Genomic DNA, 57,169 nt, shown 5'->3' with positions numbered 1-57,169 from the left:
AAGGGTCAGGAAGAAGCCAAGAGCAAACTTGGAGATCAGGTCAACGGCAGCGTCGTTGATCTTGAACCAACCGAACTTGTCGTTCACGTTACGGAAAATCACCGCAACGATCATCGCCCCAACGTAGGCCGGAAGCGTCAGACCGGTCAGCTCCGAAAGCCAATCACCAAGCACCGTGCCAAGCACCATGAGCGTTGCCAGGAGCACCACAACGGTCAGCAGGGAGCCGTAGTTAGCTGAAGGATTCTCCGTGGTATCTTCCTCGCTGCGGGTTACCGTGGCAACCGAACCCTTGGGGCTATCCCCTACGGCCATTTCCTTGATGACGGCACCGGCGGTGGCGATCTTGCCCATCACGCCGGCCTTGTGGGGGATCTCGATATTGTGGCGTGCCACCAGGTAGTTGGCGCTCATGCCACCAAGCATGGATCCGGCGACCAGGCCGAAGGTGGCGGCCGCGATGGCAACCGTTGTTGCACCCTCAAAGCCCATGGCTTCCGCGGTGGGTCCAAAGGCTGCGGCGTTTCCGTGTCCACCTTCAAGGGCCACGGCACCGGCCATGATGCCAAGCATCGGGTCAACACCAACAACCTTGGCCATGCCCATGCCGATAACGTTCTGCATGATGGCAAGGGACCAGCAAGCGATCAAGTACATGAGCAGCAGCTTGCCGCCCTTTTTGATCATCGCCAACGAACCGGCCAGGCCGATGGTTGTAAAGAACGCGACCATGGCGGGGGTCTGCAATGTTGTATCAAGCTGAATCTGCGCCACATTGGTTTGGCGTAGCAACAGTACCAGCAAGGCAAACATGAAGCCGCCAACTACCGGGGCCGGGATACAGAAGCGATGCAGGAAGCCAATCCGGCGTCGGGCGTACTCGCCACCGGCCAGCAGGAGCATTGCCAGCGCAGAACTCTGCACTAGATCAAGTTGAATATCCATCTAGTTATTAGCCTTTGTTCATAATGAGATCGTTGATCAGCCGGGCGCCGGTGCGGGCCGTGCGCTGGTCAAGGTCAAAGTCGGGATTTAGTTCTGCAATGTCCGCGTGCATGAGCTTGCCACTGCGTGCCGCGGCCACCACGATGGCTCGCACCACCTCAAGTCCGATGCCAAAGCCGGCCGGCGCGCTGACGCCCGGTGCCACGGATGCTGGAAGCGCATCAAGATCGATGGTCAAATACAGGTGGTCGACGGATTCGGCGAAGTCTGCAACGAATTTCTGTACACCATCGAGGTTGCCCAGGTGGCATTCGGTATCCAGCAATACCTGAACCCCTAGCTCGGCCGCGCGATCAAAGAGCACCTTGGTGTTCGAGGCCTCGGCAATGCCCACGGCCGCGTAGCGGAAGCTGCGCCCGGCCGCGGCCTCGGCTGCTGCAATCTGCGCAAAACCGGTGCCGGAGCTGGCCTGATCGGCGACGCGCAAATCAAAGTGGGCATCGATGTTTACACAGCCCAGGGTCCAGTCCCCGGCGCTTCCCAGCGCCTTGGCGATGCCGGAATAAGAAGCGAAGGTGATTTCGTGTCCCCCGCCCAGTCCCACGGTGAACTGCCCGTCGACAAGCAGTGCGGCAAGCACGTTGGCGAATTCTTTCTGGCCCGCCTCAAGATCGGTGCCCGCAACGCTCACATCTCCGGCGTCGCTGAGTTTCACGGGTTCCTGAAGTGCGATGTTGGCCAGTGCTGCACGCAGCGCACCGGGTCCGGTCCTGGCTCCGGTGCGACCCTTATTGCGGCGCACCCCCTCGTCACTGGCAAAGCCAAGGAGCGTGCTACCTGCACCGCCGCCGGTCTGCCATGCTTCGATGGTGTTGTGCCAGCGCGCATTTGGTGCGCCGGGGCCATCATCACGGCCACCCCACGGGCCAGGTTTATTCCAGCTCATCGCATTCCTTCGCTCAGTGAGTCCGCCGCGCGGCGGACAAGTTTTATGAGTTCTTCTTCTCTGTTGTTGCTTCGTTCGATGGGCACCATCAGCGTGATGGTGCCGGCTAGGTGCTGCTGCCCGTCAAGCACCGGTGCGCTGATGCCCCAAATTCCTGGGTCAAGTTCCCCGGCGCTCAGCGCAAATCCGGCGGCCTTCGCCTCGGCGCAGGCCACCTCGATCTGCGTGCGATGGGCGCTTCCCACGCCATAATGTTCAAAAATCTCTTCGCGCTGCAGCACCGGCATGCGGGAGAGCAACGCGATCGCGGTAGCTCCGCGTAGCAGTGGCACGGCTACGCCCACCGAGTAGGCGGCACGCAGCGTGTGACTGGATTCGACCTCTTCAACGCAGACGGCCTCGGTACCGCGTACCACCATGAAGGCGGCAAGTTCGCCCGAGGCTTCGGCAAGCGTGCTCAGCACATCGAGTATTTCCCCGTTTCCGGGTTCGGAATCGTGGTAGCGCTCGGCCAACTGCACGGCGACAGGTCCTGCACAGTAGTGCCGGTTGGAGGTCTTCCGCGCAAACCCGGAGGCCACTAGGGGAGCCAGCAAACGATACAAAGTACTCGGTGGAATCTTTGTCGATTCGGCAAGTTGTTTCACGCTTGCATGTGGCGTTTTTGCCAGCGCACCGAGCACCTGAAGCACTCTGGAACTTTGTACATCGGTCCCATTGTTTGCACCCACTTCTCTCCCCTTTCATGTGTGTTTTCTGCAGCACGCAGCGCCGCACGGTCTGTGACACGTTTTGTTTGGGCAGATTCTCGCCCAGTGAGAATTGTAGGGAACGATTTCGGACCCACTTTTCACCCACATTTCCTCACTCCGTCATACGACGTTCACGTAAAGTAGCGAAACATAGGGGTCAAATGGGTGATCGGCACTACAATGTACAGCGATTCAGCTCTCATTCGCGGAGGGCAAACGTGCGCAGTATCACCACTTTGTGCGCGATTCTGGCGAACCTGCGCGCCCATACTGCCTTAACCGTCAACAAAAGAGATCTAGATCTATAGATCATTCGGCGTTCTATTCATGCTCAAAGACGCACTCTTTCGCGCGATATTTCAGCGAAGACCCGATTGCCTAAAGATTGTTCAACAATAATTCATTGTTTGATGGAGAAAGTCGTCGTAACAATTGAGGTTTTCGATCCATCTCCGGGGCTCCCGCCCCTAGCTCAACCAAGAACGTCAGTCTGCCACCAATTTGTCAAGCACACGGCAAACTTCTCATGGCGCTCCTAGGATGAGATCATGCGCATTGCCATCCTCGATGATTACCTCGACACAGCCCAAAATCTTGCCACCTGGGACACGCTTCCCTACACCCCTACCTTTTTCACAGAGTTTTTGGGGCACGACGATGCAACCGTCACCGATGCACTACAAGATTTTGAGATCATCGTCGCCATGCGCGAACGCACCCCCTTCACCAAGGCCCGGCTTGCCAAGCTCCCCCAGCTCAAACTCCTTGTTACTACCGGTATGCGCAATGCGGCCATCGACCTGGATGCTGCCCGGGAGCTGGGCATTACCGTTTGCGGCACCGCGGGAAGCGCGCCGGCCGCCGTTGAGCATACTTGGGCGCTCATCCTGGCGGCCGCGCGCAGACTTGATGTTGAACTGTTCTCCGTAGCCCGCCCACGCACGGCAAACCAGGCTTGGCAACAGGCCATGGGATGTGAGCTTTCCGGCAAGGCCTTGGGCATCTTCGGGCTGGGCAAGCTGGGCTCCAAGGTGGCAAGAATCGGCCAAGCCTTTGGCATGCGGGTGATTGCCTATAGCCAGAACCTCACCGACGAACGCGCCACAGAGGTTGGCGTACAACGCGTCAACAAGCAAGATCTCTTTGCAACCAGCGACGTGCTGAGCATCCATCTAAAACTCTCGGAACGCACCACGGGCGTGGTTGGCGCCGAAGACCTAGCCCTCATGAAACCCTCCGCGGTGCTGGTCAACACCTCGCGCAGTCCCATCATCGATGAGGATGCGCTCATTGCGGCGCTCTCCACGGGCGCACCAAAACTTGCCGCCCTTGATGTGTTCGATGTTGAACCGCTTCCGGCCGATCATCGGTTGCTGAGCACACCCGGGATCATCGCTACCCCGCACCTTGGGTATGTCACCGAGGACCAGTTCAAGATCTTCTACACCGGCGCGGTGGCCGATATTGCGGCGTGGGCGGCCGGTGCCCCGATCAATGTGCTGAACTGAACCGGCCGCGTCCGCCGCCATAGGCCGCGTGCCGGGAAGATACTCAACGACGCAGGCATGGTGGACGTGTCGACTTAAATTGCTTTTGTGTAACCGGGAGTGTCGGGAAGAAGGCTCAATGACTTCCGGAATCAGTGTTTATGACCGGGTTAGTTCCATCGAACCGCACCATGGCGCACAGGTGGTGGGCTACAGCTTGCTATCCACGAAGAGTTGCCGAACCGTTTGCCACCCAAACGGCCTAGCCGCGGGCATCCGTGGATTGGGTGATCCGGCGGTGCCTTGCGGCGGCTGGTGGCGCACCACCGAGTCGCCGAATGCCCCGGCAAGGACGCGCCTGTGTCCGGTCGAGGCAACCACATCACTCAGTTGTTGGGCAGACCGATCTGCCCAAAAAGCGACAACCTGATCCTGCGCGCCTCGCTCATGTGCCGCCGCATAGTTTCCTGCGCGGCAGCACCGTCCCGGATTCGAATGGCCCGCACTATTTCGGCATGTTCATCCAATGAGTCCGCCCATCTGGAACCGATCGACAGCGTCGAGGATGGGGCATGGATCTGGTGGGTTGCCAAACGGTCGAGCAGGTCCTTCAGGATCGGGTTGTGTGCCGCAGTCCAGAGGGCGGAATGAAAATCGATGTTGGTGCGCAGGCGTGTCTGATCATCCGGATCCGTCAAGCTCCGGTCTCGTTCGACCAAGCCCTCGAGCCGGATCAGGTCCATTTCAGTCCGGGCGGATGCCGCTTCCAGCGCCGCCTGTCCTTCCAACAGCACCCGCAGATCGTAGACCTGCATGAGCTGCTCCGGGGTGATATCACGGACCTGGAGCCCCCGAGTACCGCGTTCAAGCAACCCCTCCTGCGCCAGCCGACCCAGCGCCTCTCGCACGGGGGTGCGGGAGACGCCAAATCGCCCGGCCAGGGCGACTTCCTTGAATGCGGTGCCAGGCCGGTGGGAGCCGTGCAGTATTTCGGCGCGCAGTTCGGCATGGATCGTCTCCGAGTCCATTTTTGCCGTCATCTCAATCCACCCTCCGCTCCCAGTCTGGGAGCTGCTTCGCATAATCCTTACTAAGCCAGCGTACCGGCACGGCGACCGAACACGACGCCAGCCGCAAGCCCGGAACCGCCCGGGTAGTTGGCAGAGAAGAGCCCGCCGAGCATTTCGCCGCAGACATACAGCCCGTCGATGTGCTCGGCGTTCTCGTCCAAGACGCGGCCGTGGGTATCGGACTTCAAGCCACCGAAGGTGAAGGTGATGCCGCAGGTGACCGGGTAGGCATAGAACGGGCCGGCTTCCAATGGGTTGGCCCAGTTGCTCTTGGGTGGAGTGACCTTTGCGGCGCGGCCATCAAGCACATTCGGATCGTAGGTGATGGAGGTGTCGATGGAAGCATTAAATTCTGAGACGGTCTTGGCTAGTGATGCTGGATCCACGCCAATTTTCTGCGCCAGTTCCTCAACGGTGTCGGCGATGACCTCGGAAATTTCAGGCATTTCGTACTCTTCGGCGCGCAGCATTGGACGCAGTGAAGCGTCGAAAACCTGGTAGGCGATGGAGTCCGGCTGCTGCAAGATGACCTTGCCGTACTTGGCGTAGGTCAGGTTGCGGAAGTCAGCGCCCTCATCCAGGAAGCGCTCGCCGCGGTTATTCACGATGATGCCCAGTGGGTAGGACTGGCGGGTCAGACGGTTGGTCAGTTCGCGGTTGGACTCGTTCTTAGGGGTGAGTGCATCCCACTGCACCGAGTGGCAGGTTCCCCAGTCCCCGCCCTTGACCGCGCCGGCGGCCAGGCCGGCGCTGATCATCTCGCCGTTGTTGAAGGCGGTGCCGCGCACCTTGGCGTTCTCCCAGCCCTCGCCGAGGTGCTCGCGGCGCATTTCCGGGTTCGATTCGAAGCCACCTGCCGCGAGGATCACCGATTCCGCGCGCAATTCCTGCACACTGCCGTCCGTGCCGCGGACCTTGACGCCCTTGACTGAGCCATCTTCAAGAATGAGTTCAAAGACATCCTGTTCGTAGCGGACCTCGGTGCCGAGCTTCTTGGCGACCGCGACGTGGTCGGCCATCAGGCCCTCGCCGCCGCCAACGTTGCCCACATGCAGGCCGCCCCAGAAAAGGTAGCTGCCGTCTTCGCGTGCATAGGCCTGGCGCTCGTACATCAGGCGGTACTTTAGGCCCAGCTCATTGAGCCAGCGCAAACCCGGGGCTGCCTCGTTGACCAGGACCTCGGTCAGTTCCGGATCGTTGCGCCCTTCGGTGACCTTTACCAGGTCTGCTGCATAGTCGGCGGCGGAGTACGGTGGGACCTCGGATACCGCGTGGCGGTCGTCGGCTTCAATGAAGTCGCGCAGGTCATCGATCCCGTTGTGGGCGATGCGGGTGGCTCCGGCGGTGTAGTAGCTGTTTCCGCCGAAGAGCTCACGTGGTGCCTTTTCCAGCAGCAGTACCTTGCGGCCACGCTCGGCGGCGGCGTGTGCTGCGGTGAAGGCCGCGTTGCCGCCACCCACGACGATCACGTCGGCTACGTTGGCCGTTCCTGCTTCGTTCACTGTGCTGCCCATCGTGCATCTCCCTGTCCGGGGTCCCGCTCGGAACCTTCTGGATGCGAGTGTATACACAAATATACAAAGAGCGCTAGTGCACCTGCGTTCCGATACACCAAATGTCCGGCGGAGCCGCTACTCCCCGATCCAGCGGTAGCGGTGCTCCGGGCGTCCCGGAGCACCGTACTTGGGTCGCAATTCGGCCAGCCCGCGGCCCGACATCATCTCCAGGTACCTGCGGGCACTCACCCGCGAGATTCCACAACTTTCCGAGACCTCGCTGGCCGACAGGTCCCCCGGCCCGCCGGGCCGCGCGGCTTCGCGCAGCGCGTGCGACACCAGCTCGACCGTCGGTAAGGAGAACCCCTTGGGCAGCGGCGCATCCACCGCGGCGGCAGGAGCCTGACCCCCGGCTCCGGCGCGGCTGCCCGGTTCCCCGGCCCGGAACATGGAGTCAATGTCCCCCTGATCCAAGGTCGGCACCGAACCGGCCACCGACCGAATCCGCGAGACGCGGAAGGCTTCAAGCCTGTGGTTGAAATCCGTCACGCTAAAGGGCTTAACCAGATAGTCGTCAACACCGCGGCCAACAGCAAAATGGACCGTATCGCGCTCGCTGCTAGCGGTGATCATGATGACCCCGGTGTCATATCCGCTGCCGCGCAGGTCTTCGAGCACCTGTAGCCCGTCCATGTCCGGCAGATGCACGTCAAGCAGGATCAGGTCGACGTCCCCCTCTTCAAGGAAGGCCAAGACCGGCCCGCCACGCTGCAGTACTCCAGCCACTTCAAACCCGGCCAACGCGTCCACATAGCGTGCGTGAAGGCGCGCAATGTCCGGATCGTCGTCGACTATCAATGTCCTAATCATGCAATCCGCTCCGCTTCATTTCCCGGCATTGTCCATTCCGCACGAACCCTGGCCCCGCCCAGCTTCCCGGTGTCCACGGACACCGAGCCAGCACGGCGCCTGATCACGCGGTCCACCAGCGCCAGCCCAATCCCGTGGTTGGTCCCGAGGCCGACCTTGCTGCTCACTCCCCGGCGAAAGATTTCTTCCACCTCGTCCGGGGATATGCCTGGCCCACTGTCTTCAACACAAATACTCACCTGATCCATCCCCGCATTTACCAGCAACCGCACCGTTCCCCCGTCGCCTGCCGCCTCGATCGCGTTGCTCAGCAGGTTCCCCACCACGGTCAAGGTGTCTTCATCCGCGCGCCACCTTGGCGCAGTGCCCGATTCCGGGTCCACCAGCAACCGCACCCCGGCCTCGCGGGCACTTGCCGCATTGGCACCCACAAGCCCGGTCAACGCGGGATCCTTCAGGACACCCGCATCGACGCCCCGGGCCGCGCCGCTGATCCGTTCAAGATACTCCGCGGCCTCCCCGGGCACACCAAAGGACAGGTATCCCGAGAGCACGTGCAACCTGTTCGCGAACTCGTGGGCCTGCGAGCTCAAGGCATCGGCAAGGCTTCGCTGGCCCTTCAATTCACGCAACGTGGCCTCCAGCTCGGTCCGATCCTGCAATGTCAAGGTCCTGCCCAACGATTTACCATTGGCCAGCGCCTCACGACGGGTAGCCAGCAGGATGCGCTCCCCCGAAAGGACATATTGCGTTTCTTCGGCTCCCGCGGCCTCGCTGCCGAGTTGAGCATGAAGGCTCGGGTCCAGCACGTCGGCGGCCCTAGCTCCCACGACGTCACCCTCCAACCCCAGCAGGCGCCGGGCCTCGTCGTTGACCAGGGTCAGCCGCCCCGCTAAATCAACACCAACAACTCCGTCATGCACGCTGAACAGCAACGCCTGCTGGGACTGCAGCAGGCCAGCGACGGCCTCCGGTTCCACCCCATAGATCCGTCGACGGACCATGTACGCCATCAGCGCCGAGGCAACCGTGCCCAGCGCCGCAGCACCTAAGATCCAGGGGGCGACATCCCCGACGATTTCCAGCAATTCCCCGCGGATCTCGCTCTGGAGGATGCCCACGGAGACGGTCCCAACAACTTTGCCGTTGAACCACACCGGCTCCTTGGCCCGCAGCGTCACACCTTGCGGCCCGATTTCCGTGCCGCGGAAGGACTCCCCCTCCCGCACTTGGTCGTGATCCGATGACACCTGCTCCCCGATACGTGCCGGGTCCGGGTACGCCACCCGGATGCCGTTTATATCCGCCACCGTCACATAGTGCACCCCGGAAACCGACGTCGCCAAGTCTGCGATCGGAGTAATGACCTCAGTGGCCCCGGGAGTACCCAGATTCATGCGCACGGCCTCTTGCGACGCCATTTGGACCGCGACGGTATGCACTCGCTCAAAGGCCACTTCTTGGGTCCGATGGTCTTCAAAGACCAGGATAACGACGGAAACTGCGCTGAGCAGGCCCAGTACGATCCCCAATTGCAAGGCCAACAATTGAGCGCGCCGGCGACGTTTTGACAGGGAAGGCACTTCGCTTGCCACCCCTTCCATTTCTTGTTGACTTTGTTTTCCTTACTGTTCTTATGAACTAAAGCACATTTCAACTGTGCTTTACGTCACTTCTCTGGCACCTTGGTCATCGAGGGACCTGCCAATGACACCCGGTCCACCACCCATGAGATTACGGATGATGATGAGCAAGAGCATAATCAAGAAGACCCTGTACGGCGCCGTCGTCGCCGTCGTGGCAGGTCTGGCACTGGTCAATGCGGCCGCAAGCGGGGGTGAAGCGACCGCACGGTCGAAGCTCGTCCTCATGGCGCCTGCTGCACCCGGCGGCGGTTGGGACGGATTCGCCCGCGAGTCGCAGCAGGCCCTCAAGTCCGGCGGCGTGGTCAACAACGCCCAAGTGGTCAACGTACCCGGTGCCGGCGGAACCATCGGATTGAGCCAATTCGTCCAGATGGAAGGCCGCCACGACATGTTAATGGTCACCGGCGGCGTCATGATCGGCGCCATCGAGCTCGCCGACTCCGACACCAGCCTCAACGATGTGGTGCCCATTGCACGGCTGGCCGATGACTTCGCGGTGCTCGTAGTTCCGGTGAAGTCCGAATTCCAGACCTTGGATGATTTCACCGCACGCTGGAAGGAAAATCCCGGCGGGACATCGATCTCCGGCGGCTCGCTGGGATCCATCGACCACCTGCTGACCGGACTGGTGGCACAAAAGATCGGCATCGATCCGATCAAGACGAACTACATCGCCTACTCCGGCGGCGGCGAGGCGCTGACCTCGATGCTCTCCGGAACCACCGTCGGAGGCATGTCCGGCTACAACGAAGTGGCCGACCAGATCGAAGCCGGCACCCTGCGTGCCTTGGCAATCTCCTCCGAAGAGCGTCTGCCCGGAGTCGACATCCCCACCTTCAAGGAACAGGGTGTCGATGCAGCGATGGCCAACTGGCGAGGCTTCGCCGGAGCACCGGGTATCACCGAGGAGCAAAAGCAGGAGTTCGTCGACATCATCACCGAGTTCCGCCAGACCGAACACTGGCAGGGAGCCTTGGAACGCAACAGCTGGACCGATAGCTTCATGACCGGCGAGGAATTCGACGATTTCATTGACTCCGAGGTCGCCGTGACCAAGGACATCGTGGAAGGACTGGGACTGTGAAAACAACCGACAACGCCTCCGCATCCCTTGCGGAACAATCGAACGACGAATACTCGGTGCGCATCACCGGCTTCTGGTCCGGACGCAGCGAGCTGATCGTCCCGGCACTGGTCTTCATCCTGGCTGGCTTCCTGACTTACGGGACGGCCACCATGAAGGTGATGGGCACCAGCGTGCCCGGACCGCAGTTCTTCCCCACCATCGTCTGCGTGCTGTTGTTCCTCATGGCGATCATCCACACGATCCAGATCCTGCGCACCCGTCGCTTCCCACATGAGGACAGCGAGGGGCAGAACGCCGACTTCTCCACGGACTTGCTCAGCGACCTCGCTGACACAGAGAACGAGGCCATCTACGTCCCCACCGCACGACCTTCTGTCACCGGCAAGCGCAAGGCCTACTCGGACTGGAAGACCCTGGGCATGGTTGCCGGAGCAGTGGCAGCATTCATCCTGGCATTGCCCGTTCTGGGCTGGATCTTGAGTGCCGCGGGCCTGTTCTGGGTAGTGTGCCGCGCGTTGGGCAGCAAACGCCCACTATTTGACCTCAGCGTCGCCATCCTGTTTTCCTCGGCCATCCAGCTGGCCTTCAATGCGGGGCTCGGCCTCAACTTGCCCTCAGGCTTCCTGGAAGGACTGATCTGACATGGAATCCTTATCCCTGCTTATGGAGGGCTTTTCACAGGCCCTGACTCCCATGAACCTGTTGTGGGTGGTAATCGGCGCGGTCCTTGGAACCGCCGTGGGCGTGCTGCCCGGACTCGGTTCGGCCATGGCCGTGGCGCTGCTGCTTCCCATTACCTTTTCGCTTGAGCCGACCGCGGCATTCATCATGTTCGCCGGGGTCTACTTCGGCGGCCTCTTCGGGGATTCGACCTCCGGGATCCTGCTTAATACCCCCGGTAACTCTTCTGCCATTGCCTCCACCTTCGAGGGCCACCGCATGGCACTTGACGGCAGGGCGGCGAAGGCGCTGGCCACGGCGGCCATGGGTGCCTTCATCGGCGGTCTCATCGCGACGACGGTGGTCGTCTTCTTCGCCCCGGTGCTCGTGAAGATGGCAACGGCGTTCGGCCCCGCCGAATACTTCGCTCTGGCGGTCTTCGCCTTCCTCGCGATTTCCTCGGTGGTCTCCGATTCCGTGGTCAAGGGCCTAATGTCCTTGGGACTGGGTTTGGTCCTGGCCCTGGTGGGCGTCGATGGCCCGTCCGGAACGGCCCGCTACACGCTGGGCATGCCGGAACTTTTCGACGGCATGTCGATTGTCGTGATCACCGTCGGGCTGCTCGCACTCGGAGAAGTTCTGCACATCGCCTCGCGCATCCACCGCGACGAGACGGCTGTCCGCGTGGAGTCCAAGGGCCGGCCACGTTTGGACCTGAGCGACATCCGCCGGGCCATGCCGGCCTGGTTGCGCGGCACCGCGTTCGGCGTTCCGTTCGGGGTCATTCCGGCCGGTGGTTCCGAGGTCCCCACGTTCATGGCCTACGGCCTGGAAAAGAAGCTCGCCGCCCGCAACGGCGACACCGATTTCGGCACCACCGGATCGATCCGCGGCGTTGCTGCCCCCGAAGCCGCTGCGAATGCCACGGCCGGCACGGCCATGGGCGCCCTGTTGGCCCTCGGCCTGCCCACCTCGGCAACCGCAGCCATCATGTTGGCGGCCTTCCAGCAGTACGGCATGCAGCCAGGTCCGCTCTTGTTCGAACGCAGCGGTCCGATGGTGTGGACCTTGCTCGCCTCGCTATTCATCGGCTTGGTCATCCTGTTGGTCCTGAATATGCAGTTCGCCGTGCTTTGGGCCAAGCTGCTGCTCATCCCCCGGCACTACCTGTATGCCGGAATCACCGTGCTTTCGGTGCTCGGCGTGTACGCGATCAGTTCCTCGATCGTTGACTTGTGGATCCTGCTGGGCGTAGGCCTCTTAGGATTCATGATGCGCCGTTACAAGTTCCCGCTCGCACCGGTGCTAATCGCGGTGATCCTGGGCCCGCTGGCCGAGACGGAACTGCGCCGCGCGCTGACCGTCTCCCAAGGCGACCTGTCGATCCTCATCGACAGCCCGGTCACCATAGTGCTGTACGGACTGTTGGCCATTACCTTGGTGATCACCGGTATCCAGCACCTGCGCCACAGCAAGACGGCACGGAGCCAAGCCCTGAAATTCGACACCGATAAGCTCGGCGTCTAGGCACGCGGATCCGGAACTAGGAAACATCATCAAAAGGGGGAGAGCGTCACATTTGACCCGCGGGGCACCCCCACTGCTGGTGTCTCTCGCACCGCTTGCGGGCCAGGGACTTCAAGGAGCTCAGCGGCGACCGTGCAACAGTTATACGCAAACCCTGCGAGCGGGAAAACCGCTACTTGCCGCATCCAAGCTCATCCGCCCCGTGGACGAGGTCCAGGTGCGGAGCATCATCTGCATCGTGGTGCGCAGCGGTCAACGAGGCGCGCCCGGTGGACCCGGCCGGGCGCATGGACAGCACGATGGCGTTCGTCGGCACCCGGGCCATGTTCGAGCGCGCAGGATTCCGCGTCATCGGCACCCCCGACGCGGTGGCCAACCGGATGCCGCGGCTAATCATGCGCCGCGACCTTTAGGTCAGCGACCAGGAGCGCTTGGAGAGCCCGAACCAGAAACCATCGATCGCGGTCTTGGCCTCTATGCCACCAAAGGCATATGCCGCGCCGAGTGCCACATAGAGCGGAGCCCAATGCTCGGAGCGCGGGTGCGCCTCCCGCGCGGCCGGTGCCTTGTGCAGGAAATCGAGGATGGAATCCACATCTCCGCGCGCCATGGCCTCTTCGGCCCAGTGGTCAAATTCGCTCGAAGCGGTCAAGGAAGGCTCCCCCTGCGGCCTGAAGGCAACGCCCCCCATGCCGGGCCTTGGCCTAGAACGGGTAATCGGCGATCTGCGGGCGCATGGTCAACCACTGGGTTTCGGTAAACGCCTCAATGTTGGCCTGCGCACCGCCAAAGCGCGATCCGGTCCCGGAGGCACCCACCCCACCAAATGGTGCGTTTGCCTCATCGGTGACCGTCTGCTCATTGATGTGCACCTTGCCCGAATGCACGCGATCGGCAATACCCATGGCCAGCCCTACGTCACCTAGGATGCCCACCGAGAGCCCGTACTCGTTGGCATTGACCAGCTCGATGAGCTCATCAATCTCGCTGAACTTCATCACCGGGGCCACCGGGCCAAAGATCTCCTGGGCGAATGCCGGGTTTTTCGGGTCCAGGTCCGCGAGCACCGTTGGCGAGTAGAACAGGCCCTCGCTGCTTCCGCCAGCAACTAGGCGACCGCCCGCGGCAACCGATTCCTTCACGATCGCATCGATGTTTGCCAGCTGACGTTCGTCGATAATGGGTCCCAGTGCTACCTGCCCGGTATTCGGGTCTCCCACCGGCAAGTTTGTCGCCTTAGCGGCGAGCGCTGCCACGTAATCGTCATAGAGCGATTCATGAACAAAGTGCCGTCCGGTGGTCATACAGATCTGTCCCTGGTGCATAAAGGAGCCAAATGCACCGGCCGATGCGGCCTTCGCCAGATCAGCTCCCGGCAACACGACTAGCGCGTTGTTGCCACCGAGTTCAAGGTGTACGCGCTTCAGATTCCGGGCGCCTGCCTCGCCGACCTTTCGCCCAGCTGCTGTGGATCCGGTGAAGGAGACCACACGCACCTCGGGCGCTTCAACTACTGCAACTCCGGTTTCTACACCGCCGGGCAACAGCGAGAGCAGTCCGTCGGGAAGCCCCGCCTCTTCAAAGATGCGCATCAAGGCCACGCCGCCGCAGACCGCCGTGCGCGGATCGGGCTTGAGCAGCACCGCATTACCCAGAGCCAGTGCCGGGGCCACCGAGCGGATCGAAAGAATTAGGGGGAAGTTAAACGGCGCAATCACAGACACAACGCCCGCGGCACGACGCCGCGCAAATGACCAGCGAGCCTCGTTTGAGGTGAGCACATCCCCCTGTGGGTGGGAGGGAAGCGCCGCGGCCTCGAAACATTCCTGTGCTGCGACGTGGGTTTCGAGTCCGGCTTTGGGCCCGATGCCGCCAGATTCTCGGATGATCCAGGATTGGATCTCCGCTGCGTGTTGTTCCCAGAGGTCTCCTGCTCGGCGCAACACGGCAGCTCGTTCCTCGGGTTTGGTTGCTGCCCAAGCTACCTGCGCCTTGGCGGCAATCGTCGCTGCGCGGTACACGTCCTTGGTGCTGGCAACGCCGATGCTTCCCAGCACCGCACCGGTTGCCGGCTCAATCACGTCTTGGGTTCCGCCCTCGGCATCCACCCAGCCGGCAATATTGATCTTGGAGTTCCAGATTGATTCATCAAGCAATGGCACGGGGTGCACTTTCCTTCACAAACGACGGGTCGGGCGCATCAGCGCACCTCAAAAACCTTGAGGTTTCTGGGCAACTGGCACCCGCTCTCATGTGTAACGCTAGGCCAGAACCGATGTTCAGTCCATAAAGTTTCACGCACCAGCAACATAGAAGACTTCGATATGGTGTACCCATGAGCATCGACCTGAACCTATTGCGGACATTTCTGGAAATTTACGAGGCTCGCAGCGTAACCCGAGCGGCACAAGAGCTCTCACTGACCCAACCAACCGTCTCGCATTCGCTTTCCCGGCTAAGGTCCCAACTGAGTGACCCGCTCTTTGTCCGCGGTCCGGGCGGGCTCGAGCCGACGGCCCGCGCCAACGAGCTTTATCAGGTTTTCCGCTCCTCGGTCGATGGAATCGATGGCGCCGTTGATTCCACCGCGGCTTTTGATCCGGCCACCACCACACGCACCTTCCGCATCTGCCTCTCGGACATTGGCGAGGTCATTTTCCTCCCCTCGATCATGCGCCACCTGGGCAAACTAGCACCGCACGCAATCCTAGAATCGGTGCCCATGAACGTTGAGCACATCCCCCAGTGGCTGGCCCACGGCCGGATCGATGCGGCACTGACCTCGCTGGTGCTTGGCGGCAGCGCCAGACGCGAGGGCGTGATCCAAGATCGCTACGTCGCCCTGCTGCCGCGCGCGATGGCCCCCGCCGAACCAAAACTCACAAGCAGCCAATTCGACTCGCTGAACTTCGTGACCATCGACCAAACCGCCGGCCACGGGCAAATCGAGGCTCGCTTGGCCGAATCCGGAATTAGTTTGCGCACCACGCTGCGCGTCCACCACTTCTCGGTCCTTCCCTCGGTGCAGCTCGAAGGCTCCCTGGCCTCGGTGGTTCCGCTTGAAATTGCCGAACGCTTCTGCCGCCAATGGCCGCTGGTCTACCGCGAGCTTCCGGTCGATAGCCCCGCGTTCTCGGTGGACATCTATACGGATCAGAAGATCGCCGCAAGCGGTCCCACCTACTGGTTCCGCAAGCTGGTGCGTGAATCCCTACGCGATATGCCCTCGGCGCTCGGCCAACCAATAAACTAGTTTTTCTTTTAGGCTCACCGGCGCTATAGCTCATGGGCATTAAAAGACTCTGCCATCGCAGATTCCAGAATTGGACTCTGCGATGGCAGATGCGCACGCCCCGAACGGGGAATGCCGCTTAGAAAGCTAGGCCGAAGCCTTCTGAGCCTCACGCTCTACGACATCATCCTGCGACTTTGGCTTGGGGATGACCGCAATGGCCAGCATGCCAAAGAGCGCGGCACCAGCAAAGAGGTAGAAGCCCCATGGATAGGCGTGGCCGCTGGCAACCAGCAGGCCGGTAATGCCCGGTCCGGCAATGGCGCCCAGGCGTCCGACGCCTGCAACCATGCCCATACCGGTGCCCACCACGTGCTTGGGGTAGATGTAGCCGACGAAGCCGTAGACCAGTACCTGCGCACAGAAGACGAAGAACCCGGTCACCAGCACCACGCCGTTGAGCAGCAGCGAGCTTTCCATACGGATGGATAGCAGTGCCAGCAGCACGGCCGCGGAGGCAAACCAGAACATCGTGGTGCCCTTGACGCCGCGCTTGTCGGCGATGCGTCCACCCACCAGCAAACCGGCGATGGCGCCGACGTTGAGCACCAGCAATAGCACCAGGGAATCGGAAACGTTGTAACCGGCGCCGCGCATCAGCTGCGGCAACCAGGTATTCAGACCGTAAACCAGCAGCAGCCCCATGAACGCGGCAATCCACAGGCCAACGGTCGAGCGGGTCAAACCATTGGAGAATAGCTCAACCATGCTGGACTTTGGCGCCTTGGTGCCGATGTCCTTGAGGCCTGCGGCGTGGGTTTCGGGCAGCTTCGCATACATGAATGGAAGAACGACTAGGCCCAGCGCGCCACCGATGTAGAAGAGCAGGTGCCAATCGGCATGGGCGAGGATCGCAAAGAGCGAGGCGGCCACGGCGCCGACGTGGTAGCCGGTCATGGTGATGGTCGAGGAGTGCGCCCGGGCGTTCGACGCCGAGGCTTCTTGCATCATGGTGATGGCAACCGGCATACAGGCGCCCATGCCCAACCCGGCAATGAAACGCACGGTGGCCAGCAAGGCAACGGTGGGCATTAGCGGGAAAAGGATGGTAAAGATCGAGAAGACCAGCACGCAGAGCATCAGCGGAGTGCGGCGGCCAAAGCGGTCGGAGATGGGGCCAATCAGCACCGCACCGGCACCCACACCTACCAGCGAGACGGTGGCGATGAAGGTTGCGTCAATCGCGGTAATTCCCGCATAGGCGGTGTCGATCAATTGTGGAATGGAGGCCGAGAGCGCGACGATGTCGAACCCTTCGAAGACGACCGTTAGCCAGCACAGGGCAACGACCCATTTATTGCGAGTGGATTTCATGAAGAATGCGGAACCTTAGCGACGAAAGTTTGACACCAACCGGTACATGGCGCCCATCACTACCCAGTGTGCCTAAGGTCGCATTATCTTGTCCAATAGATGCGGCGTGCGCCACACATAGAAAAAATCTATGATCGCATGCGAATTCGCGCACTCCCTCAAGGGCCGGCGGGGAAGGCGCCCCGCACGATGCTCTCGGCACACAAGCCCCGCCCCAGCACAAATGAGACGACACTCACTTCTCTCGCACCTCAACCCTTAGGTCAGCGTCCAACACCGGGCGGACCCCCCTAGCAAAATCCTTCGATGACGCTCTTGGTTTCCAGGCCAAGACCAACGACCTCGCAATAAAGTACGGCTCCTCTAGAATTAGGCTGAATCCCGCATACTTACCGTGCAACACACTAATTCCGCCAAGGTCAGAGCCCGCGGCACGGATGCTACCGCCCCACACCACCACTCGAACGGAAGCCAGCAACCCCCATGTCATCACCGACCACACCGACACCCGAGGAACGCCAATCGGTGCTGCGCACGCTGCGCTCCCCCAAATTGCTGGGCATCGAAATTCTTGGTGGGCTGGTGGTGGCGCTCGCGCTCATTCCCGAGGCCATCGCGTTCTCCATCATTGCGGGTGTCGATCCGCGCGTGGGCCTGTTCTCCGCATTCACCATGGCCGTGACCATCGCCTTTGTCGGCGGGCGCCCGGCCATGATTTCCGCGGCCACCGGCGCCGTTGCCCTGGTGATTGCGCCTTTGGTGGCAAGTCACGGGGTGAATTACCTGGTCGCGGCAATCCTGCTCGCCGGCCTCTTCCAGATCCTGTTGGCAGCACTGGGCGTTGCCAAGCTCATGCGCTTTATCCCGCGCCAGGTCATGGTCGGATTCGTCAACGCACTGGCAATCTTGGTCTTCATCGCCCAGCTGCCCGAGCTCATGAACGTGCCCTGGCTGGTCTACCCGCTACTCGGGCTGGCGCTACTTATCGTTTTCGGGTTGCCACGGATCACCACCCGAGTTCCGGCACCGCTGGTGGCCATCGTGGTACTCACCCTGATCACGGTCTTTGCCTCCCTGACGGTACCCACGGTGGGCGACAAGGGCGAGCTACCCTCATCCCTGCCCGAATTACTTTTCCCGCAACTCCCGCTGACCTTCGAGACGTTCAAGATCCTCGCGCCTTATGCACTGGCCGTGGCATGTGTGGGCCTCCTCGAATCTCTCATGACAGCCAAACTTGTGGACGATATAACCGATACGCGCTCCAATAAGACCCGTGAGGCCTGGGGTCAGGGCGTGGCAAACCTGGTCACCGGGTTCTTCGGTGGCATGGGCGGTTGCGCGATGATCGGCCAGACCATGATCAACGTCAAGGCCTCCGGCGCCCGCACCCGGATCTCCACCTTCCTGGCCGGAGTATTCCTGCTGGTGTTGGTGGTGGTCTTTGGAGACGTGGTTGCGCTGATCCCCATGGTCGCGCTGGTGGCCGTGATGGTCTTCGTATCGTGGGCGACGTTCGACTGGCATTCCATCCGTCCATCGACGCTGCGCCGCATGCCCAAGAGCGAAACCGCGGTCATGCTCATCACCGTGGCAGCCACGGTTTTCTCGCACAACCTCGCGATCGGCGTGGGCGCCGGGGTACTGACGGCGATGGTGCTCTTCGCCCGACGCGTGGCACACTTCGTCACGGTCACCCGCACGCTCGATGCCACCGGAGAAACAGCAATCTACACCGTCAACGGCGAGCTATTCTTCGCCTCTTCCAATGACCTCTACACGCAGTTCGAGTACGCGCTGGACCCGGCCCGTATCGTGATCGACATGCATGCTTCGCACCTCTGGGATGTCTCGACGCTTGCCGCACTCGAGGCCATTAGTGCCAAGTATGCAGCGGCCGGAAAACACGTGGAAATCACCGGGCTGAACGAGGCAAGCGCCGCCATGCATCAACGCATGGCCGGGCACCTGGGCTAGCGAAATGCTGCACTCTTAGTCCGATAAGAGCGACCCGCCAAGATCAATGCGGTGCCCGTTAGCTTACGATGCTGCGGGCGAACTTCCGCAGGTCATTGGCAAACAACTCCGGCTGCTCCATGGCGCCAAAGTGGCCTCCGGCCGCGTGCTCGGTCCAATGCACCAGCGGGAATCGTCGCTCCATCCAAGCCCTAGGTGACTTGAGAATTTCCTGCGGAAATATTCCTGCACCGGTTGGAACCACGACCTTCCCCGCGGCCCCCTGACCCGATCTGATCGCCAGGTATTGTTCCCGGTAAAAATGCATGGCGGACGAGATGGTGTCGGTGAACCAGTACAACGACAGGTTCGTCAGGAACAGGTCCCAACTCACCGCATGACGGATGTCCCTGTCCCAGTCCCGTTCACAATCGGTCCACTGGTAGAACTTGTCCAAGACCCAGGCACACCACCCCACCGGAGAATCGGTGAGTGCAAAACCCAGGGTTTCCGGACGGGTCTTTTGTATTTCAAAATACCCCCGGCCGTCAATGGCCTTAAACTCGTTCTCTTCCAGCCATTTTCGCTCGTGCTCACGCACCAAAGTCATCGGATCAGCCACATCGCTTGGCGGGATCGGATGTGTCAGTGTCACGTGCAACCCCAGGACGCGTTCGGGGTAAAGCGAAGCAATATGGGTGGCAAGGAGGGTGCCCCAGTCTCCCCCATGCACCATGAATCGCTCGTAGCCCAGTTCCTTCATCAGCGCGGCCATCCGATGTGCGATGCGAACCGGTGACATCCCTGCTTCATCGATCCCCGGGGAAGCACCAAACCCCTGCAGTGAGGGTGCGACGACGTGGAAAGCTTCTTCCCCAGCACCGTTAGGCTCTACAAGCCGCGGAATGACCTCAAGAAATTCGACCACCGACCCCGGCCACCCATGTAAGAGCAAGATTGGTGTCGCATCTTCACGAGCCGCCCGAGCATGCAAATGGTGAAGGGGCAACCCATCGATGTCGCTCAGGAAGTTTGGAATCGCATTGATCCGCTGTGCCGCGGCCCCAAAATCAAAGCCATCGCGCCAGTACTCGACAAGCTCGCGCAGATATCCAGAATCAACACCAAAGTCCCAATCGGCCACCTCGAATCGCCGCGGCCACCGGGTCATGGCAATACGAGACTTCAGCTGCGTAACTGCCTCGGCGTCAAAACTGACTTCATACCGACCTGTCGACATTAAACGTGCCTCTCGTGTGCCAGATGATGATCCGTCCAACCCTGTGTTGGGCCCCCCTGAGCAACCCAAAAACAAGCTACCACGGCTCAAACCGGTTTCATCCGAAAATCAGCTATCACTGTGCAAACCCACGTTGACGAGGCCTTCGGCGGTCCCCTCCGCTGCGAAGCGTGCCATCTAATCCGCTGGCTGCTGAGGTCCGGCAGGTTCCCACCCTGACCACAATTTCACCCGAATCAATCGGCTACGTAGAGGTACGGTGCGGATGTGCAAGCCATCGCTAGATCGCGGCTTCATGTCTCAAGCGACCTCACCACGCTGCGCCATTCGGGAATTCAGAGCGCGCCAGTCAACTTAGTGGTTCCACCGATGGACGCAACACTAGCGGTATGGCCTGGAAACTAGACTAGCGAGCGTTCTGCGCAGCGATACTTAGCCTAGGGCCACGGCGCTGGTGCGGTAAGCGGTCAACCCACCATCAACGCGTATATCCGTGCCATTAATCCAACGGGAAGACTCGGAGAGCAGGAACAACACCACCTCAGCAATGTCTTCTGGTTCACCGAATCGACCAAGCAGTGCCGCGGCGCCTTCGACCTTTGCCGCGCCGTGGTCTGCCTTGAAGTCCTTGAGGATCGGAGTCTGTACCGGACCAGGGCTCACGGAGTTGACCCTGATTCCGGCGCTTAAGTTCTCCGCCGCGAATTCACCGGTCAGCAGCATCACACACTGTTTTGAAAATAGGTAGGACTCCCCCGATGACTCAATGGCGGTACTTACCAAAGCCAATGCTTTTTCACGGTCCGCAGCTAGCGCAAACGCACCAAGTTCTGGCGCGTTCCCACGCCAATCCCAAGCAACAGAGGATGCCAAGTTCACAACCGCGGCACCGGGCACCAACAACGGGGCCAACCCACGGGTTAGATCGCGTACAGCAAAAACATTGACGTTTAAGACGGTGCGCCATGGTGCGGTTCCCGGAACGCCAGCGATATTCGCCAGACCGGAGATTCCATTCGGGGCCAACGTGCTGACTTCTTCGACTACCTGCTCGATTCCGGCGCTCGTGCCGAGATCTCCCCGCACAAAAGCACCATCGAATTCCTCGGGCACGGTTCTATCGACGCCGATCACGGAAATTCCTTTAACGCGCAACGAGGCTACGGTCGCTGCACCGATTCCGGAAACTGCTCCCGTGACTACGACTGGTGAATTGAGCTGATTCATATTGCATCCCTCGGCATGCTAGGTCTGGAGGTAAAAAATCTAGGTGCGGGCTTCAACCGTGCATCTTCATGGGTGTGCCCGTCTCCAGTCTGCGGCGTTTGCGGACCAGTAACCCGGATAGTTTTCATCCAATGGAAACATTATGTGGCTTTGCACCCCGGTTCGGGAATGCTTGCATCAGCAACACCTGCGAATTCGCTTTTCGAAAGGCCAGCCCGATGACCATACCCACCTACGACGTCTTCGATCCCGCGACCCTCGAACGCGTTGGTTCGGCTCCCGAGCATACACAAGCCGATGTGGAACGCGCCATCGCCTCAGCCACCTCGGCATCCCGGGCTTGGGCTGCAGATCGCACAGCCCGCAAGGCAAATCTCAAACAAACCGCGGGGCTCATCAGGACCCGAGCCGCCGAACTGGGCAGCATCCTCAGCCGCGAACAAGGTAAGCCATTGCGCGAGGCCGTCACCGAGTTCCTCGTCGCAGCAGACCTCTTCGATTACTACGCGAACCTGGCTTGGGACGAAACAGAATCACTGCCAGACCGGGCCGGCCGACAAGTGCAGGTGCACCACCGACCCGTGGGTCTGGTTGGAACCATCACCCCATGGAATTTCCCCATTTCCCTACTCGCCGTGAAGCTGGCGCCCGCCTTGGCCGCGGGTTGCACGGTGATTGCTAAGCCTTCACCCACCACCCCGCTATCCACCATCGCGCTCATTGAATTACTCAACGAGGTATTGCCGGCAAACGTGGCACAGGTCCGCACCAGCTCACGGCGCACCGTCAACGTTGCGCTCAGCTCCCTTCCCGGAGTCCGTAAAATTTCCTTTACCGGATCCACCGATGTCGGCATCTCGGTAGCTACTCAGGCGCTCCAAGGCGTCAAACGAGTCACCTTGGAATTGGGTGGAAATGATCCGGCCATCGTGCTCCCGGACGCAGATATCCGCACCACCGCCCGTGGCATCGTTGCCAGTGCCTTCCGCAATGCGGGGCAGGTCTGCATGGCGGTCAAACGCGTCTACGTTCCACGAGAATTAGCCGGCGAGCTCACCGAAGCCATCAGCGCCGAGGTTTCCGCCCACGTGATAGGTCATGGAATTAACGATTCAACCACGATGGGTCCGATGCACAACGCCGCACAGCTGGCCACCGTACAAGCCATGATCGCCCAAGCCACAGCGGCCGGCGCCACGATTGCCCACGGTAACGAGCGCGGCACCAAGTTGCCAGGTCATTTCTTGGCTCCCACGGTGATCGCCAATGCCACCGACGGCATGAGCATTGTCGATGAGGAACAATTCGGCAACGCGCTACCAATCGTTTCTTACTCCGATGAAAACGCCTTGATCCAGATGCTCAACGGTCAAGAGTTCGGCCTCGGGTCCTCACTTTGGACTCCAGATGAGGACCGGGCCCAGCAACTTGCCGCAACCCTGGAAACCGGCACCGTCTGGATCAACCAACACACCGTCGTTGAGCTGGATGCGCCCTTCGGGGGCTGGAAGGCCTCCGGAGTTGGCCGCGAACGCGGACGCTACGGCCTTGACGAATACCTAGAAACCCGCACCATCAATGCCCGTGCCCATGCATAACGGCACCTACGAAAGGCACTCGGACATGGATTCCCCGTTTGAGCTCATCACCCTCGGCACCGCCGCTGGCCCGGCCATTCGCGGCCGTGAAGACGGTATTGCCAGCGCCCTGCGCGTGGAAGATGCTTTCTATATGATCGACTTTGGGCTCGGCGCCACCCGCGCCGCCCATGAGGCCGGGCTCCGTGGAAAGAATTTCCGCGCAGGATTCATCACCCACCTGCACTCGGATCACGTTGTTGAGCTGCCCGCATTCCTGCTCTGGAACTGGGGGGCGCCCGTTGATGGGTTCACATCCCCAGTCCAGATCCTGGGTCCGGGTCAAGACCCAACGCACCCGCGTGGTGCCCAGCTGGCCGGTACCGCGTCCATGGTCGAGCACACACTTGCAGCTTATTCCTATGACACAGATATCCGTGCCACGGATGAGGCCCGCCCCGTGCTTCGCGATTTGGTACAGGCACGCGAGATTGAGGTTCCAGCACCCGGCAGTAGCGACATCTTCGTGGTTTACGAGGACGAATTGGTGAAGGTCACCGCGGTATTGGTCAAGCACCCGCCGATCTTCCCTGCGCTGGCGTTCCGTTTCGACACAGCTTACGGATCGGTTACGTTCTCCGGCGATACTGCCGAATGCGAGGCACTGGCGGTCCTGGCACAAGATACCGATATCTTGGTCCATGAGGCGGTCAACCTCGAGTTCTTCAAGGCCGGAAACTTCAGCCCCACTTTCCTTGATCACCAGCGACTCTCGCACACCCCTGCCGAAGGTGCTGGTCGCATCGCCACCCAGGCAGGTGCCCGTTCACTGGTGCTTTCACACTTCGCGGGCATCGCTTCAGCCGAGGAATGGGAAAGCGCGGCAGCGACTACCTACACCGGGGACATCACCGTGGCGACCAGCGGCCAACGCTTCGTTGTACGGCCCACATCGGTGCAGTCTCTGGCCTAAATATTCTCTCGCTGGTGTCTCACCGCCGGCGCAAAAGCCCGTCTTCTAGCTTCGCCTTTCTCAAGGTCGATGCCAGGAGACGGGCTTCTTCGCTGCATAAAATCCGAAGCCCCAGAATGAAAACAAAGCTGTTGCAAGAAGAATGCTTCTGGCCAATTCTAAAGTTCAGATAAAAGCTGTACCAGATCGTCTGGTTTATTTGGAACGAGCGTTCGCATCCGAGCCGGAAGCTTCGATCTGATAAGGCAATCCCTGACCGCTGCATCTGTAAATACAATGTCACAGTATGGAATTGCCAATGACATGGCGTGAATGTCACGAATATCGTTTACTGTCCATTTTCTGGCTGCGTTCCGGTGATAGTTCGTTTTGAGTTCGACCGCAACACAACTACTTGGCATACTATGCACAAGCCTTCTTGCATCATGAATGTTCTTAGTAAGAAGAGCGAACGTTATCTTGCGGACCGACAATTCTCTTGCAAGCATTTCATTCAACTCATGAAAAAGTTCACGCGCTGTGAGGACATCCTTTAATCGACCGCGACGCATGCGATCGTCTAGTTGTTCATTGGCGAAGGATTGCTCAATTTGGGCATTATCCTGCAACGAATCTTGAACGATTTCAGGAGCATATCCAGATCGTCGCAGTTCTGGAATGTCGTCGTCTTTAGGGCCAGCAAGGAGCTGTCGTTCGGCCTCACGATCTATTACTTTGAGCTTGCGTTGTTCCTCTTCAGACAATAATGTCCGGTCTATCGGCTTACCATCAGCATCGGTAAGGAGTAGCCCTCCGACCTTCCCAAATGCGTGCAGGAGACTGCCTCCTACCAACGGAATCTGCGAGTAATTCAGTCCTCTAGTTCCAGTCATTTCGTCTAATGTGGCTTGCAGTTCCAGCTTCTTAACATCTGCGAGTCCAGCTAAGTACTCATAATCAGTCAACTCATCAATGACAGATACTATGTCGTTCCGCTGCCGAGGGTCTCGAATCTTGAATATTTCTTCTGCCAACGCATCTGACAAGACGATACGGACTTTCTTATTTTTAACTGCCAGCTGGCATGCTTCCAAGAGCTGCCAGTATCGAGTAGCACCGCCCTTCCCCAGCTTGACTTTCGCAAGATTTATCCAGTGATTCAGATCCAAATAGAGCAATTTTGCGCTGTCAATTGGCGGTATCAGAGTTTTAGGCCAGATGAGGTCAATCAATTCAACGTCTCGATTAACCACTGAATAATCTCCGATCTACACCGAACTCTTTGAACTGCTTGCGCCTACCAAGCTAACAGGCAGAAACCGGTTCTTAATATCTGGGCGCAATCGTTCCCAAGCTACAGAAGCAAGCGGTCGGGAAACGAGACGCTAGGTAGTCTGCCCTTAACAAGTCAGGCCTTACGCGTTCAGGGGTAATCATCAGACTGAAACTGCTCCAAGAAAGCACTATCTTCGTCCACAAATATGTGTGAACGAAGATAGTAGCAAAACTTATATGTCACCCAAGTGCCGTTTAGGCAGTCACCTGAACATCAAGGCCCAGTTTGGCGCGATCGCGCTGCTGGTTGATGAAGAACATTGAAAGCACTCCGCATAAGGCCAGCGCACCACCGGTAATGGCAAAGGCCGCTAGGTACCCGATGCTTGGCGTTGTCGCGGCACCCACCATGAATCCGACGAACATCGGAGCCACCAGACCACCTGCGGTCAAAAAAGCGTTAGTGATCTGTAGTACCGCACCACGCTGCTGAATGGTCGTCATCTCGGCTGCTACCAGGTACGTCACGGCAAAGAGTGCAGGGGCCGTACCAAAGCCAAACATGAAGCACACAACTGCCAGCACGTCGTTTTGTACCAGTGTTCCCAGCACTACCAGCAGGCCAGAAGCAGCAGCCGCGGCACCCAACACCACGCCGCGTGCCTTACGCGTCGAGGCTCCTCGGTTGACAAGGAATTCGGTGAGCCAGCTCAAACCAATGGTGGCGAAAAAACCCCAGATCGCCGGCAAAGCAATGAGAGATCCGGCCTTCTGAGTGCTCATACCCATGGCGTTCTCGTAGTAGGCGGGCAGCCATGTCGTGGCAACCGTAAAGGTCCAGTAGCCCAGGAACGAACAGAGCACCGCGAGAATCCAGCTCGGTGTCAAAAATGAGCGCAGGTAACGTACCGGGGTATCCGAGGCCTGCACCATTGCCGAGTCCAAGGGCTCGGCAACGTCTCCTTCAATGGCGCGTTCGGCCTGCACCGAGGTGTAGGGGCCTTCCTTGCCAATGAACAGCCAAATGATCGACCACACAACACCAATGACTGCCAGGAAGATAAACGTCGATTTCCAACCGAATTCGGCGTTGATCCAAGCCAGGATGGGCGCGAAGGCCACAACACCGAGCGTTACACCGGCAGAGGCAACTGCCGCTGGCGTGGCCGAGCGCTTGGCTGGGAACCACTTGTACACCGCGTGCATGGTTACCGGGGCTAATGGCCCCTCACCCGCACCCAGAATTAACCGGCTGGCCCACAACGCGGGCAACGAGGCGAAGACAAAGATTGGCACCTGTGCCACCGACCAGATCAGGCACAACACCAGCAGAATCCATTTGGATTTAACCTTGTTTGCAATCGGAGCCGCCACAAATTGGGCAATACCAAAAAGCATGAACACGGCCGAGCCAAGCAGGCCGAATTGTTGCGGGGTAATCTCTAGGTCGCGCATCAGCGGCACCGCCACGATGCCAAGGATCGCCTTGTCCGCCCAGCTGACCATCATCAGCACCAGCAGTGCAATGGTGATCAACCATCCGTAGCGTTTACGCTTGGCCGGACTCCAGAGTGCAGGATCGTCCTGCGCTGCTTTTGGGCGCGGCAATGAATCGAGTGTCATGGCAGTACTCCGAATTTAGGAGGAAGGAAGGGGACGAATAACCCGGAACTAGGTGATTAGTTTCCGGTGGTGATGCGTACCGGCATTGATTCGAAGCCCCGCAAAACGTTGTGCAGGATTGGCGTTGGTTCGCCGTCCAGTTCTAGGGTGTGAATCTTTTCCAGCATTTGTTGTAGAACGATTTCCATTTCAAGGCGTGCGATCGGCTGCCCGACGCACTGATGCAAACCCATGCCAAACGCGACGTGTCCGGAGGAGGATCGCTCCAAGGAGAACTCGTTAGCGTCATTGCCCCACTTCTTCGGATCACGGTTTGCCGCACCAATGAAGAGCTGGACCTTGGATCCGGCCGGGATGTGTACCCCACCCAAAAACGTGTCGACGGTAGTGGTGCGGTGGAACTTCTGGAATGGGGATTCTAGGCGCAGTGCCTCATCAATTGCGAACTTGGCTAGGGATGGTTCCTTGCGCAAACGGGCCCAGGCATCCGGGCGACGAGCGAGCACGGAAAGCGTATTTCCGATGCCGAAAATCGTGGTGTCCACGCCTGCCGAGAGCAGTGCACGGACCAGCAAGGTTGCCTGCTGCTCGGTGATCAGTCCTTCTTCGACCTTGGCCCAAATTCCGGCACCAAAGCCGTCATCGGTCAGCGATTCACGTTTGCAGGCGTTCATCACCACGCGGGCATGCTCATCGCCTTCAGCGAAGGCTTGCTGGTAGATGTAGTTTTCCGGGCCAAACGCGTTGAAGACCATGTTGCCGTAGGGCAAAAGGTGCTCGCGGCCCTCCAATGGAATGCCGACGGCGTCGGGGAATACCTGAATCGGATATATTTCCGCCAGATCGGTAATCGCGTCGAAACCGGTGCGCTTAGCCAACTCGTCGATGATGCGTACTGCCGGAGCAGTGAATTCACCGCGCAATCCACGCACGGTGCCCGGGTTAATGACTCCGGTTAATGCACGGCGCATCAGCGTGTGGATCGGTGGATCAGATTCTAGAATGCTCGGCGGACGCCAGGCATCATCCTTGCGGATATCGCGCGGGCCCAGACCTCCGGAGGATACATAGGTCTCAAAGTCGGTGAGAACCTCGTAAACTTCCGCGTAGCCAACCACGGCGTAGGTCTGCTGAGATTCGAGCCAAGATACGGAGCCTGATTCCTGCAGTTCGGCAAGAAACGGGTATGGTTCCAGCAGGTTTTGCTCGCTGTACGGATCACCGGAAAATACTGTCGGTTCAATGGTGGGAGTGCTCATGGCGAACGGATTCCTTTGTGAACTAGAGATCGAGAACGAGGCGGCCACAACCGGCAGCCGAGCGGGAGACACACGGAAGCATGACATCGTTGGCGTCCTTGTCCGCCTCGGTGAGTACCGCGTCTCGGTGATCGGGGGTCCCTGAAATGACTCGGGTTTCGCAGGTACCGCATAGACCTGCCCTGCAGGAGGAGAGGATCCGAACCCCTACCTTTTCCACTGCATCAAGGATTGTCTCGGTCGTTTCAACCTTTACGATGCGACCGGAGCGGGCAAGTTCCACTTCAAAGGGTTCGCTAACCGATCCCGCGCCGAGCGTATCGGCAGAGAAACGCTCCAGGTGCAGCGCGCCCGGAGGCCATCCCATGCAAAAGTCTTCGATGGCGCTGAGCATGCCGCCGGGACCGCAGGCATAAACCAGCATGTGGGCTCTTGGCATTCCCAGAATCGTCTGCAGATTAAGTCGGCCAACCTCGTCCTCGGCAAAGAGGTTCACCTTTTCGGAACCGTACTTATCCTCAAGTTGTTGGGCGAAGGCCATGGTTTGGCGTGATCTGCCGCCATAAATCAGGCGCCATTCGCGGCCATTGGCTTCCGCATTTTCAATCATGGGGATGATCGGGGTAATTCCGATGCCACCGGCGATAAACAGGTACTTGCGTGAGTCGATCAGCGGGAAGTTATTGCGTGGGGCTGAGATACTTAGCGGCGTTCCCTTGACCAGGGTTTCATGCACCCGTTGGGAACCGCCTCGTGACTCTTGCACGTGCAATACACCGATGCGCAGAACGTCCCGGTCTTCCAAGGCAGAGCATAATGAGTACTGCCGGGTGATGTCATCGCCAAGGTAAACGTCGATATGTGCACCGGGTTCCCATACCGGGAACTGCTCACCGTCGAAACGACGAAGCACGAGAGAAACCACGCGATCTGCCACATGTTCGACTTCTGCGACGACTACGTCGAGTCGCTCAGATAGCTGCGTCATACCAAAGACTCCTTGAACCTTGTAGGCCCGTTCACGTTGATCCGCGCCACGATATCGATTTTAGGTGTCATGGAACACAACCCTCCAAAGGTCTTCCATCCAATGGAAAAGCTAGTTTAGTTGCTAAATCATTTCGCGACGGGCCAAGCTGCGCGCGATCCCTCTTGCGGCGATGCGAAGAACCGGCACCACACTACCCACAGATGGTGGTTGGCCCTGCGAAACCACGCCAAGCGCGGCCACCACTCGCCCGGTTACCAACTGGATAGGAACCGCCAGCCCGAAGTTATCAAGCCCACTTTCTTGACTTGTGGTGGCGAACCCTTGTTGACGCACCTGCTTAATCTCGGCCTCCAGGGCCTTCCTGCCAGTGAGCGTGAACTTGGTAAAGGCTTCCAGCTCTGTCTCACGCGGAAGCAGGTCCATTCCCAGATGCGCCAGCATGACTTTTCCTGCTGCACTTGCATGCAGACCCATATGCGAGCCCACTCGGCGGAAGGGCGACCCGGCACGGGTGCCCGAGATACGTTCGAGCAACAACACCGATTCACCATCGAGAATAAAGAGGTTCACAACATTTTGCGTTACGAACAAAACGTCCTGCATATATGGCGCCGCGAGCTCGGCGATGTCTTGCTGTACCGGTGCTAGCCGGCCAATTTGCCAAAGTTTCTGTCCGATGACGAATTTATTCTGTTCCTTGTCTAGCGCACCCCAGCGTTGCAGCTCGGCGGCTAGGCGATGAGTTGTTGCTAGCGGAAGTCCCGCCCGGCGAGAAATCTCGCTGAGCGATAGCTGCGGATGTTCGGCGTCAAAGGCGCCGAGAACTTCTAGGCTCCGCCAGGTCACCGAATCGGCAGTCGCGGGCGCGTCGTCAGCGAAATCTCTACGTTTACCGGGGGTTGCGTTAGCCATTTAGCACATTCCCTATCCCCTCGGCTTGTCATCAGGTATCGGTGCCAGTATATCGAGCTTCATTTCCAGCTCAGCAGGACAACCTCGAGACCGCCCTCAGCTGTTGGCTGCGACAAAAGCACTTTCCAGCCAGGTACGTTCCAGCTCATTGATGGCCCGCGAGCTCTTGCCGTCTTCGGCCAACGGCACCATCACCGAGGTGCCGTCAAAGACCGTTGCCCCATCTTGGACACCCACATGGCGCAACGTAAATGATTTGGTGCCGATGCGCACCACCGTCAGTCGCACAATCATGTTCGGCTGGTAATACAACGGCCGCAGGTAATCAACCTTCATGGAAGCCACGACGGTACCAAACGGAAAACGACCCGAATCGCTACGCGGTTGCGTGAAACGCAGCCTGGCTTCTTCCATCAGGGTGACGACGCGAGCATTATTGACATGCCCCAGCGCATCCTCATCGGACCAACGCAATTGCAGATCGATATCGACGCTTTGAGCATCTTCGTGTGATTCACTCATGATTCCCATTGCACCAGATCCTAGGGCAATTCGGGCAGTAGGTTACATGTTTACCAGAGATAGCTAAGCTGGAGGCATGCGATTGTGGAGCCTACACCCCAGCTACCTGGACACCAAGGGCTTAGTGGCCTGCTGGCGCGAAGCATTGCTCGCACAAAAGGTCTTGGCGGGCCAAACTTCCGGTTACCGCAATCACCCGCAGATAGAACGCTTTCGGGCCACCGAAGATCCATTGACCTTCATTAGCCATTTTCTTGAACACATTGCGCAAGAAGCCGATGCCCGCGGCTACAACTTCAACCGTGGCCTCATCCTCCGGGCCGTAGCAGATCCCGCGGTGGCGCACATCTTCGTCACCACCGGCCAGCTCGACTACGAAAAATCTCATTTGCTAGGGAAGCTTGAGGTACGCCATCCACAGCGGGCAACAATGTTGGCCGACGCGATTCCCCCGGTGCTGCATCCGCTATTCACCGCGGTCCCCGGCGAGATCGAATCGTGGGAACGTCCCTAAGTCACCCCTGGATTAGCTAGTCGGAAACTCAATAATCTCGCTGCGAATCAAAAAACGTTTGCCCTCGGGCGCTTCAAGGGAGAACCCCGAACCGCGCCCGGAGACCACATCAACGGTGAGCTTGGTGTGCTTCCAATACTCGAACTGTTCCTTGGACATCCAGAAGTCGATGGTGCCCAGCATCGTTCCCTCTGCGTCGGGAAGCGTGAAAACTCCGAGTCTAATATCCGAATCCCCGGTCTTAAACTCGCCGGCCGGGAAGCACATGGGTGAGGACCCATCGCAGCAGCCACCGGATTGATGAAACATCAACGGGCCGTGGTTATGCCAGAGCAGCCGCAGCAAATCCGCTGCCTCTTCGCTGAGCGCTACCCTAGAAAAATCCTCCCCGGCAATGCTTGCCGCGGATTCAATGACACCTTGCATGATGCACTTTCCTTCCCCGCGAAAACACGGAATAGCGTTCGGGGACACCGAAGCCCGGTACCGCTCCATGACGGTGGCACCGGGCTGGGGTGTAGACCCTGTTGTTTTACTTGGCCGGTTCTAGCCCAAGTGTCCTACTATTTGCTCACGTAGTCGATGACCACGCGGCCATCGATCTTCGCGTGCACCATCTCGTCGAGGATGGCATTCATATCCTCCAACGGGCGGGTGTGGAAGGTCGGCTTGATCTTGCCCGCCGCATAGAATTCCAGCGCCTCAACCATGTCTTGACGGGTGCCGACGATGGAGCCGCGGATGGTCAGCCCCTTGAGCACGATGTCGAAGATCGGTGCCGGGAAATCTCCCGGCGGCAGACCGTTGAACACGATGGTTCCACCGCGGCGGGTCATGTTGATGGCCTGGCCGAATGCCGCCGGGTGCACCGCGGTCACCAGCACGCCGTGCGCACCACCGGTGGCTGCCTGAACTGCTTCGGCCGGATCCTCGGCAAACGCGTTGACGGTAACTTCCGCTCCGTGGCTGCGGGCCAATGCCAGCTTTTCCTCGGCAACATCAACGGCCACCACGCGCATGCCCATGGCCACAGCGTACTGCACCGCAATATGCCCCAGACCGCCGATGCCGGAGATGACCACCCACTGACCTGGCTTGACCTCGGACTGCTTCAGGCCCTTGTAAACCGTCACGCCGGCGCAAAGCACCGGGGCGATCTCGTACGGATCGGCGCCTTCCGGGATGTGTGCGGCGAACTTCGCATCGACCAACATGTATTCGCCAAAGGAACCATCGACCGAATAGCCACCATTTGACTGCGATTCACACAGCGTCTCCCAGCCCGTTCTGCAAAATTCGCAGTTTCCACAGGCACTTGCCAACCAGGCGTTACCCACCAGGTCGCCGACCTTGACCTCGGTGACGCCTTCGCCGATTTTGACAACGTTGCCCACGCCCTCGTGTCCGGGGATCAGCGGGAGTTTCGGCTTGACCGGCCAGTCGCCGTGGGCGGCGTGCAGGTCGGTGTGGCAGACGCCGGAGGCAATGACCTTCACCAGTGCCTGACCCGGGCCGGGCTCCGGAATCGGTGCGGTTCCAACTTCAAGTTCTTCGCCAAAAGTATTCACAATGGCAGCGCGCATGGTACCCATAAGATCTGTTCCTTTGCTAAAACATCGTTGTTGATTTTTGGGCGCACACACGGAAGCGTCGTCGCACGATGCGTGCGCCCAGGGGGGGATGTCGCATTTTCACACCGCGACGGTTTGTATTACTGCTTGTACTGCATGGTTGTTGTAAAAAGCGGGTTCTTCCCGCGAGCATCGGCGGATCAGGGGAGAAACGCCGATGCCCGCTTTGGGGGGAAGCTTCTTAGAAGAAGCCGAGCTTGTCTTCCGAGTAGGAGACCAGAAGGTTCTTGGTCTGTTGGTAGTGATCAAGCATCATCTTGTGGTTTTCACGTCCGATGCCCGAGGACTTGTATCCGCCGAACGCCGAGTGCGCCGGGTAGGCGTGGTACTGGTTGACCCAGACACGTCCGGCCTGGATGTCACGTCCGGCACGGTAGGCGGTATTGCCGTTGCGGCTCCACACGCCCGAGCCCAGTCCGTACAGTGTGTCGTTGGCGATCGAGATCGCATCGTCGTAGTCCTTGAAGCGGGCCACCGAGACGACCGGGCCAAAGATTTCCTCCTGGAAGATGCGCATCTTATTGTGCCCCTCGAAGATGGTCGGCTGCACGTAGTAGCCGCCCTCAAGGTCCCCGCCAAGTTCCGCGCGTCCGCCACCGGTGAGCACCTTGGCGCCCTCGGCCTTACCGATATCAAGGTAGGAAAGGATCTTTTCCAGCTGGTCATTGGAGGCCTGGGCACCCATCATGGTGTCGGTGTCTAGCGGGTTGCCCTGCTTGATGGCCTCGGTGCGCTTGATAACATCCGGCATGAACGTGTCGTAGATCGAATCCTGGATCAGTGCGCGCGACGGGCAGGTGCAGACCTCGCCCTGGTTCAGCGCGAACATGGTGAAGCCTTCCTGCGCCTTGTCGTAGAACGCATCGTCCTTCGCGGCGATGTCCTCGAAGAAGATGTTCGGGGATTTGCCACCCAGTTCAAGGGTGACCGGGATCAGGTTTTCCGAGGCGTACTGCATGATCAGCCGGCCCGTGGTGGTTTCGCCGGTGAACGCGATCTTGCGGATACGTTTGTTGGAAGCCAGTGGCTTGCCGGCCTCGACGCCGAAGCCGTTGACCACGTTTAGCACGCCGGCCGGTAGCAGGTCGCCGATCAGTTCCATCAGCACCAGGATGGAAACCGGGGTCTGCTCGGCGGGCTTGAGCACGATCGCGTTGCCCGCGGCCAGCGCCGGTGCCAGCTTCCAGACTGCCATGAGGATGGGGAAGTTCCACGGGATGATCTGGCCAACGACGCCCAGCGGTTCGTGGAAGTGGTAGGCGGTGGTGTTGTCATCAAGCTGCGAGAGGCTTCCCTCTTGGGAGCGGATGCAGCCGGCGAAGTAGCGGAAGTGGTCAACGGCCAACGGCAGGTCGGCGTTGAGCGTTTCGCGCACCGCCTTGCCGTTATCCCATGTTTCGGCGACGGCGAGCATCTCGAGGTTTTCTTCGATGCGGTCGGCGATCTTGTTTAGGATGACCGCGCGGGATGCCGGGCTGGTCTTGCCCCACGGTCCCGCGGCTGCCTCGGCAGCGTCTAGTGCTGCTTCGATGTCTTCGGCGGTGCCGCGGCCTACCTCGCAGAAGCCCTTGCCGGTGACCGGGGTGATGTTTTCGAAGTACTGGCCCTTGATCGGAGCCACCCACTGGCCACCGATGTAATGGTCGTAACGCGACTTGAAGTCGATGAGCGCGCCTTCGGTGTTCGGGTTTGCGTAGACAGTCATGGTGTCTCCTTGGTTGTGCCGGTTGCTGCAAGGGGGTTACTACTTGAGTGTGAGCCTACTCACACCAAGGTTGCGGCAACGTTGCATTGCCGCTCCGCGCAACGTTGCAACCTCACAATCTCTGGCTCACCTCCCACCGAGCCCCCACCAAATTCCCTGCATTCTCGGCATTTTTTGATTCATTTCATCCCCGCAATCCAAGTTATCCACATTCCCGCTCATCCCCCACAAATCTCTTGCCACCCGGTGCACCATTGATCTATGAGCACTTCCGTTAGCCCATTGGGGCACGCACACACCGACGCCGCGGTCAGGTCTTTGGCCTCCGCGGTGCTCACGCTGCGCGACGCCCTAGCAGGGATGGAAGATGTTACGCACGATGCTTCCACCGCCGCACTGACCCTGGGCCTACTTGAGCAGGCGAACCGTGCCGTCGGCTTTGGCCAGTTGCAGATGAGTTCCACCGCGGAAATCCATCAGGTGCATCGTCTCGATCCGGAAACCGCCAGCACGCTTGATGAGCTCGCCGCCAACCCGCAGTTGGTGGCCGATGCAACCATCCCGCCCGAGCGCATGTGCTCCGGGATGTCCCCGCACCGCAGCCTCGAGTCCTGGATGCTGGCCCATCTGCATATTTCATCGGCCGAAGCCAAGCGCCGTCTCACCGGTGCTCATTTGCTCATCGCCCCGATTCCCAACTCGGATGAACCGACTCCCACACCAATATTTCCGATTCTTGCCCAGGCCGCGGCCGATGGTTCGGCGGATGTTGGCTCCTTAGCCCAGCTGGCCGGCCGTATGCAGTCAATGCAGCCGCGCATCGAAAATCGTCCCGATGCCCAAGCAGTGAACACCGCAATCGAAGAAGCCGTGGTCCATGAGACGCGCACCGCCCAACCCCGGCACGGCCACAAGGCCCTGAACGATTGGGGCAATTTCCTCGCCGAGCATGGTTCCCCGATGACCGATGAGGAAATTCGTGCCAGGCGTGGATGGTTCTTCCGTGGATTCCGTAATGGAAGCGACGAATACTTGCTACGCTGCGATCCCGCGGATTCCGAATCCCTCATATCCTTTGCCCAGCAGTGGGCAAACCCCAAGAATCAGATCCGTCCCCCGGGCACCGTGTCTACCTCCGGGCCCCGGCGAGCGCCAAGCACGCAGCCGGACACGCAGCCGGGCACCCCGCCAGGCACATCACCGGAGCAGCCGCCCCTGTTCGCTACGCCCGGAGCCTCCGCCGAGCCATCGATGCCCGATGAGCCTGACAAGTCTGCAGAATCGGATGAGCAGGATGAATCCCTAGTCTCTGAGGAAACCACCAGCTGCGATTCCCTGACTCGAGACGGCGTTCTTTCCCCGCAACCCACCCCGGGTACACCGATTCCGGCCTGGGCCGTTGCCGAGGGTACCGATCCATCCCAGCTCCCGGTGAGCGAATGGCCCATCGACACAAGCACAATCAACACCGATTCACCGTCCAAGACCACCTCATCAACCACCCAAGAGCTGTGGGATCTTCTCGAATCTCGTACCAGCCCCCAGTTATTGCTCGATGGGATCATCGCGGCAATCAATGCGGCAATGAACGGAACCGGTTTTGTTGGCGCGGGTGGTCAACGCTTCAAGATTGGCATTCTCATTGGCTACCGCTCATTGCTTGGCTTGTGCGACGAGGCAGGAATTACCTCAACCGGCCGTCCCATTTCCGCAGCGACTGTGCGCCGTCTTGCCTGTAATGGAGATCTGCTTCCCGCGGTGCTCGGTTCGGAGGGGGAAATCCTTGATCTGGGTCGCGAGGTTCGATCCTTCACCAATGCCCAACGTAAGGCGCTAGCCATCAGGGACCGCGGTTGTGTCTACCCGGGATGTTCACGCCCCGCCGCCACAACCGAGGCGCACCACGTCAACCCGTGGTCCGAGGGCGGTCAAACGAATGTCGGTAACGGTGCATGTCTCTGCCTGCATCACCATCTCATGTTGCACGCCGGGCTTTTCACACTCGAAATGATCAACGGCATCCCGTATGTCACCGAACGTGCCGGGCAACCCCGCGGGGATCCGGAACGAAACCTGTACTGGCATCCGGAGCTACGCACCCGGGGCTTTAGCGTTCCACTCTTTGATGCCTAGTTTTGCTGGCTAGTTCCCTGCTTCGAGCCGTTCTAGTGCCGCAACCACCAGCGCACGATGTGGGGAACGAGCTGGCAGTACCTGCAATGCGGTACCCAGCACTTCCTCATCGTCTTGCACCTCGGGCAATTCAAGGAAACGCATTAATTGCTCCGCGCTACCGTCTTGCAGCATGGCCTGACGCAACGCGGCAAACACCTCGTCACGGATCGTTTCAATACCCGGTGCCATCGATCGCGGTAAGACCGGGCCGGCATAGTGTTCAAGCGCCATGTCAAGATCTCCACGTTCGATGGCTTTGAGCACCATCCGAGCATCGCTGCGTGGTGTCTTTTCAAGCCGATAAGGGCGCGAACGCGGTACCAACGCCTGGTCAATATCGCCCAAAATCTTACGCAAGCGCACCAATTCGGCCCGCAACGTCCCCACATCCGCGGCATCGGGGTTGATATGCAATAGTTCGACGAGTTCTTCCCCGCTTAGCCCGCGCGGATGCCAGCTCAGCAACGCCAAAAGCTCGGCATGCCGGGTACTAAGTTCCACGCACGTATCCCCGCGCCGCAGTTGCGCGCCGGTTCCATTGGTCAGCAGCAGCGTTGATTCAACAACGGGCTCCACGATGCCCACAACTCCTAGTGTTCCGCGCGGGGCAAGCGGAGCCAGCGGTATCGCCGGAGCCAAACGCCCGGAAACACTAAAGCTCTTCAACGCGGGTTCCATTTGTGCTTGATGCCAGCGTAATTCCGATTCAGCCGCGGCAACCGCCGCCTTCAGTAATGCCAACGAGTGAGCTGCAACGGCATCTTCACCACCGGTGATGTCTACGACACCGAGCAATTCACCGGTATCCGGGCAGTGGATCGGCACCGCTGTACAACTCCAGCGATGTGCAATCGGGTCAAAGTGTTCGGCTCCTGCCACCTGCACTCCCCCACCAGTGGCAAGCGCGGTTCCGGGTGCCGAGGTTCCTACCGTGCGTTCGGACCAATCGGCCCCGGGTACAAAGGCCATGGCTTCGGCCTGGCGCAGGACTTGGCGATCCCCCTTGACCCACAGCAGGCGGCCGGTGGGATCCCCGATGGCAAGAATCATCTGGGTGTCGCGTGTGGGTTCGAGGAGCAGACGGTCGAAAACTGGTAATACCAGGCGTAAGGGAGAAGCGGTACGCAGATCACGCAGGGCTTCATCGCTGAGCACCGTGTGTTCATTAGATTCGGCCGCACCCTTGTATTCCAACGATCGTAGCCACGATTCGCGCACAACATCGCGTAGCTGCCAGGTAGCTTCTCCCCCGATATCCAGGCTCTCGTGGGCAGCCAACGCACGGCGCTGCAAAGACAACGAGGCCGGAGACTTCAGAGGCATCTTAAACCTTTCACGGATTAGGTAACCCAGTGCACCACAATGGCGCCTCGTGTGACCCCCTTCACGATCTAGGCTCAAGTTTAGGTGAGAAACCCAGATGGCAAAACCCACCCGGTGACGACGCCGCAACCGGCGCGCCAACTCAACGCTTCGAAACCCTGTGCGTTCGTGACGTTAAAAACGGATCTCAAAGAAAATTCTGCTAATCCCCACAAATCTCTTGCCAGCATCCAACCCGATGCGGATCATTGGTGCTGGGTTCATTCCACGGACCCTTGTGGAATGATTCCCGGCTCTTCAATCCGGCTGACCTTCCGTCCTATCAAGTCCCAACTCCCAAGCCCCACAAAGGAATATGGCCATGGAACGCATGATTTTTATCAACCTACCCACCCGCGATCTGGCAGCTTCCGACGCCTTCTACTCCGGGCTCGGTTTCAGCAAAAACGCCGACTTCTCCAATGAGATGGCCAGCTCATGGATGATCACCGAGAACAGCTGGATCATGATCCTGAGCGAAGACTTTTACTCAACGTTCCTGCGCAATGGCGATATCCCGGCTTATGGCGACGGTGGCCGCGAGGTGCTCAACGCCATCAGCGGTGAAAGCCGTGATGAGGTGGACGAGTTCGCCGCCCGCGCACTGGCCCACGGCGGCACCATCTACCGTGCGGCTACCGAGGAAATGCCCGGCATGTATTCGGTGGCCTTCTTGGATCCCGATGGGCACGAGTGGGAGGTCGGCTGGATGGATATGAGCAATTTTGCGGCTGCACCAACCACCGATTAGCCAAAGACCGAACGCTGACTAGCACGGTCGGCACCTTGGACAATGCTGGCGCACTCCCCTGACGTCCAAGAGCGCGCCGGCATAAAGCTACGCCGTGCAGGCCTCGTTTGAACATCCAGCATCACGTGGCGCCCAATGCGCCTCGTCTTCGCCACGGTCTTCCCAAACGACGTGCCGGTGCTGCCCACAACTTTCACAGGCCGGCGCCAGATAGATGGCGCGTTCGGCATCGGTATACAACTTGTAGTCGCCCATCTTGGCTCTCCCCATTGCTTGACTGATGGTGCCAACACTCTACGCCCGACACCCGGCAACCGCTAGGAAATTCTCCCCATCGGGTGCACACCTGCCCGGAAAGTTTAGGCGCTGCGCGGCGGAAAAGCCTTGTACTTGCGGTAATGATTCACGGCGTTGAGCAGCAAGAACAGCTGCCGCTTGGGGTGCTTTTCCGCGTGGTAACGCAACGGGTTGGAGACCTTCTTGGCCGTAAGTAGCCGCGCGGCCTTGGCACCTACCACCGAGTCGAGGAAGCGAGCCAGCAGGTGGTGCGGCAATACAGTGTAGAGGTGCTCAACCTTCAGCACCGCTATCCCATGCTCATCGGTATCAACGATGGAGGCATCGAGCACCGTGGCATCGTAGTCGGTGCCCAGGTATTCGCGCACATAGAAGCGTGCAGCATTCGCACCGGCGGCGGTGAGGTAATAGTGGTTACGGCCCAGGCGCGGGTTCAGCTCGAAGAACTTGATGATTCCATCGCGCGGGTCAAGCTTCGCATCGAACATGGAAAAGCCCGTCCAGCCCAGTTCTTCAAGCAGACGACGCCCCTGATCGATGACCACCGGATCCACCGCTGTGACGATGGCCGCGGAGTTCCCCAACACCAGCGGTGAATGCTCTTCAACAACAACCTCGCCGTATCCGGCAAATTGCACATCCCCAGCTTGATTGGAGAAGTAGGTGCACAGGCGCATATTGCTATCCCCCCCGGGGATCAGCTCCTGCAAAATATAGGGCTGGGCATAACCGCTGTGCCGAATCTTGCCCAGCAGTTCTTCAAGCTCGGCGCGGGTATTGATTGTATGAATCTTTTGCTTGCCGACAAATTTGGCGCTCACCCAGGTCGATGAGTCGGAGGGCTTGCCAATCAGCGGGAAGGGCAGATCCGCGGGCAATTCCGCCGGGTCGGTTGCCGGGTCATAGGAAATGGTCAGCGGGTGCGGGATGCCCAGCTTGGTGCACAGCGCATAGAAGTTTTCTTTCAGCGCCGCCCGTTCCATCATGTCGATGCCGACGTAGGGAATGGCGTAGAACTGCTCTAATTCGGCACGCCGCCGAGTGATGAGCATGACGTGCAGGTCAAGGGAGCCAAAGAGCAGTAGCGGGCGGGGGTTAGCCGCGGTGAGCTCGGCACCCAGGGCCAGCAGGTGGGCAACCACGCGGTCCTCATCAAGGATGCTTCCGGCCGGGCGCAGGCTCAGCGCCACCGAGTTTTCGATAATGCCGTTGCCGCCGGCCGGGACACCGACACTTGTAACACCGTAGGCCTCATGAAATTCGCGCGCCAACGAATAGGTACCAATATCGCCGCCCAGAATGACCGGGACAAAGGGCTGTGAATCGGAAATGCTCATGGTTTCAAACCCTATCTCAGGCGTGGTTCTATTGGTGGTGCGCAACGGTGGCGGTGGCATGGGTGCGGCGGGTAATAGCGGCCGCCGGTAACCTTACGCCACGGCCATTGGGGGCCGTGGCATTGAGGAAAACTCGGGTTAGCCGCGTTCGCGCCTTGCCATGTACTTGTTAAATCCCCAGGCCAACGGCTTATTCAGCGGCAGGTCCCATTCACCAAGGGTCTGCACGATGTCACAGCCCATCGAGGTCTTGAAATGCGTCAGCCCGGAGAGGTGATGCGCCTTATCAAGGGTTGCGGAGACGCCGCCCTGGTCTAGGTAGATGCATCCTTCGTCAATTGAGTCGGTGATCATGCGGTGCACAAGTGCCTTGGGGGCAAAGAGCTTGCGCTCAGCAGAGCTGGAGGCGCCGTAGACGTACCAGGCAAGGTTGCCACTGCGCACCCGGATGGCGGAGGCTAAATCGCGGCCCTCATGCACGGCAAAGTAGAGCGTGCAGGATCCGGGGACCGCGGCATTGAGCTCGGTGATCATGGTGGTGAAGTAGCTCGAGGGACGACCAGAGAATTCGTTGCGATCCGCGGTCTCTCGGTAGAGCGCATGGAAGCGTTCCATGTCGGCCGCGGTGCCGACCTGGATTTCCAGCGGGCCACGGGCGCCCTTGCGGGTTTCATTGCGTGCCGTCGACGCAAATTGCGCTAGCACACCATCGAGGTCACGTTGCTGGCCTTGGGCATCAATCAGTGGGATGCGGGCGACGAATTCTGGCTGGCCTGCAGCAAAGTCCTCGCTGACTTCTTGTTTGGTCCACCCCGCGGCGGCCAGTTCCGCGGCCAGCGCCTCGGCCTGAGTACCGTGCTGGGCGACGGCGAGCTCCGGAATCAGCTGGTGCTCACCACCGGAAAGTGCCTTGCGAGCGTCGTTTGCGCTCCAGGTGTTGCGCATGAGTCCCGGGCTCATACGGACCAGGAAGACCTTGCGCTTGCGGAAGTGCGCAATCATGGGGGCTAAAACGTCTTTGGTGCTGTGGTTTTCCCAGTTTATTACCGGCCCATCGGGCAGGTAGGCAAGGGTGTGGCCGATAACAGGAGCGGCCCGGTGAAGCACCAGCGCGGCACCCACAAGCTCTTCTTTCTGGAACCAGCCCAGGGACTCGGAACCCCACCCGCCCTTGACCTTTGCCCACTCCGGTCGCTGCAGGAAACTGACTCCCGGGAGCCCCTGGAGGAAGGATGAATGCTCGGATTGGGTGATCGGACGGAGCGAAAGCTGATTCTGTGGCACCGAGACAGCATAGCAATGAAGCATCACAAGTGGCTCTTCGCACATACCCCCTACGGGTACTTGACTTCATACCCCTTAGGGGTATTATTATGCTTATGGAAGACAACAACACCGCCACAGACCCTCATGTAGATCACGGCTATACGGCCAATAAAGACGCACTCCTGAAGCGCTTGAGCCGCATCGAGGGGCAGGTCCGCGGGGTAAATCGCATGGTCAGCGAGGAAAAGTACTGCATCGACATCCTCGCGCAGATTTCAGCGATCAACGCAGCCCTCCACAAGGTAAGCCTCGGCCTACTCGAGGAACATGTTTCTCACTGTGTGGTTAACGCCGCAACCGAATCGCTCAAGACCGGCGACAAATCGATAGTGAACGAGAAGGTCAGTGAGGCAACAGTGGCCATTGGCCGCCTCCTTCGCTAAGCATTCCCCCACCAGAGCCCCTGAGAGGCTCTCCATGAACCATCCGATCGAAAAGAGCACCATGTCAAACGAATCAAGCTGTGGTTGCGGCGGCTGCGGCTGCGGAAGCAACTCAAACGACGGTCTAACCATCACCACCCGCCCAGTTGAGGAAATCATGAATCAGATCACCCTAAAAATTGACGGGCTAACCTGCGGACATTGCGTTTCATCGGTCACCGAAGAACTCAGCGAAGTTCCCGGCGTCTTCACTGTTGAGGTCGTCCTCGCCGCCGGCGGCACCTCAACCGCCACCCTCACCACCAGCGCACCCATCGAGAATTCGGTTCTCGAGGCGGCAATTTCCGAGGCGGGCTACACGCTGATCTCAACAAGCGCCTAAGCACGCCACCCATACCCCTCTTCGCCCCCCGGAAGTGGTCAGCTAGCCGCACTTACCGGCCGCGCCGAAGGGGGAGCTGAGAAAAGAATGGAACCATGAGCAACGAGAACACGTTTCCCACCAACCAGCGCATCGTCGAACTGGATATTCAGGGCATGACCTGCGCATCCTGCGTTGGGCGGGTTGAACGCAAGCTGGGCAAGATCGAAGGTGTCGAAGCCTTGGTAAACCTGCCCCTCGAATCGGCCCGCGTCACGGTCCCGGCCAGCGTTACCGACGCCCAACTGATCTCGACCATCGAATCCGCCGGCTATCAGGCGAATATCAAGGTCGATCAATACGCTGCGCGGGCCGAGGCAGCGTTACCCCCTGGTTCTCCCACGACCCCCACGTCGACCGCCGCTGCCGAAGTTTCCCGCCCGGCCCTGGGCACCAACCACGCGGCCGAGGCGGCCGGAAGCGATCTAAAAAAGCGCCTCATCGTCGCCTCCATCTTCGCCCTTCCGCTGTTCATCATTTCGATGATCCCCGGGGCCCAGTTCCCGCACTGGGGTTGGGTGGCGTTGATACTTGCGACCCCCGTGGTCTTCTGGTCGGCCTGGCCATTCCACCGCGCAGCGGCCATCAACGCCCGTCACCTAGCCTCCACCATGGACACCTTGGTATCCATCGGCGTGCTTGCCGCGTACTTCTATTCGCTGGTCCAGCTCATCATCGACCCAAACATCACGGCCCACACCGGCATGGCCATGAGCGAACACGCCCTGTACTTTGAAACCGCCGGCGTCGTGGCAACCTTCCTGCTGCTGGGCCGCTGGCTAGAGGCACGCGCCAAATCACGTGCCGGCGACGCACTGAAATCCCTGCTGAATTTGGGCGCCAAGGAAGCCACACTGCTGCGTGACGGCGTCGAAACCAAAATTGCCGCCTCCGCGCTGGTTCCGGGCGACGAATTCGTTGTACGTCCCGGCGAGAAAATCGCCACCGATGGCTTCGTGGTCACCGGCCACTCGGCAATTGACACGGCGCTGGTCACCGGCGAATCGGTACCGGTTGAGGTGGGCCCGGATGACACGGTCACCGGTGCCACCATCAACACCTCCGGCCGTCTGGTCATCCGCGCAACCCGCGTCGGTAAAGACACCACGCTGGCGCAGATGGGCCGCCTGGTTTCCGAGGCACAGACCGGTAAGGCCCCCATCGCCCGGCTTGCCGATCGCATCTCCGCGGTCTTCGTCCCCATCGTGCTTGTCATTGCGCTGGTCACTTTCATTCTCTGGCTGAGCCTCACCGGGGACATGAATGCCGCGGTTGCGGCCTCCGTCGCGGTGCTGGTCATTGCCTGCCCCTGCGCGTTGGGCCTTGCAACACCCATCGGGCTACTTGTTGGCACCGGCCGCGGCGCCCAGCTGGGCATCTTGATTCGGGGCCCGCAGGTGCTTGAAGACACCCGCAAGATCGATACCGTCCTGCTCGATAAGACAGGCACCGTGACCGAGGGCAATCTGTCGGTCACCTCCACCACCCCCGCCCACGGATTCTCCGAATCGGAGCTGCTCGCCCTTGCCGGTGCCGCGGAGTCCGGCTCCGAACACCCCATTGCCCACGCAATTGTTGCAGCGGCACGCGCCCGGGGGCACCTTTCCGAGGCCAGCAACTTCACCTCTGCCCCCGGCGGTGGTGTCCGCGCTCAGGTTGGCACCCACACCGTGGTGGCCGGCCGACTCAGCTGGCTGCTGGAGAACGGGATCACCGATGCTGATACCGCCGCACTGAGCGCTGCCCAGCAATCTGGCGCCACCTCCATCATGGTGGGTGTCGATGGAACCTTCGCCGGGCTGGTGAATCTGACCGACACCATCAAGGAATCCTCGGCCGCCGCCATCGCCAAGCTCAAGTCATTGGGCCTGCGCCCGGTGCTGCTCACCGGCGATAATCTTGCGGTGGCAACGCTGGTTGCGGCCCAGGTTGGTATTGCCCCGGAAGATGTTTTTGCCGATGTCTTCCCGGATCAGAAGGCCCAGAAGGTCCGCGAGTTGCAGGCCCGCGGCCAGGTAGTCGCGATGGTCGGAGATGGCGTGAACGATGCTCCGGCGCTGGCACAGGCGGACCTGGGCATCGCCATGGGTTCGGGCACCGATGTTGCCATTGAGGCGGCGGATCTGACCATCATGGGTAACGACCTGACCCAGGTCGCCCAGTCCATTGAGCTCTCCCGCAAGACTCTTGGCACCATTAAGATGAACTTGTTCTGGGCCTTTGCGTACAACACCGCGGGTATCCCGATTGCGGCCTTTGGCCTGCTCAATCCGATGATTGCCGGCGCCGCAATGGCCGCCAGCTCGGTGCTGGTGGTTGCCAACTCGCTGCGTCTGCGTAGTTTCGGCAAGCGCCGCTAGCCCCCCCACACCCGTGCGTGAATCCTCACCATCGGGCCCGGCGTGAAAATTCGCCAACCAGAGTGTCGTTGTTCTCACGGGAGCAACGACACTCTGCAATTAAACCGCCCACCCGAATTGTGTCGCACGCCACATGGCCCCTAGGCTAAAATCAATCACCATTCACTTCACCGGATTCAGGTATCACTAGCTCGTGAAGACACCCGTTCCCTTGCCAGCCTCGAATGCTCTGGCACTCGCGGACGCTGGGCACCTGAACGCTCAGTTCCTGCACTCGCAAAGATCTTCACCACGGCCCAACCCCACAAGGAACCAGCATGACAATTAACGGCAATGTTTCATTCTGGTTCGCTGCCGATGGCCTCCCCGGCCAACGCACCCCGCTGAGCGGGGATACCACTGCTGACGTGGCGATCGTCGGTGCCGGTTACACCGGGCTGTGGACCGCGTACTACCTCAAGCAAGCGGATCCCAGCCTGAATATTGTGGTGCTGGAAAGCCGGTTCGCTGGCTTTGGCGCCTCCGGGCGCAATGGTGGCTGGCTGACAAACTCGATCACCGGTGGGCGCGAGCAATACCTCAAGACCCATGGCCGCAAGATCGTCGGCCGTTTCCAGGAGTTGCTGAATGAAACCGTCGATGAAGTCATTAACATCGCGAGCGCCGAGGGCATCGACGCGCACTTCCACAAGGGCGGCGAATTGAATGTGGCCCGTAACCAGGCCCAATTAGTCAGGCTCAGGGCCGCGGCGCAGGCCGAGTCGCTCTGGCCCGAAGCCGGCACACAATATCTCGACGCGGGCCAAACCGCGCAACGCATCAATATTTCCGGCGCGCTGGGTTCGATTCATCAGCCTCAGGCCGCGCGCATTCATCCGGCTAAGCTGGTCCGCGGTTTAGCCCAGGCCTGCGAAGCCCTGGGAGTGCGTATTTATGAGGGAACTACTGTCACCGAAATCGCCCCGCGCAAGGCGATCACCACCTATGGCACCGTCGAGGCCACCTACATTCTGCGCGCTACCGAGGGTTTCACGGCACATCTGAAGGGTGCGCACCGCGAGTGGTTGCCGATGAACTCCTCGATGATCGCCACCGAACCGCTGTCGGCACAGATATGGGAGCAGATCGGCTGGGGCGAGCGCGACGTCGTGGGCGATATGGCCCACGCCTACATGTATGCCCAGCGCACGCAGGATGACCGGATCACCCTGGGCGGCCGCGGAGTGCCTTACCGCTATGGGTCTCAGACTGATACCGATGGCGCCACCCAGCGACGCACCATCAAGCTGCTCACCGATATCCTGCATGAGATGTTCCCCGCAACGCGCGACGCCGCCATCGCTCACGCTTGGGCCGGGGTGTTGGGGGTACCGCGCGATTGGAAGGCAACTGTTGGACTGGACCCGGAAACCGGTCTGGGCTGGGCCGGCGGGTATGTGGGCACCGGGGTGACGGCAACAAATCTTGCCGGGCGCACGCTGCGGGATCTGATCTTAGAACCCGGCAGCGAGCTAACCCAGATGCCGTGGGTTAATCGCAAGGTCCGCCGCTGGGAAATTGAGCCGGCGCGCTGGATTGCCGTGCAGGGGCTCTATAAGGCCTATGGGATTGCCGATGCGACGGAAAAGGCCAGCGGGAAATCCTCAAGGATCGCCGGGCTCGCGGACCTCATTTCCGGCCGCGGCTAGGCTCAAGCAACTGCCGAGTTCAGGCTGCCGGGTTCACGCCGTAGGGCGTCTGAAGATCAGTGGCACCTCGTCTTCGCCGTTTTCCAAATACGACGAAGCTGCCGCCTCGGCCCGCTCTTCGACGCGCTCGCGTGGCGTAGCGTGGGCAATCGCCGTCGCTCGGCCCCGCCCCGCATCCGGCATGTCCGACGCATCAGATGTTTCTCTCGGTTCCGAGGCAGCACTACCAGAGCCCTGTAGATGTTCCGGCGCGCTGGTTTCTGCGGCGGTGTGCTGCCCTGCCGATAGCCGCCCGGAGCTGAGTGCTCGATAGACCCTGCTCGATGAGTAAATTGCCCCCGCGGCCAGCAGAAAAACTACTATGAGCCCCGAGGCTGCTGAAATGAAGGTAAACAACGGTCAGGGGGTTCCTTGTGCACTAGGTGTTCCGCACATTGCGGTACATCGAACTCTAACGATGCTTCCTCAGAGCAAGCTGAACCCATTTCATGACGCGAACCGCACCGGATTCCCGCTGGCACTACGGATTGCGTAGCTCATCGGCACGAACCAGCAGCACCCCAGCAACAATCAGCGTCCCACCGAGCAGCTGAATTCCTGCCGGAAGCTGCCCCAGCAAGAGCCAGGCCCACACCACCGCAAAAAGCACCTCGGTTAGCGAGATAAATGAGGCAAGTTTGGATCCTAGGGCGCGGGCCGCCATGATCCCACTGACGTAGGAGAGCACCGTGGAAAAGATGATCAACCCACCCAGCGCTACCGCCCAGTGCGTTTCCCATTGGGCAAGTTTCACCGGCGCTAGTACTACCCGCATCTGAAAAATCCCGGCAAGTCCCAGCAGGCCCATCGTCAGTGTTCCCACCAAGAGCCCACCTGTGGCGAGCACCAGCGGTGGCAACGCACCATCAACCCGTGCGCTGACAAAGAAGTACACAACAAGCCCCACCGCTGCCCCCAAGCCCCAGAGCACACCAATCGGGTCCACCCTGGTACTCCCGGTCAGATCAAGCACCGCCAGCAGTCCAATCAGGGATAGTGCGGTGCCCCCAATGGTCAGTGCTGCGGGCCGTTTACGATGCCGCACCCAGAGGAAGAGCACTATCAAGACCGGGGCCAGGTACTCAAGTAGCAGGGCCACCCCGACGTCCAGGCGCTCAACGGCTTGGAAGTAGAAGAATTGGCAGGCGGCAACACCAAAGAGGCCAAAGAGCAGGATCGATTTCCAGTTCTGCCCCAGCATTGCCCATTTCCCACGCATCACAAGCAGCGTGGGGATCAGCAAGACCAACGCGGCGCCACCCATGCGTAGCGTCACCGCCGCCGCTGGTGTCCATCCGACATCGAGCAGTGCCTTGGCAAAGGATCCCGAGAGCCCAAAGACCGCCGAAGAAAACAGTGCAATGCCAACCCCACCCAGCCCGGGCCGCAGCTTGTGCGTGGCATGACCGCTTCCGAGGTCGGGCCCCGGCTCCGGTGTTACTTTCTCCAATGGCATGGCGCTCCTCGATGATCCCCTCATAGATATCTGGGCCGGATACCGAACGTTCCCGGAACCTGCACCCACATGATCGTCAGGAGTAAACAGTTGTATGATCATGACACTAGAACTTTGGCGCATATCCCGTCAATCCATCAGGCATCACAGGAGTCACAATGGTCTTTGCCCCTGACACGGAACAGGCGCTGGGCACAATCGTCGCACTGCTCAATACGCTCACACCCACCCTGGACCACCTGCTCACCCCCGCAGATCTGGATCATTTCATCGCTCGGGAACGCTTCACCGGTTCGCGCACCCACGATGACGCGGAGCTGCGTTCGGTCCGGCAACTGCGCACCCAACTTGCCGAAATCTGGTTGGCCGATGAGGCAAGCGCCGTGGCGCGAGTCAATTCCATCCTGCGCAGCGCCCGCGCACTACCCCAACTGGTGAAACACGACGCAAGCGATTACCACATTCACGCAACAACCCCACAGGCTCCACTGAGTGAACGCATGGCGGTGGAGGCGGCGATGGCATTGGTCGATGTCATCCGTTCCGGTGAGCGGGCGCGCCTGCGTACCTGCGCGGGCAGTGACTGCCAGGCCGTCCTGCTTGATCTATCCAAGAACCGCTCCAAGCGCTATTGCGACACCGGCAACTGCGCCAATCGCGAGCATGTGCGGGCTTACCGTCGGCGCCGCTCTGCCCAAACATCACCACAAATGCTCAGCTGAGCCATACACTTATCTCATAGCAGCGCCTCAAGAACGCCTTGTGGATTCCATGACTCGACACCTAGGAGCACAGATGAACAGCGAACCAGCCCCGCAACTACATGCAGCTGACGAATTTGATGTTGATCTGGAGAAATCCAGCGAAGGGCCGATGCGTGCTGCAACCAGGTGGGCAGCGGGCCTTGTCGACGCATTTTTTGGTGGTGATGGCTCCGAGGCAGTCGGTGCGGCGGTTGTGGTGCACCGACTCAATGATCATTCCGAGGTCATCCGCGTCAATACCGGCACCATCGAGGAAGCCGAATCACTCCTTGGAATGATGCGTAGCGATCTTGCCGAGCTGTCCCACGAGGATTTCTTGGATCGCTGGAGTCCTGCGGATAACGAAGAAAACGTCTCCTAACCCGATTCCGGGCACGAAAAAGCCACCAAGTGCTCGCGGCACTTGGTGGCTTTTGTGAAATCTATTTCTTCGGATCCGGATTGGCCGAGGAACGGTTAACTCCCGAACCCCCGCCTAGGTCCTCGGGGTTTTCCTTGCTGGCCATTGTCATCACGGAAATGACAAGCAGGCAGGCCACAAATGCCACACCAAATGCGGTCAGACCGATGTCTAGGCGCAACGGGTTATCGGATCCGCCGGTTGCCGAAATTGTGGCAATGACGCCAGCTATCAAAGCCATGATCAGCGAGAAGGACAACGGCCCCTTGATGCTCTGCTGCCAAGACTTCTTCTGCTCAGCTGGGTTCTTACCCACGATTTGGCCCTCCTACAATTTTTTGGCTCAACTACTAGTCTAACTCCAAAGCCCGGCCGGCTTGGCCTTGGCATCATGACGAAGCCCAAAAGCGGAGATGAGTTCGAACACCGCAAGGATAATGGCACCGCCACCGGCAAGCCCCAACAGTCCGTGCGCATCAAGGTTTATTCCCATGAGCAACGCACCCCCCACGCCTAACCCTACAAACCCGGTAACCAGCTGGTCACGGAAGGGTAGGAAGTCTGCGCGGTGACGGAAAAAGACAATAATTTCCAGCAATCCGGCGACGATGAATCCCACGGCACCGGCGATGCCCACCACTAGTACCTGCGGGAAGAACGCCATGGACAGCCCGGAGAGAATCATCACCAGCGCAGCAAATGCGTAAAGTGCACGCACTTCGCCCGGCGCGCTTGGTGCCTTCGAGTAATCCCAGATGAACTTCGCACTGATCACCATGAATGCGGCAAGGCTATAGGCCAGCACCTGGTTTGTGGCGCTCGGCCAAAAAATGGAGATAAGTGCGAATGCCGCAGCGGTCAGCGCGCGTCCCATGACGGGGGTTGCGACTTCGGCGGCAATGGATGCGGGGATTTTTACGGCAGACACGCTTTGATTCTAGCGGCGCTGGCCGCTCACATTGAACTCGGTGTCGCGGCGGCGCATGAGTTCGGGCCCCAAATCGGCAATTGTCCCAGCTCCCATCAGCTGCATGGTGACCCGAATTTCCTCGGCCAACAGTTCGATCACGCGCTCCACTCCGGCCTCACCACCTGCCATCAGCCCATAGAGGTAGGCGCGGCCGATGAGTACGAAGTCGGCCCCTGCGCACAAGGCTGCGACGATATCGGCACCGGTCATGATCCCCGAATCCAGAATGATTTCCACGTCCTGCCCCACCTCCGCCCGAACCTCTGCCATGGCTTCAAAGGACACCGGCGCGCGATCAAGCTGGCGGCCACCGTGGTTGGAGACCACCAAGCCATCGGCCCCGGCAGCCACCGACTGGCGCGCATCTTCGGCGCTGAGCACTCCCTTGACGAAGAGCCGCCCGCCCCAGATGGAGCGGATCCATTCCAGATCTTCGAAGGACAGTGTGGGATCAAACATCGTATTGATCAGCGTGGGCAGATCGGTGCTGGTGTTTGACAGCGAGGCGAACTTCAGCGAGTCGGTGGTCAGGAAGTTGATCCACCATTCGGGTCGGTAGGAGGCATCGAGCACCGTCTTGAGGTTCAGCTTGGGTGGGATAACCATGCCGTTGCGGGCATCGCGCAGGCGCTGGCCTGCCACCGGAGTGTCGACCGTGACAAGCAGCGTGTCATAGCCCGCTGCCTGCGCGCGTTCGAGCAATTCACGGGACTTGTCACGGTCTTTCCACAGGTAAAGCTGGAACCAGCGCCGGGATTCCGGGGCGGCTTGCGCCACTTCCTCGATCGAGCGGGTGCCCATGGTGGAAAGTGAGAAGGGGATTCCGGCCCGGGCAGCTGCACGCACCGCCCCGGTTTCACCTTCGGCGTGCATGAAGCGGGTAAATCCGGTGGGGGCAATGCCGAAGGGCAATGCGGAGGGTGCTCCCGCAATGGTTGTTGAAAGGTCCGCGCTGGCGGTGCCATGCAGGATGCGCGGGAGTAGCTCGATGGAGTCGAAGACCTCGCGGGAGCGGGTGTAGGTCAGTTCGCGCTGGGCTGCCCCGTCAACGTAATCGAAGGCCGGGGTGGGGGTGCGGCGTTTGGCGATGGCGCGTAGATCCCAGACGTCTGCGGCCTTGGCTAGGCGTGCCGCGCGGCGGTCAAAGTTCAGTGGTTCAAACTTCATCAGTGAGCGAAGTTCGGAGATCTGCGGCAGGCGGCGCTTCATCATTAGTCCTTAGGTGATTCGTATCGACTCTCACATGCTGCTTCTCGCTGCTGCACGTTGGGTGTGCGCGAAGACAGAGAAGAATATGTGAAATATATTTCTAACAGCCCGGTAGGATATTTCACAACATTACGTCGTCGCACGGACTTGCTCCATCGGCACAACGTTGGGCACCCCCTTAACATCAGGAATCGATGGAACACCGCACCATGGGCACCTCATTGACCGATCGACTCGCACAAAAAATTCGCGCAGAAATTCTCACCGGCACCATCGCCCCGGGAACCATCGTCGTTGAACCGCGGCTTGCCGATCAATACGCGGTCTCTAAAACCCCGGTCCGTGAAGCCCTACGCATGCTCTGTAGCGAAGGGCTGCTCACGGTGCTGCCCAAAAAGGGGTACCTGGTGCGCACCATGGGCCTCAACGATGTGCAAGAAACCCTCGATGTGCGAATGCTGTTGGAGCCCCATGCGGCGGGCGCCGCGGCAACCTTCCGCTCCCCGCAGATTGCTGCCCAGCTACGCCAGCACCTTGACACGCAGCGTGAAATTTCCGTAAGCGCACCCCTGGAGGCCATGGCCGCCGCCCAAGAATTTCATCAGCTCATCGGCGTCGCCTCACGCAATACCCGCATCGTACAAATCCTTGATGCATGCCTCACCGAGACGGCCCGCGCGCATCACGTGCTGCCGGGTTTGGCGCACTACGTGGGGGCACCGACCGAGCTTGCCGAGCATGAGGAAATTTATGCGGCGATTATCGCCGGGGATGCGCCGAGGGCCGAGGCGGCCATGGCCAAGCACCTACGCTCGATTCGCACCACCATGGCCAAGCAATTTACCGATCCTTCGGGGTTATGGGGCTAGACACTCCCCCGGCGAAGAGCCCCCCCCTCCTACGGCTAGGAGCCTAGGCGCATCCAGCGATCGTTGCGCACCCGCCAGGAGAGCGTTGCCGCACGCGCCACCATGTAGCCAACCCCAAAGGCCGCCCAAATCCAGATGACTGCCGAGGGACCGGTGTGTTCAAAGAGCGTGACGAGGTAGAGCATCGGTAGGTAGGCCAGCAGGTTGATCATCCCGGCAAGGGCTAGGTAGCGGGCATCTCCTGCGCCAATGAGCACCCCGTCGAGCACAAAGACCAGCCCGCAGATGGGTTGAGCCACGGCAAGGACCCAGATACCGAACATTGCCGCGCGAATCACCGAGGCATCGGTGGTGAAGAGCATTCCGGCAAAGGGTGCCACGGCCGCCAGCACCGCGCCGGTGATGAGCCCAAAGTAGAGCCCCCACTTACACATGGTGCGGTTCAGCAGGCGGACCCGCTCGCTGTGCCCGGCCCCCAGCTCCTTGCCGATGAGGGCCTGGGCGGCAATGGCCAACGCATCCAAGGCGAACGCCATAAAGGTGAAGATGGTGAAGACCAATTGGTGGGCGGCAAGGGTCAGTGTGCCCTGCCCGGTGGCCACCCAGACGGTGGCGATCAGCGCCACGCGCATGCTCAGGGTGCGCAGCATGAGCCAGGAGCCCACCCGACCGGTGGACAGCAGCCCGGGCCCGTGCGGCGCCAAGGATTGCCCGGCGGCCCGAATCCGCGGCACCAGCATCCACAGGTAGACCAGCGCCATGCCCCATTGGGCGATGGAGGTGCCCAGCGCCGCCCCTGCAACGGACATGCCCAGCGGGTAGACAAGGATGAAGTTCAGGACGATGTTTGCCGCGAAGCCAACCCCTGCCACATAGAGCGGGGTTTTGGTGTCTTGCATGCCGCGCAGCACACCGGTGGCCGCGAGCACCAGCAGCATCGCTGGGATCCCGAAGGTCGAGTATTGGATGTAATCAACGGCGAAGCCCAGCACCTCACCCTTGGCGCCCATGGCCGCAGCAAGTGGTTTGGCGCCAAAAAACCCGATGAGTCCCAGCACCGTGCCAAGCCCCAGCGCCAGCCAGATTCCATCTCGCCCGGCGGCCATGGCCTTACCCAGTTGCCCGGCACCAATCGCGCGGGCCACCGCGGGGGTTGTTGAGTAGGCCAGGAACACCATCAGGCCCACCGCGGTTTGCAGGACGGTGGTGCCAAGTCCGGCACCGGCAAGTTCGTTAATGCCCAGGTGGCCGATGATCGCGGTGTCGGCGAGCAGGAAAAGTGGTTCGGCGATGAGTGCGCCGAGCGCGGGGACCGCGAGCGCCAGGATGGTACGCCCCAGCCCCTTGGTCGAGGTGGGAGTGTGCTGCTGGGCTACTGGTTTCACCCCACCAGCCTACTGGGTGAAAATTACCTATTGACGCAAAGTGGTTTGTGTTGCAAACTGGTTTGCATCCACTCCGCTTCACCCACACGAAAGGCAAGACCATGAACGCCTCATCGAACACCGAGAAGCCATTTGACCCCCGCACGGCACTTGCGGCGATCAGCACCACGGAGGCCACCACCCGCAAGGCGCTGGGCCCCAACGTCACTGTTCTTTACCTAGTGTGGGCCGCCACCTACCTGCTGGGCTACGGACTACTGCATGCCACCACCCACGGATGGATCACCCTGAGCTACCCGGTAGCGCTGCTGATCGGCGCCACCATCTTGCTCGGAGCCATCATCTTTTCCGCGGCGCTGGGCATCCGCTCCGGCACCCAGATCCGCGGAGATTCCCGCTTCGCCGGCATGGCCTACGGGTTCAGCTGGATGGGCGGATTCGCCACGGTTGCGGTCTTTTCCATCGCCTTCGCCAATCTGTTGCCCGATGCGCCACAGGCTACCGTCGGCTGGATCATCAACTCCGTTGCCATCCTCGTGGTCTCACTGATGTATATGGCCGGTGCCGCCATCTTCCAGGACCGCCCCATGTTCGTTCTCGGTGCCTGCTTCACGGTACTCAACGTTGTTGGCCTGCTCGCCGGGCCCAACCTATTCATGGCATTCTTCGCCCTTGGCGGCCCGGCCCTATTCATCGCCGCAGCACTACTCATGCGCAATACCTCCGCGAAAGAGGCGAAGTAGCCATGGCCGAGCTAGATCCCTTGATCCATGCCGATGCACGCTTACGTCTCATGTCGGCGCTGAACACCTTGGGCACCAAGGACGCAATCGCCTTCCCCAAGTTACGCGAAATCCTGGGCATGACCGCCGGGAACCTCTCAACCCACCTGCGCAAACTCGAGGACGCCGGGTACATCACGCAGGAAAAGGTCATCGAGGGCCGCACCCCGGCCACCTATCTGGGCATCACCCCGCTGGGAACGGCAGCATTCGACACCTACAAAAAACAATTACTAGAACTGCTCTAAAACAACCCCCGGGACACTCTTTACGCTCCGGGGGTTGAGGGGTTACGCAGCCCCAACACTGCCAGGGATGCGGCCACCATCAACAACAACCCAACCCCCGCTACCAGCCCGGGCCAGCCCCACACATTGAACAGCAACCCAATCGCCCACCCAAAGAGCGATGAACCGCCATAGTAGGCGAGGTTGTAGAGGCTTGCGGCCTGCGCCCTACCACCCACGGCCAGGACCGGGATCCAGCCACTTGCCACGGCGTGAGCCCCAAAAAACCCGGCGGTAAACAGCAGCATCCCCACCACCACCGAAGGCAAGAATTCAACCAGGGTGATAAGTAACCCACCGAACATCACCCCAATGGACCCCAGCAGCACCGGCAACCTGGCAAAACGCGCAACAAACACCCCAGACTGCCGCGAAGACCAGGTCCCGGAAAGATAGGCAATAAACACCAATGAGGCAAGCGAAGCGGGAATCAAAAACGGTGGCGCCTCAAGCCTGAAGCCCAGATAGTTGAATACCGCCACAAAACCACCCATGAGCAAGAACCCTTGCGCGTAGAGCACCAGCAAGCGGCCCTGGCGCAGATTCGCCCAAAGTTTTCGCCACAACGGAACCGCATCGGGGCTAGCGAACGGCACGGGAGTGAACCCACGGGGACTAGGCGCAACCGCAATAAAAACGCTTGCGGCAATCGCAGCCATGATGCTCACTACAAGCGTTCCCACGCGCCAATTCCAAAACTCACTCAGCGGGCCGGCAACCAATCGCCCGGCCAACCCGCCCAGCGTGGTGCCGGAAATATAGGTACCCGCAGCAACCGCGGCATGTAGGTGAGAGACTTCTTCGGCCAGGTAGGCAAGGGCGATGGCGGGAATTCCACCAAGTGCCAACCCCTCAATGAAGCGCAGCGCCAGCAACCATTCGAAGCCCGGGGAAAAGGGAACCGCAAGGCCCAAGATGACCGCGGCAATAATGGCGATGTTCATGGTACGTAGCCGCCCCAAGCGATCAGCCAGCAAAGACCAAACAAGCACCGAACAGGCAAGTCCCAGCGTCGCGGCCGACACCGCAAGAGCCGCTTGGGCCTCCCCAATGCCCAGATCGCGGGAGAGTTCGGGAAGCACGCCCTGCACCGAATACAGCTGAGAAAATGTTGCAACACCCGCGGCAAAGAGCGCCAAGATCATGCGCTTATAGCCCCGACTACCGTGCCGGTGGCCCTGCCATTGCACAGGGGCCCCCACTACGTATTCCTGACCAATCCACTCCAGGCCATTATCCGGCTCACGCTTAGTTCGGTAGGAAAGGCAATAGCAGGTAGGAAAGGCTCAATGCCACGGCATTGTTGAAAAAGTGCAGCACATACGCGTAGGCAAGTGATTTGCCGGTCAGTACATAGGCAACCGAAATCATGATGCCCAACGTTGTATAGGGAATTGCACTTGTCAGATCGAAGGAGCCGGCACCAATGAAGTGCAGCGAGGTGAAGAGCACCGCGGAAATCCCCACGCAAACCCACACATTGAGTTTACGGCTGAGCTTTCCAATGAGCAGGTGGCGGAAGATGTACTCTTCAACCAGCGGCCCCATGATGGCTGTGACAACAAACATCGTGATGAAGGGGACCGAGCGGGTCATCCCCTCGATGGCCAGCTGGTTTTCGCTCTTGACCGGGTTGCCCATCGACATCAGCAACACGGCACCAATGATCAGGGTGCCAAACCAGCCGCCGGGGATCATCAGTGCCTTGGCCCACGGGTAGTACTTGAAGGTGGCAAAGGAACGGCGCAACGCATCGAACGCAACAATCATCACGCCGGTAAACATGATCACATAAACAATCAAGTTCACGGCAAAGAGCGCGCTCTCCTGAGTGGGGAATGCCTCAATGAAGCCCGGTAGCATCCCGATCAATTGCGCGGCACCAAAGATGAACAACGCAATGTAGAGCGCTAGCACCACCCAATCGCCGCCTCGCATGCGACCTGAGTCAAAGACGGGTTGACGTTCACGCGGCAGGGGCTGCGGATATGGGTATGGCGGCTGGTGCATGTGCTTTAGCTTATCGAGCAAAGCTGTTGAATACCTCAGCGCACCACGCGGCGACTACTCAACGCGTAGCCCCAGCTCACCTGCGAGGATGGGGGCCAGATCGATGAGCTGCTCGTAACTGACGGTGGCACCCTTGAGCGAAGAAATTCCCGAGAGCGTACGCAATCGTGCACCGCGCAGATCAACGTCCTTGAGCTTTGCCCCGTTCAGGACCAGGGTGTCGATGGTGCAGTCGATAAAGCTCACCCGCTCCAGTGAAGCGGTACCGGCATCGAGTTCCTCAATGTGCACATCGACAAAGAGCACGTCCTTGATCTTGGCGCGGCGCAGGTTCAGGTAGCCAAGCTTGGCGCGCTCAAATTTTACCGAGCGGAACGTCGCCCCATAGAGTTCGGCCGACCCAATGCGCCCGCCAATGACCG

53 protein-coding genes and 1 pseudogene (2 of these 54 running past the window's edge) are annotated in these 57,169 nt (G+C 60.0%); 20 read left to right on the top strand and 34 right to left on the bottom strand.

The features are described 5' to 3' along the window. The 3 genes in view from CQ018_RS04820 to CQ018_RS04810 are tightly spaced (at most 7 nt apart) and all read right to left on the bottom strand, a layout consistent with a single transcriptional unit that may run on beyond the window. Positions 1-945, bottom strand: the 5' portion of a protein-coding gene (locus tag CQ018_RS04820) for a sodium/glutamate symporter (protein WP_105548855.1). Its footprint begins 333 nt before the window's first position; the window shows 945 of its 1,278 coding nt (coding positions 1-945); its start codon is at positions 943-945; the stop codon falls past the left edge of the window. 7 nt (positions 946-952) lie between these two features. Continuing rightward, complete coding sequence (gene hutG / locus CQ018_RS04815) at positions 953-1,891, bottom strand: formimidoylglutamase (RefSeq protein ID WP_105548854.1); 939 nt, start codon at positions 1,889-1,891, stop codon at positions 953-955. Beyond that, positions 1,888-2,622, bottom strand: coding sequence for an IclR family transcriptional regulator (locus CQ018_RS04810; protein ID WP_105548853.1), 735 nt, complete (start codon positions 2,620-2,622; stop codon positions 1,888-1,890). The genes hutG and CQ018_RS04810 overlap by 4 nt, the downstream gene beginning before the upstream one ends. 569 nt (positions 2,623-3,191) lie before the next feature. On the opposite strand from CQ018_RS04810, the gene CQ018_RS04805 reads away from it, so the two are divergent. Continuing rightward, on the top strand, positions 3,192-4,151 hold the full coding sequence (locus CQ018_RS04805; protein ID WP_105548852.1) for a D-2-hydroxyacid dehydrogenase family protein: 960 nt from the start codon (positions 3,192-3,194) through the stop codon (positions 4,149-4,151). 365 nt (positions 4,152-4,516) lie between these two features. Here the strand turns inward: CQ018_RS04805 and CQ018_RS04800 are convergent, their stop codons facing one another. From CQ018_RS04800 to CQ018_RS04785, 4 genes are all read right to left on the bottom strand, one after another. Continuing rightward, a complete protein-coding gene (locus tag CQ018_RS04800; RefSeq protein WP_105548851.1) occupies positions 4,517-5,170 on the bottom strand; it encodes a GntR family transcriptional regulator in 654 nt (217 codons plus the stop codon). A 50-nt stretch (positions 5,171-5,220) separates the two neighbouring features. After that, positions 5,221-6,714 (bottom strand): FAD-dependent tricarballylate dehydrogenase TcuA, encoded by a 1,494-nt coding sequence (gene tcuA, locus CQ018_RS04795; RefSeq protein ID WP_105548850.1) that lies wholly within the window; start codon positions 6,712-6,714, stop codon positions 5,221-5,223. Between the two features lie 117 nt (positions 6,715-6,831). Then, a complete protein-coding gene (locus CQ018_RS04790; RefSeq protein WP_105548849.1) occupies positions 6,832-7,566 on the bottom strand; it encodes a response regulator in 735 nt (244 codons plus the stop codon). Next, positions 7,563-9,149 carry an ATP-binding protein gene (locus tag CQ018_RS04785; protein ID WP_181149734.1) on the bottom strand — a complete coding sequence of 529 codons (1,587 nt, stop codon included), beginning with the start codon at positions 9,147-9,149 and terminating at the stop codon, positions 7,563-7,565. The genes CQ018_RS04790 and CQ018_RS04785 overlap by 4 nt, the downstream gene beginning before the upstream one ends. Before the next feature lie 163 nt (positions 9,150-9,312). On the opposite strand from CQ018_RS04785, the gene CQ018_RS04780 reads away from it, so the two are divergent. The 3 genes from CQ018_RS04780 to CQ018_RS04770 are packed head-to-tail and all read left to right on the top strand — an operon-like array spanning position 9,313 to position 12,486. Further along, positions 9,313-10,296 (top strand): tripartite tricarboxylate transporter substrate binding protein, encoded by a 984-nt coding sequence (locus CQ018_RS04780; protein ID WP_219843995.1) that lies wholly within the window; start codon positions 9,313-9,315, stop codon positions 10,294-10,296. Further along, positions 10,293-10,940, top strand: a complete 648-nt coding sequence (locus tag CQ018_RS04775; RefSeq protein WP_219843994.1) for a tripartite tricarboxylate transporter TctB family protein — start codon at positions 10,293-10,295, stop codon at positions 10,938-10,940. Before CQ018_RS04780 ends, CQ018_RS04775 begins: the two co-directional genes overlap by 4 nt. Before the next feature lies 1 nt (position 10,941). Then, positions 10,942-12,486, top strand: a complete 1,545-nt coding sequence (locus tag CQ018_RS04770; protein ID WP_105548847.1) for a tripartite tricarboxylate transporter permease — start codon at positions 10,942-10,944, stop codon at positions 12,484-12,486. Between the two features lie 172 nt (positions 12,487-12,658). Here CQ018_RS04770 and CQ018_RS20000 read toward each other — a convergent pair whose 3' ends face one another. The 3 genes and pseudogenes from CQ018_RS20000 to CQ018_RS04755 form a co-directional block, all read right to left on the bottom strand. Then, positions 12,659-12,838: a hypothetical protein gene (locus CQ018_RS20000; RefSeq protein WP_181149733.1), complete on the bottom strand. Its 180-nt coding sequence runs from the start codon at positions 12,836-12,838 to the stop codon at positions 12,659-12,661. Positions 12,839-12,895: 57 nt separating this feature from the next. Further along, positions 12,896-13,132, bottom strand: a pseudogene (locus CQ018_RS04760) (dioxygenase); the annotation flags it as partial. Positions 13,133-13,190: 58 nt separating this feature from the next. Further along, entirely contained in the window at positions 13,191-14,648 is a 1,458-nt protein-coding gene (locus CQ018_RS04755) for a benzaldehyde dehydrogenase (RefSeq protein ID WP_105548846.1), read from the bottom strand. Positions 14,649-14,821: 173 nt separating this feature from the next. Between CQ018_RS04755 and CQ018_RS04750 the strand changes: the two genes are divergently transcribed. After that, positions 14,822-15,739 (top strand): LysR family transcriptional regulator, encoded by a 918-nt coding sequence (locus CQ018_RS04750; RefSeq protein WP_105548845.1) that lies wholly within the window; start codon positions 14,822-14,824, stop codon positions 15,737-15,739. A gap of 126 nt (positions 15,740-15,865) precedes the next feature. Here CQ018_RS04750 and CQ018_RS04745 read toward each other — a convergent pair whose 3' ends face one another. Continuing rightward, on the bottom strand, positions 15,866-17,092 hold the full coding sequence (locus CQ018_RS04745; protein ID WP_105548844.1) for an aromatic acid/H+ symport family MFS transporter: 1,227 nt from the start codon (positions 17,090-17,092) through the stop codon (positions 15,866-15,868). A 483-nt stretch (positions 17,093-17,575) separates the two neighbouring features. Between CQ018_RS04745 and CQ018_RS04735 the strand changes: the two genes are divergently transcribed. Further along, positions 17,576-19,069, top strand: a complete 1,494-nt coding sequence (locus CQ018_RS04735; RefSeq protein ID WP_105548842.1) for a SulP family inorganic anion transporter — start codon at positions 17,576-17,578, stop codon at positions 19,067-19,069. Between the two features lie 58 nt (positions 19,070-19,127). Here the strand turns inward: CQ018_RS04735 and CQ018_RS04730 are convergent, their stop codons facing one another. Together CQ018_RS04730 and CQ018_RS04725 are read right to left on the bottom strand one after the other, a co-directional pair. Beyond that, positions 19,128-20,288 (bottom strand): epoxide hydrolase family protein, encoded by a 1,161-nt coding sequence (locus CQ018_RS04730; protein WP_105548841.1) that lies wholly within the window; start codon positions 20,286-20,288, stop codon positions 19,128-19,130. A 432-nt stretch (positions 20,289-20,720) separates the two neighbouring features. After that, on the bottom strand, positions 20,721-21,515 hold the full coding sequence (locus CQ018_RS04725; RefSeq protein ID WP_105548840.1) for an SDR family oxidoreductase: 795 nt from the start codon (positions 21,513-21,515) through the stop codon (positions 20,721-20,723). A 218-nt stretch (positions 21,516-21,733) separates the two neighbouring features. On the opposite strand from CQ018_RS04725, the gene CQ018_RS04720 reads away from it, so the two are divergent. Further along, a complete protein-coding gene (locus CQ018_RS04720) occupies positions 21,734-23,113 on the top strand; it encodes an aldehyde dehydrogenase family protein (protein WP_105548839.1) in 1,380 nt (459 codons plus the stop codon). Between the two features lie 25 nt (positions 23,114-23,138). After that, positions 23,139-24,065, top strand: a complete 927-nt coding sequence (locus CQ018_RS04715) for an MBL fold metallo-hydrolase (protein ID WP_258142405.1) — start codon at positions 23,139-23,141, stop codon at positions 24,063-24,065. Positions 24,066-24,223: 158 nt separating this feature from the next. Here CQ018_RS04715 and CQ018_RS04710 read toward each other — a convergent pair whose 3' ends face one another. The 6 genes from CQ018_RS04710 to CQ018_RS04685 all read right to left on the bottom strand — a co-directional run bounded on the left by CQ018_RS04710 (position 24,224) and on the right by CQ018_RS04685 (position 30,626). Then, on the bottom strand, positions 24,224-25,297 hold the full coding sequence (locus tag CQ018_RS04710) for a hypothetical protein (RefSeq protein ID WP_105548838.1): 1,074 nt from the start codon (positions 25,295-25,297) through the stop codon (positions 24,224-24,226). Positions 25,298-25,574: 277 nt separating this feature from the next. Beyond that, positions 25,575-26,942 carry an MFS transporter gene (locus CQ018_RS04705; RefSeq protein WP_105548837.1) on the bottom strand — a complete coding sequence of 456 codons (1,368 nt, stop codon included), beginning with the start codon at positions 26,940-26,942 and terminating at the stop codon, positions 25,575-25,577. A gap of 56 nt (positions 26,943-26,998) precedes the next feature. Then, positions 26,999-28,201, bottom strand: coding sequence for a cytochrome P450 (locus CQ018_RS04700; protein WP_105548836.1), 1,203 nt, complete (start codon positions 28,199-28,201; stop codon positions 26,999-27,001). 22 nt (positions 28,202-28,223) lie between these two features. Next, the gene (locus CQ018_RS04695; protein ID WP_105548835.1) at positions 28,224-29,189 is read right to left on the bottom strand and encodes a PDR/VanB family oxidoreductase; all 966 of its coding nucleotides are present in this window, start codon (positions 29,187-29,189) and stop codon (positions 28,224-28,226) included. A gap of 123 nt (positions 29,190-29,312) precedes the next feature. Beyond that, positions 29,313-30,104, bottom strand: a complete 792-nt coding sequence (locus CQ018_RS04690) for an IclR family transcriptional regulator (protein WP_105548834.1) — start codon at positions 30,102-30,104, stop codon at positions 29,313-29,315. A gap of 96 nt (positions 30,105-30,200) precedes the next feature. Beyond that, a complete protein-coding gene (locus tag CQ018_RS04685) occupies positions 30,201-30,626 on the bottom strand; it encodes a thioesterase family protein (RefSeq protein WP_105549320.1) in 426 nt (141 codons plus the stop codon). Between the two features lie 76 nt (positions 30,627-30,702). Here CQ018_RS04685 and CQ018_RS04680 point away from each other — a divergent pair, with 76 nt between their 5' ends. Beyond that, positions 30,703-31,140 (top strand): pyrimidine dimer DNA glycosylase/endonuclease V, encoded by a 438-nt coding sequence (locus CQ018_RS04680; RefSeq protein ID WP_105548833.1) that lies wholly within the window; start codon positions 30,703-30,705, stop codon positions 31,138-31,140. Positions 31,141-31,152: 12 nt separating this feature from the next. Here CQ018_RS04680 and CQ018_RS04675 read toward each other — a convergent pair whose 3' ends face one another. The 3 genes from CQ018_RS04675 to CQ018_RS04665 all read right to left on the bottom strand — a co-directional run bounded on the left by CQ018_RS04675 (position 31,153) and on the right by CQ018_RS04665 (position 34,476). Continuing rightward, positions 31,153-31,566 (bottom strand): DUF779 domain-containing protein, encoded by a 414-nt coding sequence (locus CQ018_RS04675; protein WP_105548832.1) that lies wholly within the window; start codon positions 31,564-31,566, stop codon positions 31,153-31,155. Between the two features lie 137 nt (positions 31,567-31,703). Further along, positions 31,704-32,732 (bottom strand): alcohol dehydrogenase AdhP, encoded by a 1,029-nt coding sequence (adhP, locus tag CQ018_RS04670; RefSeq protein WP_105548831.1) that lies wholly within the window; start codon positions 32,730-32,732, stop codon positions 31,704-31,706. Positions 32,733-32,952: 220 nt separating this feature from the next. Continuing rightward, positions 32,953-34,476, bottom strand: a complete 1,524-nt coding sequence (locus CQ018_RS04665) for an aldehyde dehydrogenase family protein (protein WP_105548830.1) — start codon at positions 34,474-34,476, stop codon at positions 32,953-32,955. A 261-nt stretch (positions 34,477-34,737) separates the two neighbouring features. On the opposite strand from CQ018_RS04665, the gene CQ018_RS04660 reads away from it, so the two are divergent. Next, positions 34,738-36,609, top strand: coding sequence for an HNH endonuclease signature motif containing protein (locus CQ018_RS04660; RefSeq protein ID WP_258142404.1), 1,872 nt, complete (start codon positions 34,738-34,740; stop codon positions 36,607-36,609). Positions 36,610-36,618: 9 nt separating this feature from the next. Here CQ018_RS04660 and CQ018_RS04655 read toward each other — a convergent pair whose 3' ends face one another. Then, positions 36,619-37,974 carry a helix-turn-helix domain-containing protein gene (locus CQ018_RS04655; RefSeq protein WP_105548829.1) on the bottom strand — a complete coding sequence of 452 codons (1,356 nt, stop codon included), beginning with the start codon at positions 37,972-37,974 and terminating at the stop codon, positions 36,619-36,621. A gap of 361 nt (positions 37,975-38,335) precedes the next feature. Here CQ018_RS04655 and CQ018_RS04650 point away from each other — a divergent pair, with 361 nt between their 5' ends. Beyond that, complete coding sequence (locus CQ018_RS04650; RefSeq protein ID WP_105548828.1) at positions 38,336-38,764, top strand: VOC family protein; 429 nt, start codon at positions 38,336-38,338, stop codon at positions 38,762-38,764. 359 nt (positions 38,765-39,123) lie between these two features. Here the strand turns inward: CQ018_RS04650 and CQ018_RS04645 are convergent, their stop codons facing one another. Continuing rightward, positions 39,124-40,398: a carbamoyl-phosphate synthase gene (locus tag CQ018_RS04645; RefSeq protein ID WP_105548827.1), complete on the bottom strand. Its 1,275-nt coding sequence runs from the start codon at positions 40,396-40,398 to the stop codon at positions 39,124-39,126. A 138-nt stretch (positions 40,399-40,536) separates the two neighbouring features. Further along, positions 40,537-41,682, bottom strand: coding sequence for an aminoacyltransferase (locus CQ018_RS04640; protein WP_258142403.1), 1,146 nt, complete (start codon positions 41,680-41,682; stop codon positions 40,537-40,539). A gap of 95 nt (positions 41,683-41,777) precedes the next feature. Between CQ018_RS04640 and CQ018_RS04635 the strand changes: the two genes are divergently transcribed. The 4 genes from CQ018_RS04635 to CQ018_RS04620 all read left to right on the top strand — a co-directional run bounded on the left by CQ018_RS04635 (position 41,778) and on the right by CQ018_RS04620 (position 46,576). Beyond that, positions 41,778-42,107 carry a metal-sensitive transcriptional regulator gene (locus tag CQ018_RS04635; RefSeq protein ID WP_105549318.1) on the top strand — a complete coding sequence of 110 codons (330 nt, stop codon included), beginning with the start codon at positions 41,778-41,780 and terminating at the stop codon, positions 42,105-42,107. Between the two features lie 61 nt (positions 42,108-42,168). Beyond that, complete coding sequence (locus CQ018_RS04630; RefSeq protein ID WP_105549317.1) at positions 42,169-42,489, top strand: heavy-metal-associated domain-containing protein; 321 nt, start codon at positions 42,169-42,171, stop codon at positions 42,487-42,489. Between the two features lie 95 nt (positions 42,490-42,584). Continuing rightward, positions 42,585-44,888 carry a cation-translocating P-type ATPase gene (locus tag CQ018_RS04625; protein ID WP_105548825.1) on the top strand — a complete coding sequence of 768 codons (2,304 nt, stop codon included), beginning with the start codon at positions 42,585-42,587 and terminating at the stop codon, positions 44,886-44,888. A gap of 317 nt (positions 44,889-45,205) precedes the next feature. Further along, positions 45,206-46,576, top strand: a complete 1,371-nt coding sequence (locus CQ018_RS04620; protein WP_105548824.1) for an FAD-binding oxidoreductase — start codon at positions 45,206-45,208, stop codon at positions 46,574-46,576. A 33-nt stretch (positions 46,577-46,609) separates the two neighbouring features. Here CQ018_RS04620 and CQ018_RS04615 read toward each other — a convergent pair whose 3' ends face one another. Both CQ018_RS04615 and CQ018_RS04610 read right to left on the bottom strand, forming a co-directional pair. Further along, positions 46,610-46,972, bottom strand: coding sequence for a hypothetical protein (locus CQ018_RS04615; RefSeq protein WP_105548823.1), 363 nt, complete (start codon positions 46,970-46,972; stop codon positions 46,610-46,612). Between the two features lie 124 nt (positions 46,973-47,096). Then, on the bottom strand, positions 47,097-48,071 hold the full coding sequence (locus CQ018_RS04610; protein ID WP_105548822.1) for a DMT family transporter: 975 nt from the start codon (positions 48,069-48,071) through the stop codon (positions 47,097-47,099). A gap of 158 nt (positions 48,072-48,229) precedes the next feature. Between CQ018_RS04610 and CQ018_RS04605 the strand changes: the two genes are divergently transcribed. Further along, positions 48,230-48,793, top strand: coding sequence for a CGNR zinc finger domain-containing protein (locus CQ018_RS04605; RefSeq protein ID WP_105548821.1), 564 nt, complete (start codon positions 48,230-48,232; stop codon positions 48,791-48,793). Between the two features lie 73 nt (positions 48,794-48,866). Next, a complete protein-coding gene (locus CQ018_RS04600; RefSeq protein WP_105548820.1) occupies positions 48,867-49,196 on the top strand; it encodes a hypothetical protein in 330 nt (109 codons plus the stop codon). Between the two features lie 61 nt (positions 49,197-49,257). On the opposite strand, the gene CQ018_RS04595 is transcribed toward CQ018_RS04600, so the two are convergent. The 3 genes from CQ018_RS04595 to CQ018_RS04585 are packed head-to-tail and all read right to left on the bottom strand — an operon-like array spanning position 49,258 to position 51,414. Then, positions 49,258-49,551, bottom strand: coding sequence for a hypothetical protein (locus tag CQ018_RS04595; protein ID WP_105548819.1), 294 nt, complete (start codon positions 49,549-49,551; stop codon positions 49,258-49,260). A gap of 39 nt (positions 49,552-49,590) precedes the next feature. Next, positions 49,591-50,163, bottom strand: a complete 573-nt coding sequence (locus tag CQ018_RS04590) for a DUF308 domain-containing protein (RefSeq protein ID WP_105548818.1) — start codon at positions 50,161-50,163, stop codon at positions 49,591-49,593. A 9-nt stretch (positions 50,164-50,172) separates the two neighbouring features. Beyond that, on the bottom strand, positions 50,173-51,414 hold the full coding sequence (locus tag CQ018_RS04585; protein WP_105548817.1) for an alpha-hydroxy acid oxidase: 1,242 nt from the start codon (positions 51,412-51,414) through the stop codon (positions 50,173-50,175). Positions 51,415-51,623: 209 nt separating this feature from the next. Between CQ018_RS04585 and CQ018_RS04580 the strand changes: the two genes are divergently transcribed. Beyond that, entirely contained in the window at positions 51,624-52,283 is a 660-nt protein-coding gene (locus CQ018_RS04580) for a GntR family transcriptional regulator (protein WP_105549316.1), read from the top strand. 35 nt (positions 52,284-52,318) lie between these two features. On the opposite strand, the gene CQ018_RS04575 is transcribed toward CQ018_RS04580, so the two are convergent. Continuing rightward, positions 52,319-53,668 (bottom strand): MATE family efflux transporter, encoded by a 1,350-nt coding sequence (locus CQ018_RS04575; protein WP_181149732.1) that lies wholly within the window; start codon positions 53,666-53,668, stop codon positions 52,319-52,321. A 101-nt stretch (positions 53,669-53,769) separates the two neighbouring features. Here CQ018_RS04575 and CQ018_RS04570 point away from each other — a divergent pair, with 101 nt between their 5' ends. Both CQ018_RS04570 and CQ018_RS04565 read left to right on the top strand, forming a co-directional pair. Continuing rightward, positions 53,770-54,411 carry a hypothetical protein gene (locus tag CQ018_RS04570; RefSeq protein ID WP_105548816.1) on the top strand — a complete coding sequence of 214 codons (642 nt, stop codon included), beginning with the start codon at positions 53,770-53,772 and terminating at the stop codon, positions 54,409-54,411. Positions 54,412-54,413: 2 nt separating this feature from the next. Next, on the top strand, positions 54,414-54,698 hold the full coding sequence (locus CQ018_RS04565; RefSeq protein ID WP_105548815.1) for a transcriptional regulator: 285 nt from the start codon (positions 54,414-54,416) through the stop codon (positions 54,696-54,698). A gap of 20 nt (positions 54,699-54,718) precedes the next feature. Here CQ018_RS04565 and CQ018_RS04560 read toward each other — a convergent pair whose 3' ends face one another. From CQ018_RS04560 to CQ018_RS04550, 3 genes are all read right to left on the bottom strand, one after another. Further along, the gene (locus CQ018_RS04560; RefSeq protein ID WP_105549314.1) at positions 54,719-55,882 is read right to left on the bottom strand and encodes an MFS transporter; all 1,164 of its coding nucleotides are present in this window, start codon (positions 55,880-55,882) and stop codon (positions 54,719-54,721) included. A 103-nt stretch (positions 55,883-55,985) separates the two neighbouring features. Continuing rightward, the gene (locus CQ018_RS04555; RefSeq protein WP_105548814.1) at positions 55,986-56,747 is read right to left on the bottom strand and encodes a CPBP family intramembrane glutamic endopeptidase; all 762 of its coding nucleotides are present in this window, start codon (positions 56,745-56,747) and stop codon (positions 55,986-55,988) included. A 54-nt stretch (positions 56,748-56,801) separates the two neighbouring features. Further along, positions 56,802-57,169, bottom strand: the 3' portion of a protein-coding gene (locus tag CQ018_RS04550; RefSeq protein ID WP_105548813.1) for a pentapeptide repeat-containing protein. Its footprint extends 289 nt past the window's final position; the window shows 368 of its 657 coding nt (coding positions 290-657); its start codon lies off the right edge, out of view; it ends in the stop codon at positions 56,802-56,804.

The organism is Arthrobacter sp. MYb227, assembly GCF_002975435.1.
In the GTDB taxonomy this organism is placed as follows: Bacteria; Actinomycetota; Actinomycetes; order Actinomycetales; family Micrococcaceae; genus Paeniglutamicibacter.
Note: the sequence above shows the minus strand (reverse complement) of the source record. Positions and strands in the feature narration are given on the sequence as shown.

Bases quoted from the DNA above. Each gene is read 5' to 3' on its own strand.
- hutG (WP_105548854.1), bottom strand. From the start codon at position 1,891: ATGAGCTGGAATAAACCTGGCCCGTGGGGTGGCCGTGATGATGGCCCC.
- CQ018_RS04805 (WP_105548852.1), top strand. From the start codon at position 3,192: ATGCGCATTGCCATCCTCGATGATTACCTCGACACAGCCCAAAATCTT.
- CQ018_RS04800 (WP_105548851.1), bottom strand. From the start codon at position 5,170: ATGACGGCAAAAATGGACTCGGAGACGATCCATGCCGAACTGCGCGCC.
- tcuA (WP_105548850.1), bottom strand. From the start codon at position 6,714: ATGGGCAGCACAGTGAACGAAGCAGGAACGGCCAACGTAGCCGACGTG.
- CQ018_RS04790 (WP_105548849.1), bottom strand. From the start codon at position 7,566: ATGATTAGGACATTGATAGTCGACGACGATCCGGACATTGCGCGCCTT.
- CQ018_RS04780 (WP_219843995.1), top strand. From the start codon at position 9,313: ATGAGCAAGAGCATAATCAAGAAGACCCTGTACGGCGCCGTCGTCGCC.
- CQ018_RS04770 (WP_105548847.1), top strand. From the start codon at position 10,942: ATGGAATCCTTATCCCTGCTTATGGAGGGCTTTTCACAGGCCCTGACT.
- CQ018_RS20000 (WP_181149733.1), bottom strand. From the start codon at position 12,838: ATGACGCGGAATCCTGCGCGCTCGAACATGGCCCGGGTGCCGACGAAC.
- CQ018_RS04750 (WP_105548845.1), top strand. From the start codon at position 14,822: ATGAGCATCGACCTGAACCTATTGCGGACATTTCTGGAAATTTACGAG.
- CQ018_RS04745 (WP_105548844.1), bottom strand. From the start codon at position 17,092: ATGAAATCCACTCGCAATAAATGGGTCGTTGCCCTGTGCTGGCTAACG.
- CQ018_RS04735 (WP_105548842.1), top strand. From the start codon at position 17,576: ATGTCATCACCGACCACACCGACACCCGAGGAACGCCAATCGGTGCTG.
- CQ018_RS04730 (WP_105548841.1), bottom strand. From the start codon at position 20,288: ATGTCGACAGGTCGGTATGAAGTCAGTTTTGACGCCGAGGCAGTTACG.
- CQ018_RS04725 (WP_105548840.1), bottom strand. From the start codon at position 21,515: ATGAATCAGCTCAATTCACCAGTCGTAGTCACGGGAGCAGTTTCCGGA.
- CQ018_RS04720 (WP_105548839.1), top strand. From the start codon at position 21,734: ATGACCATACCCACCTACGACGTCTTCGATCCCGCGACCCTCGAACGC.
- CQ018_RS04715 (WP_258142405.1), top strand. From the start codon at position 23,139: ATGGATTCCCCGTTTGAGCTCATCACCCTCGGCACCGCCGCTGGCCCG.
- CQ018_RS04705 (WP_105548837.1), bottom strand. From the start codon at position 26,942: ATGACACTCGATTCATTGCCGCGCCCAAAAGCAGCGCAGGACGATCCT.
- CQ018_RS04700 (WP_105548836.1), bottom strand. From the start codon at position 28,201: ATGAGCACTCCCACCATTGAACCGACAGTATTTTCCGGTGATCCGTAC.
- CQ018_RS04695 (WP_105548835.1), bottom strand. From the start codon at position 29,189: ATGACGCAGCTATCTGAGCGACTCGACGTAGTCGTCGCAGAAGTCGAA.
- CQ018_RS04690 (WP_105548834.1), bottom strand. From the start codon at position 30,104: ATGGCTAACGCAACCCCCGGTAAACGTAGAGATTTCGCTGACGACGCG.
- CQ018_RS04685 (WP_105549320.1), bottom strand. From the start codon at position 30,626: ATGAGTGAATCACACGAAGATGCTCAAAGCGTCGATATCGATCTGCAA.
- CQ018_RS04680 (WP_105548833.1), top strand. From the start codon at position 30,703: ATGCGATTGTGGAGCCTACACCCCAGCTACCTGGACACCAAGGGCTTA.
- CQ018_RS04675 (WP_105548832.1), bottom strand. From the start codon at position 31,566: ATGCAAGGTGTCATTGAATCCGCGGCAAGCATTGCCGGGGAGGATTTT.
- adhP (WP_105548831.1), bottom strand. From the start codon at position 32,732: ATGGGTACCATGCGCGCTGCCATTGTGAATACTTTTGGCGAAGAACTT.
- CQ018_RS04665 (WP_105548830.1), bottom strand. From the start codon at position 34,476: ATGACTGTCTACGCAAACCCGAACACCGAAGGCGCGCTCATCGACTTC.
- CQ018_RS04660 (WP_258142404.1), top strand. From the start codon at position 34,738: ATGAGCACTTCCGTTAGCCCATTGGGGCACGCACACACCGACGCCGCG.
- CQ018_RS04655 (WP_105548829.1), bottom strand. From the start codon at position 37,974: ATGCCTCTGAAGTCTCCGGCCTCGTTGTCTTTGCAGCGCCGTGCGTTG.
- CQ018_RS04650 (WP_105548828.1), top strand. From the start codon at position 38,336: ATGGAACGCATGATTTTTATCAACCTACCCACCCGCGATCTGGCAGCT.
- CQ018_RS04645 (WP_105548827.1), bottom strand. From the start codon at position 40,398: ATGAGCATTTCCGATTCACAGCCCTTTGTCCCGGTCATTCTGGGCGGC.
- CQ018_RS04635 (WP_105549318.1), top strand. From the start codon at position 41,778: ATGGAAGACAACAACACCGCCACAGACCCTCATGTAGATCACGGCTAT.
- CQ018_RS04630 (WP_105549317.1), top strand. From the start codon at position 42,169: ATGTCAAACGAATCAAGCTGTGGTTGCGGCGGCTGCGGCTGCGGAAGC.
- CQ018_RS04625 (WP_105548825.1), top strand. From the start codon at position 42,585: ATGAGCAACGAGAACACGTTTCCCACCAACCAGCGCATCGTCGAACTG.
- CQ018_RS04620 (WP_105548824.1), top strand. From the start codon at position 45,206: ATGACAATTAACGGCAATGTTTCATTCTGGTTCGCTGCCGATGGCCTC.
- CQ018_RS04610 (WP_105548822.1), bottom strand. From the start codon at position 48,071: ATGCCATTGGAGAAAGTAACACCGGAGCCGGGGCCCGACCTCGGAAGC.
- CQ018_RS04605 (WP_105548821.1), top strand. From the start codon at position 48,230: ATGGTCTTTGCCCCTGACACGGAACAGGCGCTGGGCACAATCGTCGCA.
- CQ018_RS04600 (WP_105548820.1), top strand. From the start codon at position 48,867: ATGAACAGCGAACCAGCCCCGCAACTACATGCAGCTGACGAATTTGAT.
- CQ018_RS04585 (WP_105548817.1), bottom strand. From the start codon at position 51,414: ATGAAGCGCCGCCTGCCGCAGATCTCCGAACTTCGCTCACTGATGAAG.
- CQ018_RS04580 (WP_105549316.1), top strand. From the start codon at position 51,624: ATGGGCACCTCATTGACCGATCGACTCGCACAAAAAATTCGCGCAGAA.
- CQ018_RS04570 (WP_105548816.1), top strand. From the start codon at position 53,770: ATGAACGCCTCATCGAACACCGAGAAGCCATTTGACCCCCGCACGGCA.
- CQ018_RS04565 (WP_105548815.1), top strand. From the start codon at position 54,414: ATGGCCGAGCTAGATCCCTTGATCCATGCCGATGCACGCTTACGTCTC.
- CQ018_RS04560 (WP_105549314.1), bottom strand. From the start codon at position 55,882: ATGATCTTGGCGCTCTTTGCCGCGGGTGTTGCAACATTTTCTCAGCTG.
- CQ018_RS04555 (WP_105548814.1), bottom strand. From the start codon at position 56,747: ATGCACCAGCCGCCATACCCATATCCGCAGCCCCTGCCGCGTGAACGT.